Annotated in this window: 50 protein-coding genes and 1 tRNA gene (2 of these 51 running past the window's edge); 12 read left to right on the top strand and 39 right to left on the bottom strand. The window is 59.5% G+C overall.

Translation table 11 applies throughout. The features are described 5' to 3' along the window. Both AGR13A_RS02720 and AGR13A_RS02715 read right to left on the bottom strand, forming a co-directional pair. Positions 1–691, bottom strand: partial view of a Ppx/GppA phosphatase family protein gene (locus AGR13A_RS02720; RefSeq protein WP_167377382.1) — the beginning only. 941 nt of this gene lie to the left of the window's left edge; 691 of the gene's 1,632 nt are visible here — the first part of the coding sequence; the start codon lies at positions 689–691; its stop codon lies off the left edge, out of view. 219 nt (positions 692–910) lie between these two features. Next, positions 911–987, bottom strand: a tRNA-His gene (locus tag AGR13A_RS02715). Between the two features lie 353 nt (positions 988–1,340). Here AGR13A_RS02715 and AGR13A_RS02710 point away from each other — a divergent pair. Together AGR13A_RS02710 and AGR13A_RS02705 are read left to right on the top strand one after the other, a co-directional pair. After that, on the top strand, positions 1,341–5,162 hold the full coding sequence (locus tag AGR13A_RS02710) for an ATP-binding protein (protein WP_080833520.1): 3,822 nt from the start codon (positions 1,341–1,343) through the stop codon (positions 5,160–5,162). 78 nt (positions 5,163–5,240) lie between these two features. Beyond that, positions 5,241–6,905, top strand: coding sequence for an ABC transporter permease (locus AGR13A_RS02705; RefSeq protein ID WP_167377381.1), 1,665 nt, complete (start codon positions 5,241–5,243; stop codon positions 6,903–6,905). Between the two features lie 311 nt (positions 6,906–7,216). Here AGR13A_RS02705 and AGR13A_RS02700 read toward each other — a convergent pair whose 3' ends face one another. From AGR13A_RS02700 to AGR13A_RS02680, 5 genes are all read right to left on the bottom strand, one after another. Then, positions 7,217–8,029, bottom strand: a complete 813-nt coding sequence (locus AGR13A_RS02700; protein WP_080833518.1) for an ABC transporter permease — start codon at positions 8,027–8,029, stop codon at positions 7,217–7,219. Between the two features lie 4 nt (positions 8,030–8,033). Next, a complete protein-coding gene (locus AGR13A_RS02695) occupies positions 8,034–8,942 on the bottom strand; it encodes an ABC transporter permease subunit (protein WP_035227640.1) in 909 nt (302 codons plus the stop codon). A gap of 11 nt (positions 8,943–8,953) precedes the next feature. Then, positions 8,954–10,111 carry an ABC transporter ATP-binding protein gene (locus tag AGR13A_RS02690; protein ID WP_080833514.1) on the bottom strand — a complete coding sequence of 386 codons (1,158 nt, stop codon included), beginning with the start codon at positions 10,109–10,111 and terminating at the stop codon, positions 8,954–8,956. A 175-nt stretch (positions 10,112–10,286) separates the two neighbouring features. Further along, the gene (locus tag AGR13A_RS02685) at positions 10,287–11,384 is read right to left on the bottom strand and encodes a polyamine ABC transporter substrate-binding protein (protein WP_035227644.1); all 1,098 of its coding nucleotides are present in this window, start codon (positions 11,382–11,384) and stop codon (positions 10,287–10,289) included. A gap of 152 nt (positions 11,385–11,536) precedes the next feature. After that, positions 11,537–12,952 carry a helix-turn-helix domain-containing protein gene (locus tag AGR13A_RS02680; protein WP_080833512.1) on the bottom strand — a complete coding sequence of 472 codons (1,416 nt, stop codon included), beginning with the start codon at positions 12,950–12,952 and terminating at the stop codon, positions 11,537–11,539. Positions 12,953–13,206: 254 nt separating this feature from the next. On the opposite strand from AGR13A_RS02680, the gene aceA reads away from it, so the two are divergent. Both aceA and AGR13A_RS02670 read left to right on the top strand, forming a co-directional pair. Beyond that, entirely contained in the window at positions 13,207–14,496 is a 1,290-nt protein-coding gene (gene aceA / locus AGR13A_RS02675; RefSeq protein WP_035227648.1) for an isocitrate lyase, read from the top strand. 84 nt (positions 14,497–14,580) lie between these two features. Then, positions 14,581–14,838 (top strand): SMc00767 family acetate metabolism repressor, encoded by a 258-nt coding sequence (locus AGR13A_RS02670; protein ID WP_003493954.1) that lies wholly within the window; start codon positions 14,581–14,583, stop codon positions 14,836–14,838. Positions 14,839–14,851: 13 nt separating this feature from the next. Here the strand turns inward: AGR13A_RS02670 and AGR13A_RS02665 are convergent, their stop codons facing one another. Continuing rightward, on the bottom strand, positions 14,852–15,724 hold the full coding sequence (locus AGR13A_RS02665) for a LysR family transcriptional regulator (protein ID WP_080833510.1): 873 nt from the start codon (positions 15,722–15,724) through the stop codon (positions 14,852–14,854). 85 nt (positions 15,725–15,809) lie between these two features. Here AGR13A_RS02665 and AGR13A_RS02660 point away from each other — a divergent pair, with 85 nt between their 5' ends. Next, positions 15,810–16,157, top strand: a complete 348-nt coding sequence (locus tag AGR13A_RS02660; protein WP_080833508.1) for a hypothetical protein — start codon at positions 15,810–15,812, stop codon at positions 16,155–16,157. A 314-nt stretch (positions 16,158–16,471) separates the two neighbouring features. Here the strand turns inward: AGR13A_RS02660 and AGR13A_RS02655 are convergent, their stop codons facing one another. Beyond that, entirely contained in the window at positions 16,472–17,653 is a 1,182-nt protein-coding gene (locus tag AGR13A_RS02655) for an NAD(P)/FAD-dependent oxidoreductase (RefSeq protein WP_080833506.1), read from the bottom strand. 126 nt (positions 17,654–17,779) lie between these two features. On the opposite strand from AGR13A_RS02655, the gene AGR13A_RS02650 reads away from it, so the two are divergent. From AGR13A_RS02650 to AGR13A_RS02625, 6 genes are all read left to right on the top strand, one after another. Continuing rightward, positions 17,780–19,216, top strand: coding sequence for a glutamine synthetase family protein (locus AGR13A_RS02650; RefSeq protein WP_035227656.1), 1,437 nt, complete (start codon positions 17,780–17,782; stop codon positions 19,214–19,216). Between the two features lie 12 nt (positions 19,217–19,228). Further along, the gene (locus AGR13A_RS02645; protein ID WP_080833504.1) at positions 19,229–20,515 is read left to right on the top strand and encodes an NAD(P)/FAD-dependent oxidoreductase; all 1,287 of its coding nucleotides are present in this window, start codon (positions 19,229–19,231) and stop codon (positions 20,513–20,515) included. A 136-nt stretch (positions 20,516–20,651) separates the two neighbouring features. Continuing rightward, positions 20,652–22,127 (top strand): glucose-6-phosphate dehydrogenase, encoded by a 1,476-nt coding sequence (gene zwf / locus AGR13A_RS02640; protein ID WP_035227660.1) that lies wholly within the window; start codon positions 20,652–20,654, stop codon positions 22,125–22,127. 10 nt (positions 22,128–22,137) lie between these two features. After that, positions 22,138–22,836 carry a 6-phosphogluconolactonase gene (gene pgl / locus AGR13A_RS02635; protein WP_020812896.1) on the top strand — a complete coding sequence of 233 codons (699 nt, stop codon included), beginning with the start codon at positions 22,138–22,140 and terminating at the stop codon, positions 22,834–22,836. 125 nt (positions 22,837–22,961) lie between these two features. Further along, entirely contained in the window at positions 22,962–24,782 is a 1,821-nt protein-coding gene (gene edd / locus AGR13A_RS02630; protein ID WP_035227663.1) for a phosphogluconate dehydratase, read from the top strand. 216 nt (positions 24,783–24,998) lie between these two features. After that, a complete protein-coding gene (locus AGR13A_RS02625) occupies positions 24,999–26,363 on the top strand; it encodes a metallophosphoesterase (protein ID WP_080836451.1) in 1,365 nt (454 codons plus the stop codon). Positions 26,364–26,385: 22 nt separating this feature from the next. On the opposite strand, the gene AGR13A_RS02620 is transcribed toward AGR13A_RS02625, so the two are convergent. The 6 genes from AGR13A_RS02620 to AGR13A_RS02595 all read right to left on the bottom strand — a co-directional run bounded on the left by AGR13A_RS02620 (position 26,386) and on the right by AGR13A_RS02595 (position 33,428). Beyond that, positions 26,386–26,742 (bottom strand): hypothetical protein, encoded by a 357-nt coding sequence (locus AGR13A_RS02620; RefSeq protein WP_035227665.1) that lies wholly within the window; start codon positions 26,740–26,742, stop codon positions 26,386–26,388. A gap of 241 nt (positions 26,743–26,983) precedes the next feature. Then, positions 26,984–28,072: an ABC transporter ATP-binding protein gene (locus AGR13A_RS02615; protein WP_080833503.1), complete on the bottom strand. Its 1,089-nt coding sequence runs from the start codon at positions 28,070–28,072 to the stop codon at positions 26,984–26,986. 20 nt (positions 28,073–28,092) lie between these two features. After that, on the bottom strand, positions 28,093–29,748 hold the full coding sequence (gene bglA / locus AGR13A_RS02610; RefSeq protein WP_080836449.1) for a beta-galactosidase BglA: 1,656 nt from the start codon (positions 29,746–29,748) through the stop codon (positions 28,093–28,095). A gap of 37 nt (positions 29,749–29,785) precedes the next feature. Beyond that, positions 29,786–30,946: a carbohydrate ABC transporter permease gene (locus tag AGR13A_RS02605; RefSeq protein ID WP_080833501.1), complete on the bottom strand. Its 1,161-nt coding sequence runs from the start codon at positions 30,944–30,946 to the stop codon at positions 29,786–29,788. 1 nt (position 30,947) lies between these two features. After that, positions 30,948–31,961, bottom strand: coding sequence for a carbohydrate ABC transporter permease (locus AGR13A_RS02600; RefSeq protein ID WP_004432574.1), 1,014 nt, complete (start codon positions 31,959–31,961; stop codon positions 30,948–30,950). Between the two features lie 105 nt (positions 31,962–32,066). Further along, a complete protein-coding gene (locus tag AGR13A_RS02595; protein ID WP_080833499.1) occupies positions 32,067–33,428 on the bottom strand; it encodes an ABC transporter substrate-binding protein in 1,362 nt (453 codons plus the stop codon). Positions 33,429–33,703: 275 nt separating this feature from the next. Between AGR13A_RS02595 and AGR13A_RS02590 the strand changes: the two genes are divergently transcribed. Continuing rightward, a complete protein-coding gene (locus tag AGR13A_RS02590) occupies positions 33,704–34,729 on the top strand; it encodes a LacI family DNA-binding transcriptional regulator (RefSeq protein WP_080833497.1) in 1,026 nt (341 codons plus the stop codon). A 196-nt stretch (positions 34,730–34,925) separates the two neighbouring features. On the opposite strand, the gene AGR13A_RS02585 is transcribed toward AGR13A_RS02590, so the two are convergent. The 24 genes from AGR13A_RS02585 to AGR13A_RS02470 all read right to left on the bottom strand — a co-directional run. Next, positions 34,926–35,825, bottom strand: coding sequence for a bifunctional methylenetetrahydrofolate dehydrogenase/methenyltetrahydrofolate cyclohydrolase (locus tag AGR13A_RS02585; protein WP_080833495.1), 900 nt, complete (start codon positions 35,823–35,825; stop codon positions 34,926–34,928). Positions 35,826–35,902: 77 nt separating this feature from the next. Further along, on the bottom strand, positions 35,903–37,690 hold the full coding sequence (locus tag AGR13A_RS02580; protein WP_080833493.1) for a hypothetical protein: 1,788 nt from the start codon (positions 37,688–37,690) through the stop codon (positions 35,903–35,905). Between the two features lie 112 nt (positions 37,691–37,802). Continuing rightward, a complete protein-coding gene (locus AGR13A_RS02575; RefSeq protein WP_080833490.1) occupies positions 37,803–38,477 on the bottom strand; it encodes a WecB/TagA/CpsF family glycosyltransferase in 675 nt (224 codons plus the stop codon). A gap of 202 nt (positions 38,478–38,679) precedes the next feature. After that, positions 38,680–39,222 (bottom strand): flagellar basal body-associated FliL family protein, encoded by a 543-nt coding sequence (locus AGR13A_RS02570; RefSeq protein WP_035227693.1) that lies wholly within the window; start codon positions 39,220–39,222, stop codon positions 38,680–38,682. Continuing rightward, positions 39,222–39,590 (bottom strand): hypothetical protein, encoded by a 369-nt coding sequence (locus AGR13A_RS02565; RefSeq protein WP_003493916.1) that lies wholly within the window; start codon positions 39,588–39,590, stop codon positions 39,222–39,224. Before AGR13A_RS02565 ends, AGR13A_RS02570 begins: the two co-directional genes overlap by 1 nt. A gap of 29 nt (positions 39,591–39,619) precedes the next feature. Beyond that, on the bottom strand, positions 39,620–40,177 hold the full coding sequence (locus AGR13A_RS02560) for a rod-binding protein (RefSeq protein WP_003493914.1): 558 nt from the start codon (positions 40,175–40,177) through the stop codon (positions 39,620–39,622). 113 nt (positions 40,178–40,290) lie between these two features. Next, entirely contained in the window at positions 40,291–40,710 is a 420-nt protein-coding gene (locus tag AGR13A_RS02555; RefSeq protein ID WP_035227694.1) for a hypothetical protein, read from the bottom strand. Positions 40,711–40,722: 12 nt separating this feature from the next. Further along, complete coding sequence (gene fliR / locus AGR13A_RS02550) at positions 40,723–41,478, bottom strand: flagellar biosynthetic protein FliR (protein ID WP_080833488.1); 756 nt, start codon at positions 41,476–41,478, stop codon at positions 40,723–40,725. Then, complete coding sequence (gene flhA, locus AGR13A_RS02545; protein ID WP_035227696.1) at positions 41,475–43,562, bottom strand: flagellar biosynthesis protein FlhA; 2,088 nt, start codon at positions 43,560–43,562, stop codon at positions 41,475–41,477. The genes fliR and flhA overlap by 4 nt, the downstream gene beginning before the upstream one ends. Before the next feature lie 158 nt (positions 43,563–43,720). Next, complete coding sequence (gene fliQ, locus AGR13A_RS02540) at positions 43,721–43,987, bottom strand: flagellar biosynthesis protein FliQ (RefSeq protein WP_035227698.1); 267 nt, start codon at positions 43,985–43,987, stop codon at positions 43,721–43,723. A gap of 49 nt (positions 43,988–44,036) precedes the next feature. After that, the gene (gene flgD / locus AGR13A_RS02535) at positions 44,037–44,507 is read right to left on the bottom strand and encodes a flagellar hook assembly protein FlgD (protein WP_035227699.1); all 471 of its coding nucleotides are present in this window, start codon (positions 44,505–44,507) and stop codon (positions 44,037–44,039) included. Beyond that, on the bottom strand, positions 44,498–44,947 hold the full coding sequence (gene flbT / locus AGR13A_RS02530; protein ID WP_003493899.1) for a flagellar biosynthesis repressor FlbT: 450 nt from the start codon (positions 44,945–44,947) through the stop codon (positions 44,498–44,500). The genes flgD and flbT overlap by 10 nt, the downstream gene beginning before the upstream one ends. Next, positions 44,944–45,288, bottom strand: coding sequence for a flagellar biosynthesis regulator FlaF (gene flaF, locus AGR13A_RS02525; RefSeq protein WP_035227701.1), 345 nt, complete (start codon positions 45,286–45,288; stop codon positions 44,944–44,946). Before flaF ends, flbT begins: the two co-directional genes overlap by 4 nt. 34 nt (positions 45,289–45,322) lie before the next feature. Continuing rightward, positions 45,323–46,426 carry a flagellar hook-associated family protein gene (locus tag AGR13A_RS02520; protein ID WP_035227704.1) on the bottom strand — a complete coding sequence of 368 codons (1,104 nt, stop codon included), beginning with the start codon at positions 46,424–46,426 and terminating at the stop codon, positions 45,323–45,325. 3 nt (positions 46,427–46,429) lie between these two features. Further along, positions 46,430–47,908 carry a flagellar hook-associated protein FlgK gene (gene flgK / locus AGR13A_RS02515; RefSeq protein ID WP_035227706.1) on the bottom strand — a complete coding sequence of 493 codons (1,479 nt, stop codon included), beginning with the start codon at positions 47,906–47,908 and terminating at the stop codon, positions 46,430–46,432. Positions 47,909–47,930: 22 nt separating this feature from the next. Continuing rightward, complete coding sequence (locus tag AGR13A_RS02510) at positions 47,931–49,226, bottom strand: flagellar hook protein FlgE (RefSeq protein ID WP_035227708.1); 1,296 nt, start codon at positions 49,224–49,226, stop codon at positions 47,931–47,933. Between the two features lie 104 nt (positions 49,227–49,330). Then, positions 49,331–50,002, bottom strand: a complete 672-nt coding sequence (gene rem / locus AGR13A_RS02505) for a transcriptional activator Rem (protein WP_035227710.1) — start codon at positions 50,000–50,002, stop codon at positions 49,331–49,333. 281 nt (positions 50,003–50,283) lie between these two features. After that, a complete protein-coding gene (locus AGR13A_RS02500; RefSeq protein WP_208612401.1) occupies positions 50,284–50,814 on the bottom strand; it encodes a lytic transglycosylase domain-containing protein in 531 nt (176 codons plus the stop codon). After that, a complete protein-coding gene (gene fliK / locus AGR13A_RS02495; protein ID WP_080833486.1) occupies positions 50,798–52,150 on the bottom strand; it encodes a flagellar hook-length control protein FliK in 1,353 nt (450 codons plus the stop codon). Before fliK ends, AGR13A_RS02500 begins: the two co-directional genes overlap by 17 nt. Next, positions 52,147–53,424 carry a chemotaxis protein MotC gene (gene motC, locus AGR13A_RS02490; protein WP_080833484.1) on the bottom strand — a complete coding sequence of 426 codons (1,278 nt, stop codon included), beginning with the start codon at positions 53,422–53,424 and terminating at the stop codon, positions 52,147–52,149. The genes fliK and motC overlap by 4 nt, the downstream gene beginning before the upstream one ends. Then, a complete protein-coding gene (locus AGR13A_RS02485; protein ID WP_080833482.1) occupies positions 53,421–54,704 on the bottom strand; it encodes a MotB family protein in 1,284 nt (427 codons plus the stop codon). The genes motC and AGR13A_RS02485 overlap by 4 nt, the downstream gene beginning before the upstream one ends. Further along, the gene (locus AGR13A_RS02480; RefSeq protein ID WP_080833480.1) at positions 54,701–55,351 is read right to left on the bottom strand and encodes a hypothetical protein; all 651 of its coding nucleotides are present in this window, start codon (positions 55,349–55,351) and stop codon (positions 54,701–54,703) included. The genes AGR13A_RS02485 and AGR13A_RS02480 overlap by 4 nt, the downstream gene beginning before the upstream one ends. Before the next feature lie 310 nt (positions 55,352–55,661). Continuing rightward, positions 55,662–56,954 carry a flagellin N-terminal helical domain-containing protein gene (locus AGR13A_RS02475; protein ID WP_080836447.1) on the bottom strand — a complete coding sequence of 431 codons (1,293 nt, stop codon included), beginning with the start codon at positions 56,952–56,954 and terminating at the stop codon, positions 55,662–55,664. A 306-nt stretch (positions 56,955–57,260) separates the two neighbouring features. Beyond that, a protein-coding gene (locus AGR13A_RS02470) for a hypothetical protein (protein ID WP_035227720.1) crosses the window boundary here: on the bottom strand, positions 57,261–57,671 show its 3' portion. 27 nt of this gene lie beyond the right edge of the window; only the last 411 of its 438 coding nucleotides appear in the window; the start codon falls outside the window, past its right edge — the gene reads right to left on this strand; its stop codon occupies positions 57,261–57,263.

Genomic DNA, 57,671 nt, shown 5'->3' with positions numbered 1-57,671 from the left:
CGACGACCCGGAACTGACCGGGCCGTGTCGGCTGCGCAATCAGCAGGCGGCAATTATTGGTGCCGAGATCGAGCGCCGCATACATATCCGTCGCCGGTTCCGCACCATGATCGTGCTGGCGCGTGGCGTGACGGGCAGAGATTTCAGATTGTTGACGATGCGGTTCCTGAGCAGCGCCATTGGCACGGCCATTCTGCTTGCCGACATGCCGCGGCGCGTGCGAGGGGACGAGCGGCCTGCCCTGCGGATCGCGACCGCGTGGATCGCGATGAGCCCGCTTGCGGTTGCGCGACTTGCGACCGCCACCTGGAGGCACCGGGGATGGGTTAGTAACATCGGGTACGGTTGAGGCCTGCACCTGCTCGCCGGGCGCAGACGGCGTCTGCTGTGAAGCGCCTTTGCCGCGAGAACGACGGCGGCGCTTTCTCTTGCGCGGTTCTGCATCCGGCTCGAGAGCCGATACATGAGGGGAACCGGCCGGAACATCTGCGGCAACATCATGCGACAGCACAGCGGCGTCACGGGGCTTACCGTCACGCTTGTGTTTCTTGCCACGACGGGATCGCTTCGCTTTCCCTTTGTTTGCCACCGACGCCCCTTGGTCCGACGGCTTTGGGCCGTTTCCGGGGTCGATCACTGTCTTGTCCATTTCGCCGCGCACAAGCGTAGACGCTATGCTGCTGGCTTTCATAAGGTTTCGTTGGGCCGACAATACCAGCGCAAGAGATTTTAGCCAAATGGTTTTTGGGGGTCTGAAAACGGCAGGGGGTTCACAGCCCAGCAGAGGCTGTGCGCGTGCCGGTAAAATAGCGGCGATGATTTCTGGGGATTTTCGGAAACCGTGAAACGGGAAAATACTCCCATCTCCCGGTAAGTCCTTGTAGCATTTGAACTTATCGGGAGAAGGGAATGGTACGGTTGAGTGGGGTCGAACCACCGACCTCAGGTGCCACAAACCTGCGCTCTAACCAACTGAGCTACAACCGCACATGAAACGCCGAAGCGGCGTCACGGGGGGTGACATAAAAGGAGTTTCCCCCATTTGCAAGTGCCTCATTGAATTTTGCGAAAAAAGGCATCGAAAGGCAAGTGCTTTTCATATCGTGGAGCCCGATGGCAGGTGGCGGCGGGGGGTGTCGCGCGTCATTGGCAAGGGGCTGACTGCGGGCCTGTTCATGTTAACTCTGTTTGGCGATTCATCCGCCGGATGGTGGACCGCGCCGCGCTGTGAAGTTATTTAAAATTCTGTTAACGTGGTGCCTCAGCGGGTTTACGTTTCAGTTTCATGAGGAAGCTGACAAAGCCCCGCAAGGTCCGGTAGTGCCAGAATAGGTTTCGACATGCCCGCCGTCCAGTATCCCTTTATCGATATCGCAGTGCATGAACGGGTGCGTGAAGGTTTCGGGCGCGGCGAGGCGATGGCTTTGTTTTCCCTCGACCTCCAGAACGCCCTTTGGGCAAACGGACGGGGTGCCGCGCTGTTCGGCACGCCGATGGTCTATGATTTTCTGGAACAGGGCCCGAAGCGGCAGGACGTGACCTTCCGGCAGCTGGCGGCGACGGCGGCGCGGCTTTCCAAGGCGGGCGACAGCCTGCCGTTCACCATTCGCATCAATGCCGGTTTCCGCAGCCTTGCGGTCACCGCCAAAGCAGAAATCATCGAGGCCGAGCCGGGCCAGCCCGCCATTCTGTTTTCCGCCCTTACCGACCAGACCGCGCCCGACACGGCGGAATGCGCCCGGCGCATGATCGAAGGTTTTGACGATCCGGACATCCATATTGCGGTCATCGACGGCGAAAACGAGATTGTCGCCGCCTCGGCCAGATTTGCGTCGCTCGGCATCACGCCGCACACGGCAAGGACGCTGGTGCGGATGGCTGCAGGACAATCCGGCCATCTTGTCAAACGGCCCGTGCCAACTGGAAAGGGTTATCTGCCCGCAGCCACCGGCCAGATCACAACCTCGCCCGAACTCAACCTGCTGTTCGTGGTCGAGACCGCACTCGGGACGCTCGACCCCGTAAACGGTTTTGCCGAGGACAGGCCACAGGAAACCGCGCCTGCCGCCGAGCCGGCTTTGCCGGTTGCGGAGGCTACGCCGGTTGCCGCAGCGGTCGCCTCCTTCGATTCCGTCCTCGACGCGGTCGCTGACATCGAGGATGTGGACGACGTACCGGAACTGTCTTCCGACGCCGAAGACGAGATGGTGGCGGAACAGGAAGAAGCCACCGTTCTGCCGGTTGCCGCAGAGGAACAGGCCGAGGCCCCGCTGGATATCTTCGTGGAGGACACGGAGACCGCGGCGAACGAGGCGATGACCGACGATATTGCCGATCTCTTCGAACTCGATGCGGATGAGCGGGAGGTTCCGGCGACCGACCGTATCATTGGCGAGGACCATGCTGGCGAGGCGCTCGAAGAAGCAGAGAGCGAAGCGGCAGACGTTGAAGTCGCTGAAACGGTGACGGCGGATATCGCTTTATCGCCTGAAGACGACACCTCGGCGGCAACAGAACCAACGGAAGAGGCTCAGCCTTTTGTCTTTAATGCCGGTGCACGCGCATCCCGTTTCGTCTGGAAAATTGATGCGGAGGGGCGCTTCAGCTCCATCTCGCATGAATTTGCGGAGGCCGTTGGCGCAAAGGCGGCGGCTGTCGAAGGCATGGGCTTTGCCGATGTCGCAGCGCTTTTCAACCTCGATCCGGACGGCAAGATTCGCGAGCTTCTCGGTCGTCGCGACACCTGGTCGGGCAAGACGATCTATTGGCCGGTGGAGGGCACTTCCCTCATGGTGCCCATCGATCTAGCCGCCCTGCCCACCTATACGCGCTCGCGCGAATTCGACGGTTTTCGCGGTTTCGGCATCGTGCGGCTCGCCGACGCCACTGAAGATCCCCATGCCATCGGCCTGACCTTCCTGGAAGGGGCAGAGGCTGCTCCGACTGAGGCTTTGCCGCAGCCTGCCATCGAGGATGAAAGCCACGAATTGCTGGCATTTCTTGATGATGGCGATGAGCTGGACGCGGCGCCGGCCGAGGCCGACGTGACGGAAGGCGATGAAGCCCCGGCAACGGCGGCCGATGTATCTGATACGGCACTGCCCGAAGTGTCGGCCGAGGAAGAGCATCACGATTACAGCCCGCCGGAATTCGAAGTGCCGGTATTGGCAACAGCGCCAACCCCGGAGCCAGAACCGGAACCCGCTTATTCCGACAAGATCGTACATCTTGAAGAGCGCCGCTCGCGCTCCCGCGAGGGGCTGACCGCAGGCGAACAGGCCGCCTTCCGGGAAATCGGCCGGACATTGGCGCCCACGGATGCTGTTTCGGGCGAAAATCCGACGTCGGAGAAAGAAGCTCTTTTCGCGGAGTCGCATGTATCAGCCGATCCGGTCGTGCAGGATGTTGCCGACGATATCGATGCCGGACCGCAGGTGGACACGCCACCCGCCATGGAAAAAGACGTCAGGACGACGGAAGCGGCCGAGGACGACGACCTCTTCGCGGACTATGTTCGCGGCGAAGGCCCGGCACCCATTCACGCGCCCACGACCCCGATCGATACCGACGAGAAGGAAGAAGTCGCAACGGACGTGCAGCCGGTGGCCGATATTGCTGCTGCAATGGTCAGCCCGCCGCTGCGCCCCGCCGATGCGCTGAGCGCCGAAACGCTGGACCAGATGCCTGTGGCGCTGTTGGTGCATGCCGGCGACAGGCTGATCCACGCCAATCCGGATTTCCTGCGGCTGACGGGTTACGGCTCTCTGGATGAATTGCAGGAGGTCGGCGGGCTGGAGGCGCTGCTGCAACGGCAGGAGCTGGAGAATATGCCTGACAATGAAGGCGGCATGGTCGTCGTCAGCGCCGAAAACGATATCATTCCGGTCAAGGCACGGCTGCAATCCATCCGCTGGGAAGAGACCAAGGCGCTGATGCTGTCGCTGGTTCCGCTGGAAAAGAAGCAGGCACCGGTTGCGGCAGCCAACGAAAATATGGTGGCCACCGAGACGGCGGGAGCGGAGGCAGGCAGCCTTTCCCTGCTGCAGGGCGAAGTCGAGGAACTGCATTCCATTCTGGAAACAGCGACCGACGGTGTGGTGCTTCTGGGGGACGAGGGCGAAATCCGTTCGCTCAATCGCTCCGCCAGCGCGCTGTTCAACTATGACAATGGCGAGATCGCCGGGAAACCCTTCGTCACGCTGTTTGCGCATGAGAGCCAGCGCGCTGTGCTGGATTATCTCTCCGGCCTTGCCAATAATGGTGTGGCCAGCGTGTTGAACGATGGCCGCGAAGTGATCGGCCGTGAGGCTTCCGGCGGTTTTCTGCCGTTGTTCATGACCATTGGCCGGCTCAAATCCTCGCATGGTTATTGCGCCGTCATCCGTGACATCACCCAGTGGAAACGCACGGAAGAAGAGCTGCGCAATGCCAAGCGCGCGGCGGAAACCGCCAATGCCCACAAGACCGATTTTCTGGCGCGCGTCAGCCATGAAATCCGTACGCCGCTCAATGCCATCATCGGTTTCTCGGACATGATGGCGACCGAACGTTTCGGGCCGATCGGCAATCCGCGTTATGTGGAATATGCCAATGATATTGGCCGTTCGGGCCGGCACGTGCTCGACATCGTCAACGATCTACTCGACATCTCCAAGATCGAAGCCGGTCAAATGGACGTGGATTTCATCGCCGTGCCGCTGAACGAGACGGTGGCCGAAGCGGTCTCGCTCGTGCAGCCGCAGGCCAATAACCAGCGTGTCATCATCCGCACGGCACTTTCGCAATCCGTGCCGCAGATCGTCGCCGATCTGCGTTCGATCAAGCAGATCGTGCTCAACATCCTGTCGAACGCCATCCGCTTTACGCCATCGGGCGGCCAGATCGTCGTTTCCACCGCCTATGAGGCCAATGGCAGCGTGTCGCTGCGCATTCGCGACACCGGCATCGGCATGACGCGGGCGGAGCTGGAGCAGGCGATGAAACCCTTCCGGCAGGTGGCATCATCAGGCAAGCGCGTGCGCGGCGACGGCACCGGGCTCGGCCTGCCGCTGACCAAGGCCATGGTGGATGCCAATCGCGCCAATTTTTCCATCACCTCGACACCAAATGAAGGAACGCTGGTGGAAATCACCTTTCCGTCACAGCGGGTTCTTGCCAACTGAGGCCATGCGGGCGTAGCAATGCGAAAGCCGCCGGCACAACGGTTGCCGGTTGAGGCCTTTGCACGACAGTAGACTGGCATGTCCATGACGGTTTCCCTTCCGGCAACAAGACGCTTTTCATTGTTGCCCATAACGGCGGTCATTGTCGCAGCCATTGCCGCCATGCCCATTCTGGCGATCTTCTGGCTGGCACTGACCGGCAGCACCGAGGGATGGCAGCATCTTCTTGCCAATGTTCTGCCGCGCGCCGGATTTCGCACCTTTCTGCTTCTGGGGATGACAGCAGCGATGACCGCGTTCTTCGGCATCGTCTGCGCCTGGCTTGTCACCACATTCGAATTTCCGCTGCGGCGGGTACTCTCTGCGGCACTCGTCCTGCCACTTGCCATTCCCTCCTATCTGGCGGCCTATGCTTTCGGCGAGTTTCTGGATTTCACCGGCCCGGTGCAGAGCGCCGTCCGCGCTGCCTTCGGTTATCACAGTATCCGCGACTACTGGTTTCCGGACATACGCTCGCTCGGTGGCGCGGTCGTGGTGCTGAGTTCGGTGCTTTACCCCTATGTCTATCTTTCGGCTCGGGCGGCTTTTTCCATGCAGGGGCGGTTTGCGGCCGAGGCCGCACGCACACTCGGCGCAAAACCGCTGAATGTGTTCTTTTCCGTGCAGTTGCCGATGGCGCGGCCGGCAATCGCCATCGGGCTTTCGCTGGTATTGATGGAAACGCTGAACGATATCGGCGCGGTCGAATATCTCGGCGTGCAGACACTGACCTTCACGATCTATGAGACCTGGCTCAATCGCGGCAACCTCGCCAATGCGACGCAGATCGCCGCCGTCATCCTGCTCATTGTCGGTGTGTTGATCGTCATTGAGCGCAATGCCCGCGAGAGACAGCGCTTTGCCGCGCCGAAAGCCACCAGCATGGCGCAGCGTCACCGGCTGAAACAGCTTGGGGGCTGGCGGCGCTGGTCTGCGAGCCTGTTCTGCCTGCTTCCCGTTTTGAGCGGCTTCCTTATTCCCGTGATCGTTCTTGGCGGTTACGCCGTAAAAAGGCTGGATGCGCTGTTTTCACCCAAGCTTCTGAAAGCGCTCGGGCATAGTCTTGAGGTCTCGCTTTCCGCCGCCTTCGTGACGCTGATTGCGGCTTTCGTCTTTTCATACGCCATCCGCACCGAGCGTTCCCGCACTTCAAAGGTGGCCGCGCGTCTCGGCTCCATGGGCTATGGCGTGCCGGGAACGGTGCTTGCAATAGGCGTGCTCATCCCGCTGGCCGGTCTCGACAATCGCGTTGACGGGCTCATCCGGTCACATTTCGGGTTTTCAAGCGGCCTGCTGCTTTCCGGCACCGCCTTTGCCATCATCTACGCCCATAGCGTGCGCTTCATGACCATGGCGGAAGGCACGCTCGATGCCGGTTTCCAGAAGCTTTCGCCGCATATCGACATGGCCTCGCGGACGCTTGGTCGCAACCGGGCGCAGACGCTGTTCAAGGTGCTGTTGCCCAATATGCGGCCTGCGGCGCTGACCGCCTTTCTGCTGGTCCTGATCGAATCCATGAAGGAGCTGCCGGCAACGATCCTGCTCAGGCCTTTCGGCTTCAACACGCTTGCCACACTGGTCTATGAGGATGCCTCCCGCTCGCGGGTGCAGGATGCCGCCGTGCCGGCCATCATCATCATTCTCGCCGGTCTTATACCCGTGCTTCTCGTCTCAAAATCGATGGATCACCCGGAAAACCGCTGAACGGCACCCGGACTGGCGACAAAAAGAAAGGCGGCCTTGCGACCGCCTGTATTAGTTGTGCTTTTTCAACGAGAGAAAGGGGGACAACCTCGCCATATGGAAATTATCAATCCCGGCTATCAAAATTTTGACAGCCCTGCGTTGGGTTTACTTTCCGCCAACTCCTATTAACAAGCGGTTAAAACCAAAATCGATCAATTACCGACGATAATTCCTATTTTTAGACCTTAGAGGCCCAAAATTAAATTATGAGTTTCTAATTTCCTTGCGATTACAACAGTAACGCGCAGAAATCGAAACGGACCATTCCATCAGTGGCGCGCGGCCGCGTGCTCGTCCCTCATCCGCTGGAGCTCGGTGCGTTTGGAGGCGATGGAAGCGACAATCACGCCGATGGCGACGAGGCCGATGAGGATCGTGCAGATCGCGTTGATTTCCGGCGTCACGCCGAGGCGAACCTGGGAATAGATCTTGATCGGCAGCGTGGTTGCGCCGGGACCGGTTGCGAAGCTGGCGATCACGAGATCGTCGAGCGACAGGGTGAAGGCCAGCATCCAGCCGGCGATGACGGCGGGGAAGATCAGCGGCAGGGTGATGCGGAAGAACGTCTTGACCGGCGGGCAGCCGAGATCGAGCGCCGCCTCCTCCAGACTCCGATCGAAGGTCAGGAGACGGGACTGCACGACGATCGCCACGTAACACATGGTGAAAGTCGTGTGGGCGATAACCACCGTCCAGAAACCGCGATCCACCCCGACGGCCACGAACAGGAGCAGCAGCGACAGGCCGGTGATGACCTCAGGCATGACGAGCGGCGCATAGATCATGCCGGAAAACAGCACGCGTCCCGGGAAGCGCGCGAAGCGGGTGAGCGACAGCGCCGCCAGCGTTCCGAGGATGGTGCCGATGGTGGCGCTGAGGATGCCGACGCGCAGCGTCACCCAGGCCGCATCCATCAGCCCCTGATTGGACCACATGGAGCGGTACCATTGCAGGGAAAAGCCGCCCCAGACGGTGACGAGCTTGGAAGCGTTGAAGGAATAAACGATCAGGATGATGATCGGGATATAAAGAAAGGCAAAACCGAGGGTAAGGACGGTGATGTCGAATTTTCCGCGCTTCATGGCCTCACCCCACCTTCTTCTGCTGGTTCTGGAAGATGGCGATGGGTACCACCAGCAACAGCAGCAGCAGCACCGCCACGGCGGAAGCCAGGGGCCAGTCGCGGTTGCCGAAGAATTCCGTCCACAGCGTCTTGCCGATCATCAGCGTCTGCGCGCCGCCGAGCAGATCGGGAATGACGAATTCCCCTGTTATCGGAATGAAGCAGATCATCGAACCGGCCACGACGCCCGGCAGCGAGAGCGGGAAAGTAATCTTCCAGAAGGCCTTCCATGGCGGGCAGCCGAGATCGGCCGCCGCTTCCAGCAGCGTATTGTCCAGCTTTTCCAGCGCCGAATAGAGCGGCAGCACCATGAAGGGCAGATAGGAATAAACGATGCCGATGAAGATCGCCGTCTCGGTGCGGAAGATATTGACCTGCTGGTCGGGTCCGAGAAAACCGAGCCATTGGAACAGCACCGTCAACAGGCCTTCCGGCTTCAGAATGCCGATCCAGGCATAAACGCGGATCAGGAACGAGGTCCAGAACGGCAGGATCACCAGCATCACCAGCGTCGGCCGCACGGCTGAAGGCGCGCGCGCCATGGCAAGCGCCATGGGATAACCGATCAGCAGCAGCAGGAAGGTGGAGATGAAGGCGATGCGCAGCGACGACAGATAGGCGTCGATGTAAAGCGGGTCTTCCGTCAGGAAGAGGTAGTTTTCGAAATCCAGTTCGGAGAAGAACGCGCCGAGCTTCGAAAACCCTTCGAAGACCGGCGTATAGGGCGGCATGGAGATTGCCGTATCCGACAGCGATATCTTGAGAATGATGAAAAACGGTGCTGCGAAGAACAGCAGCAACCAGAAATAGGGAACCGCGACGACCAGCCAGCGCCAGGGGCTCTGCCGGTTTTCGGGAGTGGTGATCGCCATGAAAGCCTCCCTCAGCGTGTCAGGACAAGACCTGAATCCGGTTTCCAGTTCAGCCACACCATATCGCCGAAGGTGATCGGGCGATCGACGAGACGCGAGACATTCGCCTGCGCGGCACGGATGACACGGCCATCGGCAAGCTTGACGATGAAGACCGAGAAGTCGCCGAGATAACCGATATCCCAGACCTCGCCATAGGCGGAATTGACGCTGCTGTCGGCGGGCTGGTCGAGCGAGATGCGGACTTTTTCCGGGCGGATGGCGTAAGCTACCTGACTACCGTTTGCGGCAGCACATTCCTGCTCCACCGCAACCTTCAGCCCGTCGCAATCAAGCGTCACCAGACCGGGTTTGCCGACATCCGAGGCGTTGGCGACAACCCTGGCGTCGAAAATATTGATGTCGCCGATGAAGTCAGCCACGTAGCGGGTGTTCGGCGCTTCGTAAATCTCGGCCGGCGTCGCCACCTGAACGACATTGCCCTTGTCCATCACCGCAATCCGGTCCGACACCGTCATCGCCTCTTCCTGATCGTGCGTGACGATCAGGAAGGTGAGGCCGAGATTGGTCTGAATGTCCATCAGCTCGAATTGCGTTTCCTCACGCAGTTTCTTGTCGAGCGCACCGAGCGGCTCATCGAGAAGAAGCACCTTGGGCCGCTTGGCAAGCGACCGGGCGAGCGCCACGCGCTGCCGCTGGCCGCCGGAAAGCTGGCTGGGCTTGCGTTTGGCGAATTCACTGAGTTTGACGAGCCGCAGCATCTCCTCGACGCGCGAGGCGATTTCCGCTTTTGGCAGGCCGTCCTGTTCGAGCCCGAAGGCGATGTTCTTTTCAACCGACATATGCGGGAAAAGCGCATAGGACTGGAACATCATGTTGGTGGGACGCTTATAGGGCGGCACGCCGGAAATATCCTTGCCCTGAAGCAGAATACGGCCCTCCGTCGGCTCCTCGAAACCGGCCAGCATGCGCATCAGCGTGGTCTTGCCACAGCCGGAAGGGCCGAGCAGCGAAAAGAACTCACGCTCGTAAATATCGAGCGTCAGATTGTTGACGGCGACGAAATCACCGAAACGCTTGGTGACGTTTTCAAAACGGATGAAGGGCACCGCATCGGGGTTGTCCCACGGGCTGAATTTACGTTTGACCGGCCCCAGAGTTTTCGCCATGCACCCTACCCTCAAATCCCGTTGGTCTTGTCGATTTGAGCATCGGACCGAAAACCGCTTATATTTTTCGGTCGGATGCCTGGGGCGGGCAACGCCGGCAGGTGAAGTGACCTGCCGGCAAAAGCATCAAGAGAAACAGGCCCGCCGGCCGTTTCTCAACCAGCGGACTGCGGTGTCAGCTGCCGGTCTTTATCTGCGTCCAGACGCGGTTCAAAACACGCTGTTCCTTCGGTCCGTAAGGCGAGATGGTGAAGAGCTTCTTCATCGTCTCGGCATCGGGATAAACGGCGGGATTCTTGGAAACGGACTCGTCCATCAGCGCCTGCGAGGCAAGGTTGCCATTGGCATATTGAACATAGTTCGATGCCTTGGCGATGACTTCCGGTCGCATCAGATAATTGATGAAGGCATGCGCTTCCTCGACATTCTTGGCATCCGCCGGGATGGCAAGGTTGTCGAACCACATATAAGTGCCTTCCTTCGGAATGACGTAATTCACCTCGACGCCATTCTTGGCTTCCTCGGCACGGGTCTTTGCCTGGAGGATATCGCCCGACCAGCCGATGGTGATGCAGCTGTCGCCATTCGCCAGTTCGTCGATATAGGCGGAGGAATTGAAAGTCTTCACATAGGGGCGGATCTTCGAATAGACCGCGCCGCCGGCTTCCAGATCGGCCGTTTCCTTGCTGTCGGGGTTCTTGCCGAGATAATTCATGGCGATGGCGAAGGTTTCGTCCGACGCATCCAGAATATTGATGCCGCAGGATTTGAGCTTTTCGGCATTTTCCGGCTTGAAGAGAATATCCCAGCTATCGACCGGAACATCGCCGAGGGCAGCCTTCACCTTGGCGACGTTGTAGCCGATGCCGGTGGTGCCCCACATGTAGTTCACGGCATATTCGTTGCCGGGGTCGTATTTGGCCAGACGCTCGGAGACCTCAGGCCACATGTTCTTCAGATTCGGCAACTTGGACTTGTCGAGCTTCTGGAACACGCCGGCATTGATCTGGCGGGCAAGGAAGGGGCCGGTCGGCACCACCACGTCATAACCGGAGCTGCCGGCCAGAAGCTTGGTTTCCACGAGTTCGTTGCTGTCGAACACGTCGTAAACGACCTTGATGCCGGTTTCCTTCGTGAAATCCGTAAGGACCGATTCGTCGATATAATCTGACCAGTTATAGACATGGACGACCTTCTCCTGGGCCATTGCCGAGCCTGCCGCAACGAGCGCAGTGGTGAGAGCCAAGGTCAGACGGAGCGAACGCTTTTTCATGATGTCTCCTGTTTACGCATCCTCACGATGGGAGCGTGATCCCCTTTTTTGGGAGAGACTAGAAAGGAAAACAGAAGGGAGCAAGCGGGAAATGTGCAGCACAGCATTTTCAACCAAATGTGTTCCGGCCGGGAAAAAGCGAATGGAAACACCTACTGGAAGTCGAAAACACTGAGGCCGGTCACCATTTCATCGAGCCCGAGCGGCCTTGTGAGCGGCGCTTCGGCCCGCGACAGACAGCCCTGCCTTTCGCACAGCCGGCATGAGGGGCCGACGGCGACAGGCGCAGCACCCGAGGCGGTGGGGCCATAGACAGTGTCTCCGGCCTGAGCGAGATCGCAGCCGAGAAGCACCGCCGTGCGCCTTACCCTTTCGCCGAAACCCGCCTGCGGACCTTCCAGCGTGCGCGAAACGGTCAGGAAAGCGTCACCATCAGGCATCTCCACCGCCTCCACCAGCACCTGTCCCGGCTGGGCAAAAGCGGCATGGATGTTGAGACGCGGACAGAGGCCGCCAAAACGCGCCCTTGGAAAACCGCCGGCCCCTGCAAGGCGGAAACGGTTGCCGGCATTGTCGATCTCCATCAGGAAAAACGGGATCGCCGCGGCTGACGGCCGTTGCAGGCTGACGAGGCGGTTGGCAGCCTGTTCGAAAGAAACGTTGAAACGCGAGCGCAGGACATCAAGGTCATATCTGGCTCGCTGGGCGGCGCTGAGGAATGCGCCATAGGGCATCATCAACGCATGGGCGGCGTAACGCGCCAGTTCGAAGCGGGCGATGCGCCTCGCCTCCTCCCCTTTCAGGCCAAGCCCTTCAAGCTCCGTGCCGATTTCTTCGCGAAGCGCCAGAAGACAGGTCTCCATCGCCATTTCCCGCAATTGGTCCGGCTGCGACAGGCGTTCGGATAAAAACAGCCGCATCGAATGGCGGTCATAACGCCGCCTGAGATTCGGCATGGCATGAACCGGCAGGGTGCGGACCACGATGCCGTGGTTTTTATGAAGCCATGCACGAAGGCCGGAGGCGAGATCGTCGCCCGCCGACAGGTGTTTGTGGAGTTCTTCCGCCGCCGCGTCGATGGCATGGAAATAGGCCGGCCGATTTTCAAAGACGTGGCGCACCTCGTCGATCGGCAGGCGGGTGGAGGAGAGCGCCGTCTCATGCCCCTCCCGCGCCAGAAGATCGGAGAGATCGGAAAGGCGCTGCGCCTGTTCCCTATAGGCCCGGTAAAGCTTGAGGACACCGCTTGCCGCATTGGGCGCAGCATCGGCAACCTCGATCAGCTCCTGCGGCGACGGCACCTCACCAGCCAGCAGCGGATCAGCGAAGACCTCACGCAGCTGCCCGGCGGAACCGGCGCTTTCGCCCTGCAGGTCGTCGAGATCGACCTTGTAGACGGAGGCCAGCTTCAAAAGCAGCTGCACCGTCAGCGGCCGCTGGTTGCGCTCGATGAGGTTGAGATAGGACGGCGAAATCGCCAGCGCCTCGGCCATGGCCGTCTGCGTCAGCGCGAGACCATTGCGAATGCGGCGCACGCGCGGGCCTGCAAAAATCTTGTTTTCCGACACCGCCTCGCCTCCCGTGCCTGCGACTCATACAAATCTGTTACAAATTCGCGAGGTGGAGGATTTTTACAAAATTTACAATTTTACACCTCCACTCTGTCACGCACTCTACAGGATAACCTCTTTCAAGTCACTGTTTTTATGTTTGTTCTGGCACTCAAATCTCGAAAAATGTAAATGTAGTCACATCAAACGGCGCCACATGATGTTGAAGATGGCCTGTTATGGAAACCGCATTTATCATGGGAGAGAGAAGTATGACGGATTTTTACAAACTTGTTCCGGGCGCACCGCAGGGACGTTTCGACGGCATCGAGCGCACCTACACCGCCGCCGACGTGGAACGGCTGCGCGGCTCCGTCGAAATCCGCCATTCGCTTGCCGAGATGGGCGCGAACCGGCTTTGGAAGCTGATCAACGAGGAAAACTTCGTCAACGCGCTTGGCGCGCTTTCCGGCAACCAGGCTATGCAGATGGTTCGCGCCGGGCTGAAGGCGATCTATCTTTCCGGCTGGCAGGTTGCCGCGGATGCCAATACCGCGTCCGCCATGTATCCGGACCAGTCGCTTTATCCGGCCAATGCCGCACCGGAACTTGCCAAGCGCATCAACCGCACTTTGCAGCGCGCCGACCAGATCGAGACGGCGGAGGGCAAGGGCCTCTCGGTCGACACCTGGTTCGCGCCGATCGTCGCTGATGCAGAAGCCGGTTTCGGTGGGCCGCTCAATGCCTTCGAAATCATGAAGGCCTTTATCGAGGCAGGTGCTGCGGGTGTTCATTATGAAGACCAGCTGGCATCGGAAAAGAAATGCGGCCATCTCGGCGGCAAGGTTCTGATCCCGACGGCGGCGCATATCCGCAACCTGACGGCGGCGCGGCTTGCGGCCGATGTCATGGGTGTGCCGACGCTGGTTATCGCCCGCACGGATGCGGAGGCCGCGAAGCTCCTGACCTCCGACATCGATGAGCGCGACCAGCCCTTTGTGGATTACGATGCCGGCCGCACCGTCGAGGGTTTCTATCAGGTCAAGAACGGTCTTGAGCCCTGCATCGCCCGCGCGGTTGCCTATGCGCCCTATTGCGACCTGATCTGGTGCGAAACATCCAAGCCAGATCTCGAACAGGCGCGCAGGTTTGCGGAAGGTGTGCACAAGGTGCATCCGGGCAAGAAGCTTGCTTACAATTGCTCGCCGTCGTTCAACTGGAAAAAGAACCTCGATGACGCAACGATTGCCAAGTTCCAGCGCGAGCTGGGTGCGATGGGCTACAAGTTCCAGTTCATCACGCTGGCCGGTTTCCACCAGCTGAATTTCGGCATGTTCGAACTGGCGCGCGGTTACAAGGACCGGCAGATGGCGGCCTATTCCGAGCTTCAGGAAGCGGAATTCGCAGCCGAGGCCAATGGTTACACCGCCACCAAGCACCAGCGCGAAGTCGGCACCGGCTATTTCGACGCCGTGTCCCTCGCCATTTCCGGCGGCACGTCTTCGACCACCGCCATGAAGGAATCCACCGAGCACGACCAGTTCCGCCCGGCGGCCGAATAAAATCGAAAAACTGCCCTTCCCGGTGACGGGAAGGGCTTGCAAACCGGATCAAGAACCCCAACCAATAATGAGAGGAGAAATGCCATGAATGCCCACAATCCCATCAAGACTCACGTCAAGGAACGCGCCGAGGAACAGTCCTCCGCCATGACGCAGGATCAGCAGGCCGCCATCCGCATGCTGGCGAATGACCTGCACCGCCTTAACCAGGCCGTCATGAAAGCCGTTGAGGCGGGTGTTTCCGTCGAGCTGGTCCGCTCGGCCCGCCACCATGGCGGCGGCGGCAACTGGGGCGATCTTCTCATCCCGGTCATCGTCGCACAGGGAAGTGCCGCCGCCTGAAACGGCCTCCTTTCTATGCCGGGCGGCTTTTGCGCCCGGCATAGAGATCGGAATGGCTCTTGATCAGACGGGTCATCCGATCCGCCACCGTCCTGATATCACGGCGGTGGCGATCGTCATTGTTCATGACGATCCATTGATTGTGGCGAAGGCTCTCCAGCTCGTCACCTTCCCGAACGAGGCGCGCATCGGCATCGCCCACGAAACAGGGAAGCACGGCGACCCCCGCCCCGGCCAACACCAGGTCGAGAAGCGCCGTCGGCCGGTTCACCGTTACCATAATCTCGTTGTTACGATTTTCATGCGGCCAGCGCAGATAGGTTGAAATAGCGTTTTCCTCCGCCACCGCCAGCCACCGATCAGCAATGGTAGTGGCGGCGTTGCGCAGCCTGTAGGGCGCATAGGCCACCTCCCCCGTCCTGATGGCGGCAAGGTTCTTTTCCTGCGGTTCGAAAGCGCGAATGCCGATATCATTTTCGCGATGAGCCAGAGACGCCCTCTGTTCAGCAATGAAAAGGTCGATGCGGAAATCGTCGCGATCCGTGCAGATAGCGGAAAAATTCCCGGTCAGCAGCCAGGCGTTCCAGGTGCCGACGGCAATGCGCACCACAGACGAGGCCGACGACGCCTTCTGCCATCCCTCGATGTCCCTTGCCGCATTCTCCATCGCCTGAAGTCGATCAAACAGCGTGCGGCCATCCCCCGTCAGGGCGTATCCGGTCTGGCTGCGCTGGAACAGCGCCTTGCCGATACGCTCCTCCAGCTCGACCATGCGCCGCCCCACCGTCGCGGGACTCAAGCCCGTCAGCGCAGCGGCACCCGTCAGGCCGCCGCTGCGTGACACATCGAGGAAAAGCTGATAGGAATCCCAGGTGACGTTTTTCATGGGTGAAAAACGTAGCGCATTTTCTTACGCAGATAAATCAAAAAACGGCGCGCATCATGGCCCTCCGCATTAGAAGGAGAGCGACATGCACGCGATTTTTGCAGCACGGGCCATCATCGAAAACCAGCAGCCGCGCACGCGGCGCGAAGCCGTTTTGCAGGAAGAGAAGTTTTATACTGATATGGCCGAGGCGTCTCGGCCATGGCGGCTTTTCAGCGCGCTCATCAGCTTGATAAAAGCGAAGGGCCGCCGATCAGTAAAAGAGGGCGATCAAGGCTGCCAGGGCACCGGCGCCGATGAGGCTCAGGCGAAAGGCCAGTTGTCGGCTCTCGTTGTCAGTGCGAGCGATGGCAATGGAGCGAGGGCGGCGATGTGCAAATCTGTTCATGCGCGGGTTCCTGACGAAAAACTCAACCGACCCATGCCCTGTTAAGGCCTCCAGCATGACTTCATGTGCAGCGGGATCATTGAGCGACCCGGCCTTGCTGGCATTCACTCAGGATGACTCCGCGCCCGTTAACAGATTATTAAAAGAGCGAGGAAGGGCCACAACTTTACCAACTGAAATTGAGTTGGCGAACAGGTCACATCCGCACTCCGTCACCCCGGACTAGTTCCGGGGTCCAGCGCGATCAAGTCCTTGATCGCGAAAGACTCTTCACGTCGTAGACGCGCCGTGACTGGATGCCGGATCAAGTCCGGCATGACGAAGGAGAGAGGTCCGAATTTTTCCACGGCCAGAGACGATCACGCGAATTCGCCTGCCGCCTGCCCGGAGGCCCAGGCCCACTGGAAATTATAACCGCCGAGCCAGCCGGTCACATCAACACATTCGCCGATGAAATAGAGGCCGGGCACGGATTTCGCCGCCATGCTGCGGGAATCGAGGCCGGTCGTGTCCACGCCGCCGAGCGTGACTTCCGCCGTGCGATAACCCTCCGAACCGGCGGGCTTGATCTGCCAGTCCTGTACCTCGCCCGCCAGCTTTGCCAAAGCCTTGTCAGACATATCCGCCAGATGGCCGGTGAGGCCGGATTGTTCGACGACGTATTGGGCAAGACGCTTCGGCAGGATTTCCGACAGGGCCGTCTGGGGCGACTGGCGGCCGTTCTTCTGTTTCGCCTGCTTCAGCAGCGCAGCTATATCGCGATGCGGCTCAAGCTTTAGACGGATGGCATCGCCTTCGCGCCAGTAGGAGGAGATTTGCAGGATGGAAGGACCGCTCAAGCCGCGATGGGTGAAGAGCAGCGCTTCCTCAAACGAGGTCTTGCCGTGATAGACCTCGGCTGGAACCGCCACACCGGCAAGCGGGCTCAGCCTCTCAAGCGCTGTGGGATCGAGTGTCAGCGGCACGAGGCCCGGACGAGTCTCGACGAGTTTGAGGCCGAATTGTTCGGCGATCTGATAGGCGAAACCCGTCGCCCCCATTTTCGGGATCGACTTGCCGCCTGTCGCCACGACAAGGCTTTTGGCCTCGATGACGCCGCCAGACGTGGTCACGCGAAAACGCCCGCCATCATGGGTGACGGCCGAAACTGACGTTTCGAGCCGCAGCTTCGCATTCACCGCCTGCATTTCGCCAAGCAGCATACGGATGATGTCCTTGGCGCTGTCATCGCAAAAAAGCTGACCGAGCGTTTTTTCATGCCAGGCGATGCGGTGTTTTTCGACAAGGGCGATGAAATCGCGCGGTGTGTAGCGGGCGAGCGCGGATTTGGCGAAATGCGGATTGGCGGAGAGATAATTCTTCGGCCCGGCATGGATATTGGTGAAGTTGCAGCGGCCGCCACCGGAGATGCGGATTTTTTCGCCCGGCGCTTTCGCATGGTCGAGAATGACGACGGAGCGGCCGCGCTGGCCGGCGCGGATGGCGCACATCATGCCGGCGGCACCCGCCCCCAAAATCAGCACGTCACATTTCTCTGTCATCGTTCCATCCGATCCGTTTCCTCTCCTCTTTTCGAAGTGCCGCCGCTTGTCAATGGCGCTTTCCCCCTCGCCAATTGCCAAACTCCGGTTATGATGGCGCCAGTCGAAACACAGACCCGGTGATACATGCCCCCGAAGAAAACCATGCTCCGCCCGAAGAAACAGGCAACCATGGCAAAGACACCTCCCCTCGACCTCTCCTCCACCCGTGGCGTTTCCTCCTGGCGCGAAGCCGCGCAATGGCTGAGGGCGCGCGGTATCGAGGACATCGAATGCATCACCCCCGATCTTGCCGGCGTTGCGCGCGGCAAGATGATGCCGACGGCGAAGTTTACGGGGGATACCTCGCTTGCCTTGCCATCCGCGCTCTACCGCCATACGATATCAGGCGAATATCCTGACGAGACCGCAAACTTCCGCTATGAGCCGCGCGACAGCGACCTGAAGCTGGTGCCCGATCTTTCCACCCTGTCCGTCGTGCCGTGGGAGAGCGACCCGACCGCGCAGGTGATATGCGACGTCGTTGACGCCGAGGGCAATTTCGTTCCCTATACGCCGCGCAACGTGCTGAAAAACGTGCTGTCGCTCTATACCGAAAAGGGCTGGAAGCCGGTTGTCGCGCCGGAAATCGAATTTTACCTCGTCGCCATGAATGACGACCCGGACTATCCGCTGCATCCGCCGAAGGGCCGGTCAGGCCGCTCCATCGTCGGCGGGCAGAGCTATTCCATCGCCGGCATCAACGAATTCGACGAGCTGATCGACGACATCTACCACTTCTCCGAAAAGCAGGGCCTCGAGATCGATACGCTGATCCACGAGGAAGGCCCGGCGCAGCTGGAGATCAACCTGCGCCATGGCGATCCGATCGAACTTGCCGACCAGGTGTTCCTGTTCAAGCGCACCATCCGCGAAGCGGCGCTGAAACACGGCATTTACGCCACCTTCATGGCCAAGCCGATGCAGGGCCAGCCGGGTTCGGCCATGCATATCCACCAGTCGGTGGTGGAGATCGACAGCGGCCGCAATATTTTCTCCAACAAGGATGGCGGCCCTTCCAAGGAGTTCTTCGCTTTCGTGGGCGGCATGCAGCGTTATGTGCCGAACGCGCTCGTCATGCTCGCGCCCTATGTGAATTCCTATCGCCGCCTGACGCCCGACATGGCCTGCCCGGTCAACAATGCGTGGGGTTACGACAACCGCACGACCGCCTTCCGCGTGCCGATTTCCGGCCCGCAGGCGCGGCGCGTCGAAAACCGCCTGCCGAGCTCCGACGCCAATCCTTACCTTGCGCTTGCCGCTTCGCTCGGCTGCGGCTGGCTCGGCATCGTCAACAATATCGAGCCGACAGAACCCACCGCCGATACGGCCAATGAAGGCTCCATCGACCTGCCGCGCGGGCTCCTTGAGGCGGTCGCGCTGCTGGAAGGCGAAGAGCAGTTCGACCGGGTGTTCGGCCATGAATTCGTCGGCCTCTATGCCGGCCTGAAACGTGGGGAGTTCGAGACCTTCATGCAGGTCATCAGCCCCTGGGAGCGGGAATTCCTGCTTCTCAACGTGTAAGGGGTTCGCAGCATGACATGGCAAAGCCCGATTGCGCCGGGAATTTCCTGGTATCAGGCAACGGTCGGCGAGCGGCCGGACTATCCCGCCCTCGACGGATCGAGAGAAGCGGATGTCGCCATTATCGGCGGCGGTTATACCGGCCTCCAGGCCGCCTGTAACCTCGCCGAAAACGGCGTCTCCGTCGCCCTGATCGAAGCGCATCGCTTCGGCGATGGCGCTTCCGGCCGCAATGGCGGGCAATTCGGCACCGGGCAGCGCTCCTTTCCGGACGAGATGGAAGGCGAGATCGGCTTCGAACAATCGAAGCTTTTGTTCGATATTGCCGAGGACGCCAAGAATTATGTGCGCGACTTCGCCAGCCGCCGCGGCATCGACATGGAATATCTGCCGGGGCAGCTCTATGTGGCGCACAAGGCTGCCTATGAGGACGATTATCGCAGAAGCGTCGATGCGATGAATAATCGTTATGGCTATCCGCATATTTCCTACATGGAACGCGGAGAAGCGCGCAAACGTGTGGGGTCCACCCATTATTTCGGCGGCACGCGCGATACCGGCACCGGCCATATCCATCCGCTGAAACTGCTGGTCGGGCTGGCAAAAGCGGCGAAAGATGCGGGTGCCGGCATTTACGAAATGACGCCGGCGCAATCCATCCGCCAGGCGGGCGGCAAGACAATCATCGACACCCCCTCGGGCACGATCACCGCGACGCGGGTGCTGATCGCGACCAATGCCTATATCGGCAAACTGGAACCGGTGACGGCGGCCCATATCATGCCCATCCGCTCCTTTATCGGCGCCACCGCACCGCTCGACGCCTATCCCGACATCATTCCCGGCAAGGAAGCCGTGGCCGACTCCCGCTTCGTGGTGCGCTATTTCCGCAAGACAGCCGACAACCGCCTGCTGTTCGGCGGGCGCGAGGCCTATACGGCCGATACGCCGCGTGACATTTCCAGCCATATCCGCCGGCAGATCGCCGAAATCTATCCCGAGCTGAAGGCCGTCGAAATTACCCATTCCTGGGGCGGTTCCGTCGGCATTACCCTGCCGCGCAAAGTCTTCGTGCGCGAGGTCATGCCGGGCGTCACCTCCATCGGCGGTTATTCCGGCCATGGGGTGATGCTGTCGAATTATTGCGGCAAGCTCTATGCCGATCTCGTTCTCGGCAAAAAGGACATGCTGGCGCCCTTCGCTCAGTTGAAGGTGCCCGCCTTCCCCGGCGGGGCGTCGTTGCGCGCGCCGCTGCTATTTCTGGCGCTTTCATGGTACGCGTTGCGGGATAGGTTTTAGGATAATGTTTACAGCCAGTTACCGAAACGAAACGGTCGGGCGACACCAAAATTCATAATTTCACATAACTGAGTCTGGCATTTTTAAATCGATTAGATTATTGATGCCCCAACCTTTGAAGATCGAGAGAATCGATATGAGCAGTCAGATCATTCCTGTTGAACCTTTTGATTGTGTCGTTTTCGGCGGCACGGGCGATCTTGCCGAGCGCAAGCTTCTGCCGGCGCTTTATCATCGCCAGGTCGAAGGCCAGTTCACGGAGCCGACACGCATCATCGGCGCGTCGCGTTCAGTCATGAGCCACGAGGAATATCGCAAATTCGCGCAGGACGCGCTGAAGGAGCACCTGAAGGCCGGCGAATACGACGACGCGCAGGTTGCAGTGTTCCTGAACAGGCTTTTCTACGTGCCTGTTGATGCCAAGGGCAGCAATGGCTGGGACGTGCTGAAGAAGCTGCTGGACGAGGGCAAGGAGCGCGTGCGCGCCTTCTATCTGGCCGTCGCGCCGGGCATTTTCGGCGATATTGCCGACAAGATCCGCGAGCACAAGCTCATCACCCGCTCGACCCGCATCGTGGTCGAAAAGCCGATCGGCCGCGATCTGGCTTCCGCACAGGAACTGAACGACACGATCGGCCACGTCTTCAAGGAAGAGCAGATCTTCCGTATCGACCACTATCTCGGCAAGGAGACAGTGCAGAACCTGATGGCGCTGCGTTTCGCCAATGCGCTTTATGAGCCGCTGTGGAATTCCGCCCATATCGACCACGTTCAGATCACGGTTGCAGAAGCGGTCGGTCTTGAAGGCCGCGCCGGTTATTACGACAAGGCCGGCGCACTGCGCGACATGGTGCAGAACCATATCCTGCAGCTGCTTTGCCTTGTCGCCATGGAGCCGCCCGCATCCATGAATGCGGAAGCCGTGCGTGATGAAAAGCTCAAGGTTCTGCGCTCGCTGAAGCCGATCGACACCAGCAATGTCGAAAAGCAGACGGTTCGCGGCCAGTACCGCGCCGGCGCTTCCGCCGGTGGTCCCGTAAAGGGCTATCTGGAAGAGCTGGAAGGCGGCGTTTCCAACACCGAAACCTTCGTCGCCATCAAGGCTGAAATCGCCAACTGGCGCTGGGCCGGCGTTCCCTTCTACATCCGCACGGGAAAACGCCTCGCGACCCGCGTTTCGGAAATCGTCGTCACCTTCAAGCAGATCCCGCATTCGATCTTCGACGATGCGGCCGGCAAGATCGAAGCCAACAAGCTGGTCATTCGCCTGCAGCCGGATGAAGGCGTCAAGCAGTCGCTCCTCATCAAGGACCCCGGCCCGGGCGGCATGCGCCTGCGTCAGGTCTCGCTGGACATGAGCTTTGCCGAAGCCTTCAACGTGCGCAGCCCCGATGCCTATGAGCGGCTGTTGATGGACACCATCCGCTCCAACCAGACGCTGTTCATGCGCCGCGACGAAGTGGAAGCGGCGTGGGATTGGGTCGATCCCATTCTCAAGAGCTGGGAAGATCTGGCGCAGGGCGTGCAGGGTTACACTGCCGGAACCTGGGGCCCGAGCGGTTCCATCGCGCTGATCGAGCGCGACGGCCGCACCTGGCACGATGCCGATTGAGGGCCTGGCGATGAGCGAAACGATCCACGTCTTCGACACCGCCGCCGAACTGGCAACCGCTCTTTCGGCGGAGGTTGCCAAACGCCTTGATGCGGCAACGAAGGATCGCGGCGCGGCAAGCATTGCCGTCTCCGGCGGTTCGACGCCCAAGCTGTTCTTTCAGGCGCTTTCCAAACACGATCTCGACTGGCCCAATATCAGCGTGACGCTGGTGGACGAGCGTTTCGTGCCGCCGGAAAGCGACCGTTCGAACCACCGCCTCGTTGCCGAGAACCTTTTGCAGGACAAGGCGAAGTCGGCCTATTTCGTGCCGCTGTTCCAGCCGGCGGCCTCGCCGGAAGATGCCGCGACGCTTGCGACCGTCAAGACCGAGGCGATCTGCGATCCCTTCGATGTCGTCATTCTCGGCATGGGAACGGATGGCCACACGGCATCGTTTTTCCCCGGTGGAGACAATCTCTACGAAGCGCTGGACCTCGATGAACCGCGCGGCGTTTTGACCATGGCGGCAGAGAATGCGGGAGAGGAGCGGTTGACCTTCAACTTCTCCAGCCTGCACGATGCCGAGTTTCTGGTGCTGCATATCGAAGGTGCTGCCAAGAAGGCGACGCTGGAAAAAGCACAGTCGGGCGAGGATGAGGATGAAATGCCGATCCGGGCCGTGCTGAATCGCGCTGAAACGCCCGTGGATATATACTGGGCGCCATAAGCCAACGCGGTTGCCGCCTCTGCGGCCCGCGAAAAGCGCCCCGAAGACATGAAGACTGAAACACGACAACCGGCCGTTCACCTCCCGGAACGCCGGTTGCCGACCAACGAACAGGATGAACGCCCATGTCCGCCGATTCCCGCATTCAGGCCATCACCGCCCGCATCGTCGAACGTTCCAAGCCTTACCGCGAGACCTATCTCGAGCGGCTGCGGCTGCAGGTCTCAAAAGGCGTTCACCGCTCCGTGCTTTCCTGTGGCAATCTTGCGCATGGGTTTGCGGTCTGTTCCCCCGCCGACAAGGACATCCTTGCCGGCGACAGGGTTCCCAATCTGGGCATCATCACCGCCTATAACGACATGCTCTCGGCGCACCAGCCCTATGAGACCTTCCCGGCGATCATCCGCGATGCGGCAAAAGAAGCGGGCGGCATAGCCCAGGTGGCAGGCGCGGTTCCCGCCATGTGCGATGGCGTGACGCAAGGCCAGCCCGGCATGGAACTTTCGCTGTTTTCCCGCGACGCCATCGCCATGGCAGCCGGCATCGGCCTGTCGCACAACATGTTCGACGCCGCCGTCTATCTCGGCGTCTGCGACAAGATCGTGCCCGGCCTCGTCATTGCGGCCCTCGCCTTCGGCCATCTGCCCGCCGTCTTCGTTCCCGCCGGCCCGATGACATCCGGCCTGCCGAATGACGAGAAATCCCGCATCCGCCAGCTTTATGCCGAAGGCAAGGTCGGCCGCGCCGAGCTTCTGGAAGCGGAATCGAAATCCTATCACGGCCCCGGCACCTGCACCTTCTACGGCACCGCCAATTCCAACCAGATGCTGATGGAAATCATGGGTTTCCACATGCCCGGTTCCTCCTTCATCAATCCCGGCACGCCGCTGCGCGATGCGCTGACGCGCGAGGCGACGAAGCGGGCATTGGCGATTACCGCGCAGGGCAACGAATTCACGCCGGCGGGCGAGATGATCGATGAAAGATCCGTGGTCAACGGCGTCGTCGGCCTGCATGCGACGGGCGGTTCCACCAACCACACCATGCATCTGATCGCCATGGCGCGCGCCGCCGGCATTATCCTCACCTGGCAGGATATTTCCGATCTTTCCGACATCGTGCCGCTGCTCGCCCGCGTTTACCCCAACGGTCTTGCCGATGTGAACCACTTCCACGCCGCCGGCGGCATGGGCTTCCTCATCAAGCAGCTTTTGAAACAGGGCTTCGTGCATGATGATGTGCGCACCGTCTTCGGACAGGGTCTCTCAGCCTATACCGTGGATGCGAAGCTCGATGAAAAGGGCGCCGTCACCCGGCAGCCCTCGCCCGAGCAGAGCCACGACCCGAAGGTGCTTTCCAGCATCGAGACCCCGTTCCAGCCGACCGGCGGTCTGAAGATGCTGACGGGCAATCTCGGCAAATCGGTCATCAAGATTTCCGCCGTCAAGCCGGAGCGCCACATCATCGAAGCGCCGGCAATCGTGTTCAACGACCAGCAGGAGCTTCAGGATGCGTTCAAGGACGGCAAGCTCAACCGCGACTTCATCGCCGTCGTCCGCTTCCAGGGACCGAAGGCCAATGGCATGCCTGAGCTGCACCGTCTGACACCCCCGCTCGGCGTGCTGCAGGATCGCGGCTTCAAGGTGGCCCTGGTGACCGACGGGCGCATGTCCGGCGCTTCCGGCAAGGTGCCGGCCGCCATCCATGTCACGCCGGAAGCTTCCGATTGCGGCCCGATCTCGCTTATCCGCGATGGCGACATCATCCGTCTGGACGCAATCTCAGGCACGCTGGAAGTGCTCGTTTCGGCCGCCGAACTGGCGAAACGCGAACCGGCGCGCGCCGATCTTTCCGGCAATGAATGGGGCATGGGCCGCGAGCTTTTCGCCCCCTTCCGCCGCAATGCCGGTCCGGCCGATCAGGGCGCGAGCGTTCTGTTCCATTGATTTTTGAAGGGCGAAGGCCGGATGCGGCTTTCGCCTTTCAACCCCACTTTGCGGTATCGCCTGAATGCACCTCTCATCGCCGAGAGCTGGCGCAGAAACCGCTTTATTTCCCATGTCTTAAACGTCAGACTTGTCATGCGGCTGTGATGATCGCCCTTTAGGGCCTTCTCAGCCAGCCGCGGGACGGCGGTGCAGTTTCGGATGATGGGGCCTGACATGACGATTTTCTCGAGCAAACGCCGCGATGTGCTGAAGCTTATGGCGGGCACCGCCCTGTTGCCGCTGATGGTGGCTGCAAAGCCAGCGATGGCGCAGGACGTGGCGCTGCGTGCAATCGTCATCTCCGACCTGCATTCGGCCTATGAGCGCATCGGCCAGCTTCTCGCGGCCGTTGAAACACGCATCGCCGCCGACAAGGCGCCCCATATCATCTTGCTGAACGGCGACCTGTTCGAGATCGGTAATGCCGTGGCCGCCCGTTCGGCCAGCGAGATCGAATGGACATTTCTGGCGGCGCTCGCAAAACTCGCCCCCACCGTCGTCAATATCGGCAATCATGAGCCTGACATCGACAACGACCTTTCCAATTTCGTCACCCGCGCGCAGGCGCTCGGCATCACCGTGCTTTCCAACATCATCGACAAGCGTAGCGGAAAACCCTATGCGGCGGCCAGCGCCCAAGTAAGCGTCGGCGGACGGAAGGTCGTTGTGGCGGGTCTCGCCACCAATGCGATCAACACCTATCCGAAGGCCACGCGCGAGATGCTGGACATTCCGCAGCCGTTCGAATGGGCGAAGGCCAATCTGCCTGGGATCGTCAAACCGGATGCGACCAACATCGTTCTCAGCCATGCCGGCGTTGTCGCCGACCGCGATATACTGCCGCTGCTGCCGGACGGCACCCTGCTGGTCGGTGGCCATGACCATCTGAACTTCGTGCATGAACAGGGCGCTACCCGCTATGTCCATACCGGCTCATGGTGCACCTCCATGACGGTGGCGACGATTGCGGCTCCCGGCAAGGCTGCGGCCATCGAGACCGTCACGATCGATCGCAGCGCTCCCGCCTCCCCCGCTCTCAAGACGCTGATCGAACAGACACTCGAAAAGCACCTCACGGCCGAAGAAAAGGCAATCGTCGGAAAATCGGCGAAGGCAATGACCGTCGATGAGGCGGGCCGCCATGTGGCGCAGCTCATCGCCGCCAAAACCGGCGCGGATGTCGGCTTCGTCGGCCACACTTCGTTTGGTGCCGGCCTGCCCGAGGGCGATATTCGCCGCTACGATTTCAACGCCTCGCTGCGTTTCGACGGCAAGCTGATGGTGGCGGAAGTGGATGGCGAGGCACTCGCCCAAATCCTCAAGCGCTGCAATCAGGACGGCGACATTCCGCTCGCCGCACGCACCGGCGACTATCTCTACGCCATGCCGGAAAAGCCGGAAGTGAAAGAGCGCTACAAGCTGGTCTGCAACGACTGGTCCGCCACCAACCAGAAATCCTATTTCGGCCGCAGCGATCTTGCCTTTACCGAGGTGCCGGATGTGAAGCTGAAGCAGACGGTTTTGGGCGGGCTTTCTTAAGACCGTCGCCGATCATCTGATTTTAGAACGACCGGATATCCAGCTTCCGGTCCCTATGCGCCGGATGCGTGCTGAACACGAAGATGCGGTCCAGTTCCTTCTGCGTCAGCATCCGCAGGAAGCGGACGTGGATGGTGTTGTTGGCGTTGACGCGCAACAGAACGCAGCCGATTTTGCTGATACGGGCGTCGGGAATATCGAGATAGAACTGGTTGGGCAGATTGTATTTCGTTATCAGCGCCAGCACGGCTTCCGTCTGGGAGATGCGGATGACGTCGCAGCGCCGCGCCGCCATGTGCATGACGGCCTTTTCAGTATATTCGATGCGCGCCGCATTCATGGTATCTTCCATGCGAAACCGGCTTTCGCGGTCGTACATGAAGGATTCTTCCTTGCTCAGGTAGTTATTCCTGATGACACCCGCACTGCTCTGCACGCCCGGACTCCCATGCTCTATCAATGGATAGAAACTAGGCCATAGTCTTTAACAATTCATATCAGCGCAGGCTTAAACAGACCGGAAGCGGGACATTTTCAACGTTTTTCCACAACGGCAAAAAAGGCCGGAGGAACCCCCGGAACGAAGGCCTTCCGGGGCTCGGTTTCGGTATCGATGGCAATTACCTGCGATAGGTCTTTCCGTCGGCGTCGAAGAGATGAAGCTTTTCCTGCGGTGCGGCAAAACGCAGGGTTTCGCCCTTGCCGACGGAAACGATGCCCGGCACCTTGACGATGATCGGTTCCTGCCCCTTGGGCGCTTCGAGATAAAGCAGCGTCACTTCGCCGAGCGCCTCGACGATCGCGACTTTTCCCTCGAAAAGATAATCGTCCCCGGTGACGATGCTCAGATCTTCCGGCCGCACACCGAAGCTTGCCGCCTTGCCCTTTTCGGTTGCGGGCGTGGGAACATAAACCGCGAGCGCCTTGCCGCCGGCAAGTTCGATGGAGGTCCGCTCGCCGGTTCCGGTAATCTTTGCAGCGATGATGTTCATGGCGGGCGAGCCGATGAAGCGCGCCACGAAGAGATTGGCCGGCCTTTCGTAAAGTTCGAGCGGCGCACCCACCTGCTCCACACGACCGGCATTCAGAACGACGATACGGTCCGCCAGCGTCATCGCCTCCACCTGGTCGTGGGTGACGTAGATCATCGTGGTATCGGCCATCTGCTCGTTGAGCTTGGCGATCTCGATGCGGGTGGCGACACGCAGCGCCGCATCGAGGTTCGACAAGGGCTCATCGAACAGGAAGACTTTCGGATTGCGGCAGATGGCGCGGCCGATGGCGACACGCTGGCGCTGGCCGCCAGAGAGCGCCTTGGGCAGACGCTCCAGATATTGCGTCAGTTGCAGGATTTCAGCCGCGGCGCGAACGCGGCGGTCGATCTCCTGCTTGTTCTCTTTCGCGATCTTCATGCCGAAGGCCATGTTGTCATAGACGGTCATATGCGGATAAAGCGCATAGGACTGGAACACCATGGCAATACCCCGCCGGGAGGGCGGGATTTCGTTGACGAGCTGGCCGTCAATATACATCTCGCCACCGGTGATTTCCTCCAGACCGGCGATCATGCGCAGCAGCGTCGATTTTCCACAGCCCGAGGGACCGACGAAAACGATGAATTCGCCCTGTTCGATCTGAAGATCGATGCCGTGCAGGACCTTCACCTGCCCGTATGATTTGCGGATATCCTTGAGAACGAGACTTGTCATGGGTGTTCCTCCCTCATCTGTCAGGCGTAACGGGCGAAGAATGCGCCCCATGCCGGAAGTTCTACGCTTCTGCCTTCAAGACCGCCTGCAAAGCCGTGGCCTTCGAGAACCTCCCAGTTCCCTTCCGGCAGCGTGGCCTTTGCCGGCGTTGCGGACAGATTGAAGAGGCACAGAACGGTTTCATTGCCGAGCGTGCGGGTGTAGCTCAGCACTTCACCCTCAACTGGCTGGAATTCGATGCCGCCTTTGGCAAAAGCGGGGTGCTTTTTGCGGAAGCTCAGGAAGCGGCGATAATGTTCCAGCACCGAGGCCTCGTTGCCCTGCTGGGCGCTGACGGCGCGCTGCTTGTGCTCGGCCGGAATGGGCAGCCACGTCTTGTCGGCGGTCGAGAAACCGGCCTGCGCATGGCCGGCATCCCACACCATCGGCGTGCGGCAACCGTCGCGGCCCTTGAATTCCGGCCAGAACTGGATGCCGTAGGGATCCTGCAAATCTTCGAAAGCAATATCCGCTTCGGTGAGACCGAGTTCTTCACCCTCATAAATGCAGACGGAGCCACGCTGCGTCATCAAGAGCGCCGAAAGCACCTTGGCGAAGGCGTCCTTATCTTCGACATGCTCGCCCCAGCGGCTGACATGGCGCACGACATCGTGGTTGGAGAAGGCCCAGCAGGCCCAGCCTTCCGGTGCGGCTTTCGCAAAATCCGCCTGCACATCGGCGACGCGCTGCGGTGTGAGCGCATCGGGGGCGAGGAATTCGAAGGCGTAGCACATCTGCATCTTGTCATCGCCGGAGGTATATTCACCGACGATTTCGAGACCGCGCTGGCTATCACCCACCTCGCCGACGGCGGCGATATCCGGAAACTCGTCCAGCACCGCGCGGAAGCGCTTCAGGAAGGCGATATTTTCCGGGCGGTTCTTGTCGTAGAGATGCTCCTGGAAATTATAGGGATTGACCGCCGGGGCGGTGGAGGCATTACGGCGCTCCGGCGCCAGCGCCGGGTTGTCGCGCAGCTCAAGGTCGTGGAAATAGAAGTTGATGGTATCGAGGCGGAAACCGTCGACGCCGCGCTTCAGCCAGAAGCGGGTGATGTTCAGCAGCTCTTCCTGAACTTCCGGATTATGCAGGTTGAGGTCCGGCTGCGAGGTCAGGAAGTTGTGCATGTAATATTGCATGCGGGTCGGATCCCACTGCCAGGCGGAGCCCCCGAAGATCGACAGCCAGTTATTGGGCGGCGTGCCGTCCGGCTTGCTGTCCGACCAGACATACCAGTTCGATTTCGGATTGCTGCGGCTGGCGCGGCTTTCCACGAACCACGGATGCTGGTCTGACGTATGCGACATGACGAGGTCGATCATGACGCGGATACCGAGGCGATGGGCCTCCGCGATCAGCCCGTCGAAATCGGCAAGCGTGCCGAACATCGGATCGACATCGACATAATTCGAGACGTCGTAACCGAAATCCTTCATCGGCGAGGTGAAGAAGGGCGAAATCCAGATCGCATCGGCACCGAGGGCGGCAATATGCGCCAGACGGTCGGTGATGCCCTTGAGGTCGCCAATGCCGTCGCCATTGGAGTCCTGATAGGAGCGCGGGTAGATCTGATAGATAACAGCGCCGCGCCACCAGTCCTTGTTGGGCGTCAAAGCGGAAGTCACCGAAGCGGTCATGGAAGTGTCCTGTCTGGTATGGGCGTTCATGGAATAATCAGCCTCCCTTGACGGAGCCTGCGAGCAGGCCACGCACGAGATAACGTTGAAGAGCGAAGAAAACGCAGAGCGGCACAACGATGGTGACGAAGGCCGAGGCGGTGAGGATTTCCCAGTTGCCGCCGCGCGAACCGAGCAGCGCGTTCAAGGCGCCGGTCAACACCAGCTCGTCCTTCTGCGTGCCGAGGAAGACCATGGCGACGAGCAGGTCGTTCCAGGTCCACAGGAACTGGAAGATGGCGAAGGAGGCGAGAGCCGGGAAAGAGAGCGGCAGGATGATCTTGACGAAGATTTCAAAATCGCTTGCGCCATCCACGCGGGCGCTTTCGATGATCTCTTTCGGCAGGCCGGAAATATAGTTGCGCAGCAGATAGATGGCGAGCGGCAGGCCGAAGGCGGTGTGCGCCAGCCAGATGCCGGCATAGGTCTTGGACGGCACGCCGAAGATGGTGCCGATTTCATTATAGAGCCTGAGAAGCGGGATCAGCGACATCTGCAACGGCACGACGATCAGGCCCACCACCATGGCAATCAGCAGATTGCGGCCGGAAAAGCTCATCCAGGACAGCGCATAGGCGGCGAAGGCGGCAATGAGGATGGGGATGACGGTTGCGGGCACGGCCACCGTCAGCGAATTGACAAAGGATTGGCCGATGCCTTCCGAGGTCAGAACCGTGCGATAATTATCGAGCGTGAAGACGGGCGGCGTCGCGACGGAAATATAGACGCGCTTGCCGCGAGAGCCTTCAAAGCTCGTGGCCTTGCTGTATTCATAGGTGCCGTCCGTATTGACGAGCAATGTTTCGCCGTCACCGATATCGGCCGCCTCGCCGGCTTTGAACGCCGTGGGTTCCTGTACGCGAACGCCGAAGGCCGCAACCTTGCCGCCCTGCCCGCTTTCGAAAACATTGCCCGATATGACATAGCGGCTGCCATCCTGCTTCTGCACCGAAGCATCGGCGAGGCGAACCGCCGAGGTCTGTTCGGAACTGGAGAAGGCCGTCCACCAGCCGGAGACCGTGATCTGGTCCTTGTCGCGTAGCGAGCTCACGAGAATGCCGAGGGTTGGCAGGAGCCAGAGCAGCACGACGACCAGAACGCTGGCATGGACGATGAGGCGCGGCAGGCCGACGCGGCGAAGGCGTTTGAAAATATTCATCTCAGCGGCCCTCCATCTCGCGGTTCGCCTGGCGGATGTTCCAGACCATGATGGGGGTGACGGCCGCCATGATGATGAGCGCGATGACCGCACTTCGGCCGCTGTCGCCGCCACCGCGGAACATCCAGTCGAACATGAGATTGGCGAGAACCATGGTGTTCCATTGACCGTTGGTCATGGTCAGCACGATGTCGAAGACCTTGAGCACGAGGATGGTGATCGTCGTCCAGACGACAGCGATGGTGCCCCAGATCTGCGGAACCATGATCTTCCAGAATATCTGCCAGCCATTGGCGCCATCGATGACGGCCGCTTCGATGGTTTCTTCCGGAATGCCGCGCAGCGCCGCCGACAGGATGACCATGGCAAAACCGGTCTGGATCCAGATGAGGATGATCATCAGGAAGAAATTGTTCCAGAAGGGCATGGAAATCCAGACCTCAGGATTGCCGCCGAAAAACTCGACGATGGCGTTCAAGAGGCCGATCTGCACCTGCCCTTCGGCACGGTATTCATAGATGAACTTCCAGATGACGGAGGCGCCGACGAAGGAGATCGCCATCGGCATGAAGACGATGGATTTGGCGATGTTGCCCCACCAGATGCGATCGGTCATGACGGCGATGACGAGACCGAAGAAGGTGCAGGCGGCCGGCACCACGGCGAGCCAGAGAATATTGTTGAAGATCGACTGGCGGAAACCGGCATCGAAAAACGCCCAGCGATAATTGGCGAGACCGACGAATTCGCTGCCGGTCCGGTCATAGAAAGACAGGATCAGCGTGGCGATGACGGGGTAGACCAGATAGACCAGCAGAAGGATCAAAGCCGGGCCGATGAACAGCCAGGGCCGGACGGCGGCGCGGCGATTGAGGTTGCGGGATGCCTGAAGCACGTCTCCCGAGCGGACCGGAAAGATCGCCTGAAGCACCTTGTCGGATAGCCAGTAATAAGCAGCGCAGGCAAAGACCCCCGCCACCATCACGCCGATGGCCGAAACGAGTTGTTGAGCCATGTTCCCTCCCTTGATCCTCTCCGCGCCGCGCTGATTTATGCGGTCGTCGGGGCAGCGCCGTTGGTAAGGGCCCGGCAGCAAACCGCCGGGCCTGATCCGATATCTTTACTTCAGGCCGTCCCAGGCCTTCTGGATATCGCTCGCGACCTGATCCGCGGACTTGCCGCCGACGAAATCGATCATGCCGGTCCAGAATGCGCCGGCACCGATCTTGCCGGGCATGAGGTCGGAACCATCGAAGCCGAAGCTTGTCGCGGTCGTCAGGATTTCGCCCTGTCGCTTCATCTGCTCATTGGCATAGGTTTCGACATTCACGCCCTTATAGGGCGTGAGGAAGCTGGACTGCGCCATCCAGACCTCATGGGCGATCGGCGTTTGCAGGAATTCGACGAAAGCCTTGGCGGCAGGCGCTTCCTTGGTGATGGTGACCAGCGTGCCGGCACCGAGAACCGGCTTGCCGAGGTCAGGCTTGGACGCGTAAGTCGGCATGTAGAAGAAATCCGCATCCGTGCCCACTTTGGTGCCTTCCGGGAAGAAGGACGGAATGAACGACGCCTGATGGTGCAGGTAGCACTTCGGCGGAATGTCGAAGAGGCCCTTGGGGCTGTCGCGGAAGTCGGTGGAGGCCACGGCCGCGACGCCGCCGCTGACATATTTTTCGTTCTTGGCGAATTTGCCGAACTCGTTGATCGCCCCGACCACGGCCGGATCGGTGAATTTGACCTCGTTGGTCGTCCATTTCTGGTAGACGTCGAGCGGCTGCGTGCGCAGCATCAGGTCTTCCACCCAGTCCGTTGCCGGCCAGCCGGTTGCGCCGCCGGAGCCGAGACCGATGCACCAGGGCGTGCCGCCATCGGCGACGATCTGGTCCGTCAGCTTGAACAGGTCTTCCATGCTCTCGGGCACCTTGTAGCCTGCTTCTTCGAAGTTCTCAGGCACGTACCAGACGAGCGACTTCACGTCCGCCTTGAAGGGGAAGGCGAAATAGGCCTTGTTGCCGTCCTTGCCCTTGTAGCTGCCGAGATCGACCCAGGACTGGCCCGCGCCGTAATTTTCCTTGACCCAATCGGCGGTCTTGTCGCCGAGCGGCACGAGGAAGCCCTTGGCGGCCAGATCGGCCAGAAGGCCGGGCTGCGGCAGGATGGCGATATTGGGTGGTGAACCGGCCTGCGTGTCGATGACGATCTGCTGCTCGTAATTTTCCGACGAGGAATAACGGACGTTCACACCGGTCGCATCGGCGAAATAGGCAAGCACCGACTGGAACAGCGCCTCATCCTCACCGCGCCACGGGCCGAAAATCGTCAGCGTCTGGCCTTTCAGATCGGCATGGGCCGCCTTGAAGTCCTCGTAGCTTTTCCAGTTGAACTTGGCGTCACCGCCGGGCGCGAATTTCAGGTCAGCGGCAAAGGCCGCACCGGACAGCAGCGCTATTGCAGCAGCCGTCGCCAAAAGAGTCTTCTGCATGTGATTTACCTCCCATCACATAAAAGGCTCAAAGCGTCCTCGCTCAATCAAAGCGCTTTGGCTGCCTATTCATCTCATTGTCATCAAGAAGGAGTCAAGAGGCTCTTTCTGCGGAAACGTTGCAGCGCCTCGTGAATAATCATATTTATTTAGAAAGGCGGCTATCGTTTTCGATTGAGAAAAGCGGCAGAGGCTGGTAAAAATCTAAAGCGCTTTGGAGGCCTGGGGAGAGGTTTTACCGTTTCCAGAGCGCACGCATGGAGGAAATGAGAGACATGAACCTGAAACAGTTGTCGCAACTGCTGGGCATTTCGCAGACGACCATCAGCAGGGCGCTCAACGGCTATCCCGAGGTCAGCGCCGAAACGCGCCGCCGCGTGATGGAGGCTGCCGAAAAGACGGGCTATCGCCCGAATGCCGCGGCACAGCGACTGGCGACGGGCAAGGTCGGTTCCATCGGGCTTGTCATGCCGATTGGCGAACACCATCGTTCCGACGTGCATTTCGGCGAATTCCTGAGCGGTCTCGGCGAAGAAGCATCGCGCAGCGGCTTTCATCTCGTTATCATGCCGACAGAGCCGGAAAAGGAACGCGAAGCCCTGCGGGGGCTTGCCGCAAGCGGCAGCGTCGATGGCATCTATCTCGCCTATATGAAGAAGAACGACCCGCGTATCGCCATGATGCAGTCGCTCTCCCTGCCCTTCCTCGTGCATGGCCGCTCCGTCGGCGTGGAGGAGGATTATCCCTATCTCGACGTGGACAATGAGGGCGCTTTTCGCGATGCGACCCAGCTTCTCCTCCAGCTTGGCCACACGCGGATCGGGCTTCTGAATGGCCCGGAGGGTTATGATTTCACCTATCGGCGCTGTCTCGGGGTGGAAAAGGCGCTTTCGGCAAATGGCCTGACATTGCATGCGAACAACAAGCGACACAGCAGCATGACCGATGAGGAAGGTTATCTCGGCATGGAAGCCTTGCTGTCGCGCCCGGAAAAACCGACCGCCATTCTCTGCGCCAGTACCGCGCTTGCGCTCGGCGCGATCCGCTCGATGAACCAGCGAGGGTTAAAACCCGGCAAGGACATTTCGCTGATCGCCCATGACGACGTGCTGCCGCTTTTGAAGCCCGATAATTTCTCCGTGCCGCTCACCACCACCCGCTCGTCACTCCGTGCGGCGGGGGTGCGCGTGGGCCAGCGCCTGATCAACCGGATCAAGCTGAACCAGACGGAACCGCATCAGGAACTCTGGAAGGCGGAACTGGTGGTGCGTGCTTCGACGGGGCCGGCTCCGAAAGCGTAAAGGCTGGCCTCCATCTCCCGGCCGTCGTACCGGCCTTGAGCCGGTATCCAGCCAGCCCAAGTCCTTGGGCTGAAAAGAGTCGTCTCGCCACGCAGACGCGCGTCGGCTGGATTCCGGCTCAAGGCCGGAATGACGGAAGTGAAGGGGCAGCGCACAAAAATTCCTGTGCCGTGTAGTTCGATTGAACGCGACAGGCTTAAAACTTCGGCGCGGTCAGACCCAGCGCGCGATGAGCGGCGATGACGGTGTTGGCCATCAGCATGGCGATCGTCATCGGGCCGACGCCGCCGGGAACCGGCGTGATGGCGGCGGCCACGGCGCTTGCCTCATCAAAGGCAACATCGCCCACCAGCTTCGACTTACCTTCGCCCTTTTCCGGCGCGGGAATGCGGTTGATGCCGACATCGATGACGGTCGCGCCGGATTTCACCCAGTCGCCCTTCACCATCGCCGCACGGCCGACCGCCGCCACCAGAATATCCGCCGTCTTGCAGACGGTGGCGAGGTCCTTTGTGCGTGAATGCGCCATCGTCACCGTGGCATTGGCATTCAGCAGAAGCTGGCCCATCGGCTTGCCGAACAGGTTCGAGCGGCCGATGACCACGGCATTCAGGCCGGAAAGGTCGTCGCCATGAATGCCGCGCACCAGAAGCATGGCACCGGCGGGCGTGCAGGAGATGAGGCCAGTGGCGAGATCGCCGGTTGCCAGCTTGCCGGCATTGAGCACGCTCAGGCCGTCGACATCCTTCTCCGGCAGGATCGACTGGATGATCTCATCGGAATTGAAGTGTTTCGGCAGGGGAAGCTGCACCAGAATGCCATGGATGGAGGCATCGGCGTTCAATTCGCCGACAAGCTTCAGGAGTGCGGCCTGCGTGGTTTCCTCCGGCAGCGTGTGCTGGATGGAGTTGAAGCCGCATTGCTTGGCCATCTTGCTCTTGGAGTTCACATAGGCGTGGCTGGCGGGGTCATTGCCGACGATGACGACCGCGAGGCCGGGCTTCACACCCTTTTCCGCCTCAAGCGCTTCTGCCGATTTGCGGACTTCCTCCACGACCGAAGCCGCCTTCGCCTTCCCGTCAATCACAACTGCCATGCGTCCTGCTCCTGCTGGGTTACGTAGGCTCCGTATGGTGCCCCCTTCGCAGGAATGCAAGCGAAAATGCGGCGTTTTCAGGCTGTTTTGCGGTAGCCGTCGCGGTGATCGGCGTAATCGGCGAGACGCTCCCTCAAGAGCGCCAGCTCGCGTCTCAATTCCGCCAATTCCTCGGCTTCGGCCTGTTCGTGATCGAAATGTCCGGCAAGGGCTTCGCTCAACAGGGACGGAAGCTCAGGTCGCGGCTGATCGGCCGTCTGGAAGCTACGATTGCCCATCAGCACCTGCCGCACGCGCTCGTCCAGCGGGATGTCATCGGCATCATTCGCCGCCCCGGCGTAATAATCGGCAAAAGCATCCTCTGGTTCGACATCGCCATCTGCGGCAAGTTCTTCAAGATCGTGGAACACATCCGGCTCGATTGGCTCGAACTCGGCAAATTGCGGGGATTGCTCCTGCCGGAATTCCTCGTCCGCTTCCATGGCGAGCGGAAGTTGTTCGTCGTTTTCCAGGATCGGTGCGGCCACCTCTTCCTCGTCGTGGCGGCGGTAGCTCAGGAGATAGAGGCTGCCCAGCAGGCCGATCAAGGCGCCGCCGCCCGCCATCATCGCAGCTTGCGTCAGATCGCGCGACAATTCGCCCGGGCCGGCCTTCTTCGCAAGACGGGTTTCAATGGCGGGCGTGGTGGAGGAAGCGAGATCACGGCGTTCGCTCGCCTCGAGATAGGCACTTCTCGCCGTTTCCAGCTCACCCTGCAACCTGGAAAGGTCACCGGGGGCGACGCCGAGGCCGTTCAGGCGATCGAGGTATCTGGTACGTTCGCCAGTCGCTGTTGCGATCTCCTGGGCAACGCGTTTTTCATCCGTTCGCAAACCGTCGACCAGCTGGCGGAGCGCCGGGGCGGCCAGCGACTGCACGGCATCCACCCCATTCTGGGCGGCAATGCGGCGCGGATGCTTCGGTCCATAATCGACCGAGACGCCGGCAAGCGCCATGCTGGCACTGGCATGTCTTTGCCTGATATCCTCGAGTGCGGAAAAAGCGATCCCTGTCGGCAACGGCTTCGACCACACATCATTCGGTTTCAGGGCAGAGGCCGCCGCCAGATCCGCCTGAAGCGACTGCTGCTGCTGTGTAGCGCCTGCAAGACTATTATTGACGTCGCGTAATTGCTGTTCAAGCTGCTGCACTTCCGACAGGACGGTGTCGCCGTGGCGCATCTGGAAACCGTTCAGCGCCGCTTCCGCCTCGTCTAGCCGGGTCCGCGCCCTCTCCGTCTCGCGCATGGCGGGTGTCATGGTGCCAGCCTTACCATCCGCCATGATCCGCATCGAGAGATAATCGGTCAGCCGCATCGCGGCTTCCGGCGTTGCGGCCTTGGCGGTCACGATCAGCGTATTTTCATCCGGCGTCAGTTCCAGCCGGATCGCCTCGCCCACCGCACCGTTGAGCGCTTCACGCGGCGAAAGCGGACGTGCATCCGCCCCCGTCAAGAGATCAAGAAGCAGGCCAAGCTCGCCCTGATTGCGGACGCCGACCATATCGGCCGGCTTGAGTTTGAGGTCAGTGGTTACCCGGTCCAGCCCGGAGGGTGAAAGCAGGGTACGGCGGGCCATGGCAAGAAAGCGGGCCGAATCCGGCGCATCATAGCTGCTCTGGGTGACCTCGACATGTGCTTGCGAAACATAACCGCGAAAACCGGAATCGATGAGCATCAGCGGAAGGGCTGCGCCGGCAACGGTGGCGGCGGCCACGCAACTGGCGGTCAAAAGCCGCAGACAATGTTTGCGCCATTGCGACGCAGGCACAGCGACGTCATCCTCATCAGGGCGTGTCGCCATCATATCCGGATTGTCATCAACCATCTGAAGCCGTCTGCCACGCTGGGCGCCGCCCGCAGCGGGCGACTGTCAAAACCTTACGAGAGGTTAAAGGATCGTGGCAAACAAATGGTTAACGCGTTCTTGGCGACCTGTCTCAGCCCTTGCCGAGTGCGATATGCCAGGGCTCGGCACAAAGGCTGTATAGCCAGCTCATATGCAGCTTGCGGAAGATTTCAGGCATGCCGGCCACTTCGGATGACAGAACCTTGAATAAGGGGCCAACCGCGATGGCGACGCGCGCATCGTCACGGCTGACAGTGTGGTGCAGCCACCTTTCCTGATCTTCCCGCACCATACCGGCCAGAAGGACATCCACCTTCACACCGGACATATCCCGGTTCAGCATCACGAAATCATGCCAGGGCGCGTGCGCGCGCAGCTTGGTGAGGACCTCTCCGACCTGTGCCGCATCGTCACCCGCAACGCCGATCCGTTTCGGTACGGCCATATAGGTCAGAAGCGCCATGGTGAAGGCGACGCCATCAATGACGACAGGCAGAGACCTGCCATTTTCGGCGCGTGCGGCGCTATTCATCGCCTTGCCCTGCGGCAGAAGCAGGCAACTTTCCAGAATATGCCGATAGGCAATATCCCTGGAAGAAAGCTTTGCCTTCTCAATGGTGAGGAAGGAGAGCATGGTATGCCCGTCGCAGGCCGAAGCCCTGCCGCTGACCAGCTCGAGCGCCCCATTCCAGTCGAGATCACAAACGCGCAGTCCGTGGATATTCCGTTGCGATCCCGGCTGCGCACTACCTGCCGCGAAATTCATTTGCCAACCCCCGAATGCCAAGCCTACCGCCACCAGTCCGGCGCTTCATTAGCGGGATAGCGGCTCACAGGCCTGTTTATACAGGTGCAGGTTGAAGTTACCTTGAAGGCAACCTCTCGAATGTCACGGGAAATAGCAAGGAACGATTAACCAGATCGAGGTTCGCCATGATAGCGCGCAGGGGATGCGTGCCCACGCAGTATCAATGGCTCGGGGCGGCGGCCGCTTCTTTGCCCGCCTCGGGCTTCTCGCCTTCGACGATCTTGACCGAGCGTGGCGTGCCATTGCCGTTCTGCTCGCGAATGTCGGCCTTCGACAGATAGTCGAGCTGCTCGATCAACACATCCTCGACCACCTCGTCGTCGAGCTTCTTGTTCAGCCCTTCACGAATGCGCTGCTTGAATGCCTCGGGATCGAAGGTGGAAATATTGGCGATGTTGACCATGGATGAACCCGCCAGAAGCGTGAACAATTCGTCGGTCATCAATTGCGTGGCCGGCAGTTCGATCTTCGCCATCTTTTCCTTGTCGACACGCAGGGAAATACGGCTGAGGAAATAACCGTTCACCCCGCCATCATTGATGACGGGAATGGTGATGCTCTCACCCTTGACCAATTGCAGATTGGCCTTTTTCGCGCCCGCCTCATCCCCCGGCGCGGGTGCTGTCGCCATCTGGACGGAGAAATACACCGCGCCGAGCGTGACGGCGCAAACCCAGACGCCGGTGAGAAGAAGCTTCAACATCAGGAGGCGGCACCATACATGAACTGTTCCTGCGAATAGGTGCCGTCCGTATCGGCTTCCTGGATCGCGTTCTTGAGCAGGTCCGCAACGGCGCGAACCGCGTTCAGATGCGCCTCGACACGGCTGGCATTGGTCGCGAGCTTGGACTTGATGCCCTGTACCTGATCGAGATGTCCCGCAGCGATTTCCTCGTGGGGCGTATCGCGGAAGAGCATCGTCAGTTCATAAAGGCAACGGCTTTTATGGGCATTGGAGACCTTGAAATCGAACTGGGGGTCCTTACCGATATTATCGTTCTCATTGTCGATGATCATTTCAAGACGGCCGAGAACGGATTTGATGCGGTGGTCGTTCGACATAAGGTCCATGCTTGTCTCCTCGTTACGATTTTTCATTTTCAAGCCTCGTCCGTTTTCTCATTGGAAACGCCGAGGACCTGCCGCTCGAACTCCGCCACCATCCGAATTGCAGCATTGTGGTCTTTTTCATTCATGGATACGTCGGTAATCCCTTTGCTTTCGGCTTTCCGCAACGCATCCTTGTAAGCCTGTTCCGCAATGCCGACGCCGCCATTTCTGGAGATCGTGTCGGCAAACTGTTCCGCCATCATGCTTTTCCAGATCTCACCGGCATTGCCCTTGCCATAGACCTCTTCACTGTCTTTCGGCAGCATGTTGGCAACGAAGGTCTGGAGGACGGAAGCCTCGTATTTGCGGTATGTTTCCGGAATTTCCGTGCGGGCCGAGCGGATGTTGGTGTCGCCAAGGCCCGCTTTCGAGGAGGCGCCATCCAGCATATCGACAGCGGCGCCAAAGCCCTTGCCGGCATCGGCAAGGCTGGTTGCGGCGAAAGCGGCCTTGTTCGCCTTCAGTTTTTCCTGGGCGACCTGCACTTCCTGGGGGTCCGCAGCGCGAACCACATCCATCACCAGATCGCTTATAATCGATATCGCCACGTCCCGATCTCCCGAGCTGATAAACACGCGGCAAGCAGCCTGCACGTTTACTCAATCAAGAAACATCGCCGGAGACCTCTTTCGAAACGCCTGCGATGCAACAATGGGACAGATTATGAATCGCCAACCTTGCTGGAGGCTGGTGTCCGGGATGCGTTCGTCATTTCAAGTAGATCGTAGATTGCATTGTCGTCGGCCTCGCGGTCTTCCAGATCGCGGGCAATATGCATCCTGTCCTCGAGCCGGTCGGCCTTGGTCTTTTCCTTGAGGACCTTGTTTTCCTGCAATTGCTGCACGCCGGCAAGCTGGCGATCCTTGACGACAAGGCGGCCGTAACGATCCGAATAATGTTTGGAAAACATCTGATGGACCGGCTCCATGGAGCTCATGGCTTCAAGCACGTTGTCCATGGATTGGGCCACCTCGGTTCGCACGCGGGTGGTGTCGGCCAGTTCCACTTCGGCCATTTTTTCCATGTGGCGCTGGACCGTTACCAGGCGTTTCAGTTTTGCAGAGCGCTTGTCCGAAGCCATGGTTTCTCCAGATCAAAAACCGATGAAGACCGGGCCGAAACCATCCACGAACTGGCGGATGAGGGCCGCAATCGACAAATAGAGCATGAAAAGACCGCCCGCCAGAACGAAGGGCGTCGAGATGAAATAGACCGGTATCTGTGGCGCCAGCTTGTTGATGAGACCGACCGCGACGTTGAACATCAACCCGTAGATCACGAAAGGGCTGGCAAGCCGCAGCATGATGGAGAAGGACGCCCGCAGCGTGTCGGTGAGCGTAATCAGCATCTTCTGGCCGCTGATGAGCGCGCCCACCGGCGTCGCGGTGTAGGAATCGACCAGCGCCTTCAGAACGATATGGTGGAAATCCAGCATGAACAGCACCAGCAGACCACCGAAGGTGATGAAGTTGGATATCTGGTTTTCCTGCACGTCTTCGATGACATCCGCGCCACCCGGAGCGCTCAAACCGATGGAGGAGCCGATGAGCGCACCGGTGAACTGGAAACCGAGGGTGTAAAACCGTGCGATCAGCCCATACATGGCGCCGATGGCGATTTCCGAGAAGATAAGGCCGACGACGGTGCCCTGGCTTGAGCCGGAGACTTTCGGATAAATTCCGTCCCACAGCACCGGCAGGAGCGCCATGGACACCGCGACGCAGAGCAACATGCGGATCTGCGGTGAAATGCGCGAACTGGAAAAGCCCGGCATGGTCATGAAACAGGCGCCGATACGGCAAATGGCAAGGAACAATGCGATAATTGTCCCTTGCGGGTCGGTTATCATGAAATGGCGCCCAAGATCTTGATCTCCAGCCCCTTGGCAAGTTCCACATGCGAAAGAACCGGCAGGGTCGCGAAGAGTCGCTCGATAATCATGCGCACATAGGACCGTGTTTCCGGCGACGTGACAAGGACAAAGGGCAGTCCGCGATCCATGAATTCACGGATAACTTTCGATGCCTGCTCTGAGAACTCCTCGAGATGGCGCGGATCGATGTCGAATTCGACGATTTCACCCTTCTGGTCGCGCTTGAGCGCCTGATGGAAGACCATATCCCATTTGTTGCCGAGGCGAAGCACACGCAACACGCCATTGTCGGCAAGATCGCCGCAGAGCTGCTGCGACATGCGCACCCGCACATGTTCGACGATCTGCTCGGTCTTGCGCACATGCGGGGCAAGTTCGGCGACCGCTTCGAGGATGAGATGCAGGTTGCGGATGGACACACGTTCGGCAAGCAGCAGTTTCAGAACCGCCTGCAGGCCTGAATAGGACATATGTGACGAGCAGATTTCATCGGCCAGCTTCTTGTATTCGGGATCGAGCCGGTCGATGAGAATCTTGACGTCCTTATAGGACAGCAATTGCGGAAGATTGTTGCGGATGACTTCGCTCAGATGCGTCAGTACCACCGAAACATTGTCGATCGGGTGGAAGCCTTCGCGCTTCAAATCCTCGGTAAAGGTCTCGAGAATGGAGACGGCTGGCATGCCGAATGCGGGTTCGCGGATTTCGTCGCCCGGAATGCTTGGCTTGCGCCCTGCCCCCGTCACGACAAGAACATCGCCAACACGCAGGTTACTGGAGGCGATCGTCGTGCCGTGGACGCGGATCTGGTAGGCTTTTTCCGGTATCATGATGTCATCGGAGACTTTGATTTCCGGCACCACAAAGCCATATTGGGTCGCGAACTTCTTGCGCATCTTGCCGACGCGGAAAGCCAGTTCCTGATGCGCGCCGAGAAGGCGGGTCGAGACCTGCTTGCCGAGGGCCAGCTCGATTTCGGAGGTTTTGAGGACCTGCTTGACCGAATCCTTTTCGGCTTCGGTGGTCTGGAGAACCTTGTTTTCTTCCTCCTGGCGGCGCAGCGTGCTTTCAGCTTCCGCCTGGCGCGGAATATACCAGCTGCCGAAAGCCATGATGCCGCCCAGCATGATGAAGGGCAGGAAGGGCAGGCCCGGAATAATCGCCAGCAGGCCCATCAGCATGGCCGAGACCATCAGCGCCCGCGGATATCCGCTCAGCTGGTTGACGACCGCCTGGTCGGTGGAACCGGCAGTGCCGCCGCGCGACACCAGAAGGCCGGCCGCCAGCGAGACGATAAGCGCCGGAATCTGCGAAACGATACCGTCACCGACCGAAAGCTTGACGAAGACATCGGCCGCTTCGCCGATCGGCATGCCATGGCGGAAGTAACCGATGATGATGCCGCCGAAAACGTTGATCGCAGTGATGATCAGGCCGGCAATCGCGTCGCCGCGTACGAATTTCGAGGCACCGTCCATCGAACCGAAGAAGGAGCTTTCCTCTTCCAGTTCGCGGCGGCGGCGCTGCGCTTCCTTTTCATCGATAATGCCCGCGGACAAATCCGCATCGATCGACATCTGCTTGCCGGGGATGGCGTCCAGGGTGAAGCGCGCGCCGACTTCAGCGATACGGGTCGCGCCCTTGGTGATGACGATGAAGTTGACGGTGATCAGGATCAGAAAGACGATCAGACCGATGACGAAGTCGCCGGACATGACGAGGCTAGAGAAACCGGCGATCACGCCGCCCGCCGCCGTCGGCCCCTCATTGCCGTGGGAGAGGATGACACGTGTCGTCGCAATGTTCAGCGACAGGCGGATCATGGTGGCGATCAGCAGCACGGTCGGGAAAGACGAGAAATCCAGCGGGCGCTGGATCCAGAGCGCCACCATGAGGATGAGGACCGAAAGCGCGATCGAAAACGCCAGGCCGATATCCACCAGAACGACCGGAATGGGCAGGAACAGAACGCAAAGGATCGCCACGATGCCCAGGGCGAAACCGATATCCCGCATGCTCGGGGTTACCTTGGGCAAGGAGATGACTGGTGGTTGCGCCATAAAAATCGTCCTGTCTCTTCATGAGAAGGGCGACGGAAAAGCCGCCGCACGGTTCGCGGCATCGGATCGCAAGGATATAAACGCAGTTCGGTCCGATGCTTCAGCCTATCCCTAGCCGCTGAAGCTTGCGCGAGGGTGGCATCTGCCCCGGATGGAGGTCAGAATCCGGACTGAATGCGCGAAAAGACGAGATTGGAAAAAAGGGCGATCTGCGCGCCCACAAAAGGTGCGGCGATGCCAAGGACGAGCATGATCGTCACGATTTTGGGCACAAAGGTCAGGGTCATTTCCTGAACCTGGGTCAGGGCCTGGATGAAGGCGATGGCGACACCCACGACCATGGCGGCGAGAACCGCCGGACCGGCCGCGACGAGAACCGTCCAGACTGCAGCCTGCATGATATCAAGCGCATCGGCCTCGTTCATCGTCGCATCCTTTACTCCGGAAGGGCGGCATCATACCGCCCCTTCACGATCACGAATCGGCAGGCGTATTCGAATCGGTATCGCTATCAGGTGTAGTCGCGATCGGGCCGTTCGAGAAGGTCACGCCGGCCTGCAACAGCACTTTGTCACCAGCTTCCGTGATGGCGACAACGCCATCCGAATAAACTTCGACTTCCTTCACCACACCCGTAACCTTGTCGTCAGCGCTCTTGACCGTCTTGCCGACCAGATCGGAAGCGCGCGTCAGGGCTTCAGCCTGCAGCATGCTCTTCAGATGCGTGTTAGTCTTGATCGTCTGCTCGACCTGCGAGAAGCTCGCCAGCTGTGACATCTGCTGTCCGGCATCCATCGGGCTGGTCGGGTCCTGATTCTTCATCTGGGCGATGAGGAGCTTCAGGAAGCTGTCATAGTTCAACGATGCCGCGTTGCCGTCGGTGCTGTTCGCACCGGCATTGGCCCAGGGATTTGACGCTGCCGAACTGACTGCATCTACCGCCATGGTGCTATCTCCTTGCGAATGTGTTCGATCGTTGCCGGGGTCATTTCCTGATTGTTGAGGATTTTCTCCTCGAGCGGATAGAGGCCGCGAATGGCCTTCAGCGCTTCGAAAGCCTTGCCGGAGGCAACCAGCCCGTCGATCCGCTTGAGTTCGGCCAGAACCTCATCATGCTGAAAGCAGTTCAACAGCATGCTCACGGACTTGCGGAACATGTTAGTCGACTGTTCGCGCCCTTCCGGGTTGATGAGGATCATCTGCGCGATGAAATAAAGCTGCCTGAGCGGCGTCGTCGCCTGCTCCGGCTGCAACACGTGGTTCTCAAGCAGGAACGTGACATCGTTCAGGAATTCGAGCGCCACCTTGCGATCCACACGCAAGACCGCGCCGTTGATGAAAATCTTTTCGCCCGATTTCAGCGAAATTCGAAGTGTACTTTTCATTTCAGTCCATCCCTGATGATGGTTGTCACGTCAATAATGCCCTGGAAATTCGTCGACTGACGTTTCCGGATCAGTTCGCACTCTTTCAATATCCAGATCGCAATCGAAATCAGGTTGGCCCTGAGTTCCGTGGCAAGCTGGTTGTCGGGTTGCTTCAAATCCTCAATGAAGCGGATCCAGACCCTTCGAGTGTAAAAAAGCGCTTCGATCGTATGGCGCTGGGAAGAGGAATCCTTTGCCTCCACCAGAAGTTCGATCGATTTTGTCAACGCCTGCCGCTCGCGATCTTTCGCGTTGGCGACACCATCCTCCATGATTTCGGCGTAGGAAAACTGGTACATTCATGTATCCTTTATCTGCCGCCACCTCTGTTCATCAGAGGTAGTTCACCAGACTCATTTTTTGCAGACGCGACGTGAGACTGTATGCGATTTCAATCTGCTGCTGGAGTAGATCGAGACGGGTCTTCGCCTCGTAGGTATCGATCCCCTCGATATCCAGCAGATGGGTTTCGATGATCTTTTTCTGCGCGGCCAGTGAATCATTGGCTTTCGAAACACGGCTTTCGGAAAGGCCAAGCTGGCTCTGCTGCTGGTTCAGGCCGCTGATGGCAGTGCCGATATTGGTCACCGACTTGGTCGCCACCATTTCACGAACGTCGCTACTGACCTTTTCGTCGAGGAAGGTCATCGCCGTCATGGCCGTCATCGCGAAATAACGCATGCCCTGGGAATTGCTGTTGGTCGATGTCTCGACCACCTCGTTCTGGCTGATGCGGCTCGTCATGTTCGTGTCGCTCGCCTTGGAACCGTAGGTCGTCCAGAAATCGTAGTTCTGGCCAGCCGTCAGGTCGGCGTGCGGCGGGTTCGTCACGGTCGTGGTGCCGTTGAACACACCTTCAATATGGGTCATGAACGCCGCGGCCTGATCTTTTGACAGGCTCTCGACATTGCCGACCGGGGGCGTCTGCGCCGCCATGAATGCGTTCAGTTCCACCTCATAGGCTGCCTTCAGCGTCGAGCCTTCGGCGAAGTAGTCGTCAACCGGCTTCACATCCGTATTGATGCCGGAAAACAGAAACTCGCCATTGACCGCCGTGTTTGCGAAGCTGGTAAAATTGTTGAACGCATTCGAGATGGTTTTGGCAACCGTCGTCAGCGTCGGCGCTTCACTGCTCGTATTGGGAACAAGAACCTTCTGGATTTCCTGCGCCGCCTTCGCCATGCCATCAAGTGCCGTCTGGGACGATTTGAGGCGTTGTGTGGCGATGGAATTGACGCTGACAAGCGAGGTGATGCGGTCAATATCGCGATTGAGATCGAGACTGCGGGCCGTATTGGCACCGAGCGTGGCGCCAATATCCGCGTGTTTGCCGGTCGTCAGCTCGGTGTTGAGATTGGTCATCTCAAGCTGAGCCTTCAGGATGGTGCTGCGCATGCTGTTCTGCATCGCCAGCGATGAAATGAAGGACGTTTTCATCTGTTACCTCACCATATCCATCAGCGACTTGAGCATTTCATCGATGGTGGTCACCAGCTTCGTAGCCGCCTTGTAGGACTGCTCGATGTCCATGAGCAGCGAAAGCTCCTCATCCAGGCTGACGGCGGTGTTGTTCGAATAGGAAGCGGCGGAGCGCTCGTAGAGCGCGCTCTTCGCCTCGTTTGCCGACGTTGCGCCGGAGCGTTCCTGTTCGAGCCAACCCATGGAGTTGGTGCCGTATTTCAGGATGCTGGTATTCGTATCGATACGTGTCGACGCGTCAAAACTCATGGGCGCGTCGAATGCGGTCACATAGCTGCGTATCAGGGTGGAAAAGCCTGTTCCGCCCGTCGCTGTGGTATTGATCACATAAGCGGTACCGTTGATGCCGCCATCACGCAACAATTCCGGGTTGCCACCTTTGGAAATAATTAACGCCGGGTTGACGGTAATGCTGGCTGCGAGCCCGGGAGAGACAACGCCGGCCGCCGGAATGGTGGTTGCCGCCGGTGAGCCATAGGTGAACAGACCCGGCATGTTCGGCAGACCGCTTGCCGGATCCGCAGGCTTTTCCGCAAACATGGTGATCAGGCCGCGCGCGATTTCGTCGAGCTGGCTTTGCATCGTCGGCGCCAGGTCGTCGCGCACCTGCATCAGGCCCTGAAGCGAACCTGCCGCCGTCGAATTGCTGCCGCTGCCTGCCTTGAGGGCCACGCCATCGACATAAATCGCATTGCCGGTGGTTGTCGCATCATAACCGGGCTGCGCCTTGAAGGTCACCTTGCGCGGCACGACCTCGAACAGCGTTGCGCCTTCCGTCGTGTAAAGAGCCACATCGTTGTTTTCACGACTGACGACATTGATCCCGATGATGGAGGAAATATCCTTCAGCAGCGTCTCGCGCTGATCAAGCGCATCGCTCGGATCGCCGCCGATCGCGGTCTGCGCCTTGACCTCGTTATTGGCCTCTTCGAATTTCGTGAGAAGGCCGTTCAGCTTGTCGACCTGGAGGGAAATTTCCTTGTCGGCACGAAGCCGCATGGCCTGCAGTTCGGCAGAGGCCGTATTCAGGGAATTGGCAACGTCGCTGGCCGCAGTCACTGCCGTTGCGGCCAGTGCAGCATCGCTCGGCTTGGCGGCGTAACCGTCAAGGCTCTTCAGCAATTCCTTCATGTAGGTTGCCGGCGAGCTTTCATAATCATTGCCGCCGAAAAGGCTCTTCATCTCCTGGAGACCGGTCAGAACGGTGCTCTGACCGGAAGCAAGCGACGCGCTGGAGATGGTCTGCCTGAGAAGGCTATCATTCTGGGCACGACCGTTGGAGACGATACTCGCTCCAGCCATGGTCGTGCCGAGAATGGCGGTTCGCTTGACGTAGTTCGCATTACCGACATTGGCAATGTTTTTCGAAGTAACGTCAGTCTGCTTACCTGTATTATTGAAAATCGACTGCGCAGTATTCATTGCTGACGTGAGCGACATTCATTTGTCCTCGTGAGAATTCTTATCTCTTCAGATTGATCAGGACATCCATCAAATCCGATCCGGTCTGGAAGACTTTCGAATTCGCAGTATAGATTCGCTGAGATTCAATCATGTCGGTGAGTTCGCTGGCGATATCGACGTTCGAGCCTTCGAGCGCGCCCTTCTGGATGTAGCCGAAGCTGCCCGTCTGCGCGAAGCCGATGGTAACGACACCCGATTCGTTGCTCGGCAGATAGACGTTGCCGTTTTGCGGGCTCAGATTGTCGACGCTCGGCACCGTTGCCAGCGCCAGCTGGTAGATGTTGCGACGGCCGCCATCCTGATAAACCGCCGTCACCAGGCCGTCCTTACCGATTTCGACGTCCTTGATCTGGCTCGGACCGTTACCGTTCAGAACCGCGGTGCCGGGCGTGAACTTCGACGAGAACTGCGTCATCTGCGACAGGTCGATCTCGATCGCCTGCGCCACGCCGCTGTTGTCGTCATTGATCGTGATAGCCTTGGGCGACGCCGTCGTGAGCTTGTTCGTGGCCGGATCGAAGGCCAGCGTCACCGTCTCCTTTACGAGCGTTGCAGGGGCAGTTGCCGTATACGGGAACCCGCCATCGGTCGACTGATCCTGACGATAGACGCTCACTTCCCACTGGGGATTGCCGGAAGCATCATTGTCGATACGCGTGTAATAGAAGTCGTAGAGAACCTTGGCGCCACCGCTGTCGAACGCCGTGAGCGAGGTCTTGGCGCCAACCTTGGAGGTGGCGACGTTGTCGCTCGGACGCGAGCCCGCTGCAACAATCGCTTCGTCACGATTGAGGTTGGCCGGGAAGCTGCCTTGCGTGGAAGGAGATGCCGTCAGGCCGAAGTCATTGATGTTGATGGCCTCAAGGCCAGTAAATCCGTTGACGACCGCTGCCGGCGGGTTGGTACCATAGGGGTAACCCATCAGCAGGAAACCCGCTGCATTCTCCAGATACCCTTCCGAGTTCTTCTGGAAAGAGCCGGCTCTTGTCAGATAAGGCGTGCCGGCACCATCCTGAACCACGAAGAAGCCGTTGCCCTGAACGGCAAGGTCGGTGCTCGAGGTGGTGTAGGAGAGGTTGCCCTGCTCCGAAATGCTGTAGCGAACGTTGGACTGCACGCCGCCCGACGCATAGCTGCCCGACGAGGAGGGCAGGACGAGCGAAGAGAACGACGTCGATGCGCGTTTGTAGCCGGTGGTGCTTGCATTGGCGATGTTGTCGCCAACGGTTCCCAGCTTGTTCGCCTGCGCATTCATGCCGGACACACCGGTTCGCATAGTGCCGAAAATACTCATTCAAAAACCCTCGTGGTCATCTTCAGGGAGAAGGTAAAGCGTTTGGCTTGCGTGAAGCTGTCTGAAATACCGCGTTTGAAAAAGACCACGCGGGTCAATGAAGATCATTGCCAATCAATGCTGTAGCCAAGGAAACGCTTGGAATCGACAGGATCGTAGCCGAGCTTCTTGCGCAGTTTCTTGCGCAGCTTGCTGATGTGGCTTTCGACGACATTTTCTTCAACGTCATCATCAAAGATGCCGTAGATCGCGTTGAAAATCTGCGCCTTGGAAACGCGGCGTCCGCGATTGGCAATCAAATATTCAAGGATGCGACGCTCGCGGCGCGGCAGGGGAAATACCTCACCACCGACTTCCGGATCACGGCCGTCGGAGAAAACCCGGATCGGTCCCGCATCGGTGAAGTTCGAAATGACCTGCAGCCGGCGACGGATCGCCGCCGCACGTGCGAGGATTTCACGGGGATGAACCGGCTTGCGCACGACATCGTCGACGCCGCTGTCGAACAGCGCAAGCGTCGATTCCAGCGAGGGCTGGTCGCTCACCGCGATCACCGGCGCCGTCGTGCGATCCCTGATCGCCTTCGGCAATGAAAAGCTCCGGTCGCCCTGACCGATCAGGAAGGCCTCCACGGCCGCAAGATCGCTGTCCGCCGCCGTTGAGACCCATTCCCCGAATTCGACCGGATCGAAACCGGTCGAGGGGATGCCCTCACGCCCAAATAGAGATGTATAGCCGTCTTTAACGAGCTCGCGCTCATCAACCACTACGATCATTCGTCCGCCTCCGAATCACTGTGGTATTTTCCAATGTGGCATTGGTACGAATCGGAGGATTCAGCGACAACTGTAGGAAATCATCGATAGTTATTAATAATTGATTAACTATTTTGTGCCGATTTGATCTACATATAGTGGTTGTTAACCATATACGGTACAAAATTTTTGTGTAAAAATTTCAAAATTCCGAAAAAATCGCTTGAAGCGCCTTTTTTCAATCAATCTATCGCCACATTTAAAATTGCGAGTCTCAGGCGCGCTTGCACAACTAAAGATTGCTAACCATCGCAGAAGTTTTTCGCGTTGGCAGTCCATTTTCCGTAGCCCGTCGCCACCAGATTGGCGATGACCCGGCAGACATATTTCTTCTGGGCCGGGTCATTGTTGGGGCCGGCGTGATAGCGGGCGACCGCCATGGTCCAGGTTTCATGCCTGTTATGGAGATTGCGCAGGAACATGGCGGCATATTCGACATTGCGGCGCGGATCGAACATTTCGCGCGCGGATGTGAAGTTTTCGCCATGGAAATAATGGTTTATCTGCATGCAGCCGAGGTCGATCAGCTTGGCGCCGTTGCGTTTTGCCGCCTCGAAAGTGGTCAATGCCTCCTCGGTGGAGGCGGCAAATACCGGTTTTCCCTCGATATTCATGGCATTGGGGTCGAGCCGCCCCTTGCGGCCCGTCTCGGTCAGTCCGACGGAATAGAGAATTCCCTCCGGCACCCCATATTTGCGGGCAGCGGACTGGATCTCCCTTTCACACACGCCTGATGTTGCCGAAGCCGAGGCGTTTTCAGAGGTAGACGCCATTGTCAGCAGAAGAACGGGCAGAGCCAAGAGCGCTATCCATGCCTTCATTATGCACCCCCAAATTCTCACCATTGCCCTGTCGGCCGTCCCGTGCGCCGGACTCGTCACGGTTGCGCCCCGCCGCGGCCTGCTGGCCCTGCTGCTGCGCCTGCTGATTTTGTTGATTGTTGCCCTGTGTGCCCGTTTGGTCACTCTTGTCGGAAGAAGCGATGCTGATGGTGATGTTATCGACCGTCAGACCCTGCGCCTTGAGACCATCAAGGATGCTCTTGCTGTCTTCCTGGAGCTTTTTATAGGCCGCAACGCTCTCCACCGTCATGTGAACGGCGAGCTCATCACCGGCGAGACGCAGCGACATCGTCACCGATCCAAGCTCGATCGGCGTCATGTGCAGCTTCAGCGTATGCACGACCTTGCCAGTGCTGCTCTGCGCCGCTGCGTTGGAGAGCGACGAACCGGGTTGCATGGCGCTGACCCATTCGGGGTCGTTGGCGATGAGGCCGGTCAGGGCCGATGCGTTGGTCGACGGCGCCAGACCGATGAACCGCCGTGAATCGAGAACCGTTATTGTATCGGTCGCCTTTCCGGTACTTTCCCGGGTATCGAACTCAACACGGCCGTCGCGCTGCACCGTGCTCATATCGAGCCCGCGGGCCGCACCGGATCGCGGCGAGGAAAAGCGGAATGCCGAGGCATCGCTGCCGTTGTCCGCACCTGAGCCGGCGTCGTTTCCGGCCGGTTCCATGCCCGTGTGCATGTCCTTGAGAGAAGGCTCCGTTTTTCCCCGGGGCACATCGGCCTTGTCCGACTTGACCGCATCTGCCTTGCCGGCAATGGCCTGCGCTATTTCCTCAAGCGGCGTCTTCGCCGTCGCGATATCGCCGGCATTGGCCACAATCATCTTCAGCTCAGCGAGCTTCGGATCGAGCACATCTGCCGTCGTCTCGGCGTCGCTGTCGGCATCATCCTTGAGCTTCTTGCCCGCCTTGCCGTTTTCAGGCGATGTGCGGGCGGTTTTCATCGCATTGTGAAACTCCGCCGCCGTCTCCTGGGCATGGCCTTCTCCAGCATGCTCGTTGACGATAACATTCAGAAAATTTGCCTGTCGTTTGACCGGGACATCCATCTTTTCCGCCTCACCGCCAGCTTGCGCCTGCTGCTCTTCAGCCGAACCCGCCTCCTGGTGCTGCCGCGAATGGGGTGGCCGATCGTCCCGAACCGTGGAAAGTGCCTCGCCGAAACTGCCGCCCCTGGCGTCATCGCGCGGACCGGCGCTGCCGGCGCGTGGATCGGCCTGCGGTGCATTCACTATCGCGTTGATGGTTGCGTCGATCATGGTGCCCCCTCGCCTTTCTTTAAAAGGCTGTCGATTTCATCGAGCTTGCTGCGACCGCTCGTTACGAGTTGCCGGACGTTCTCGCCCTCATCATCAGCCTTATGGGTTTCAACCCGCCATATGCTCTTCGCCTCGGCACTGGCCGCCTCTTTTGACGGCGCATCGTGCCCGGTACCCGCTCCTGCCGTAACCCCCGCATCCGTACCCGGCTGCACGGAGGGTGGACGAACCACCTGTTCGGCGATTGCCCTTGCCGCCCCCAGCAGGGCTTTGTCACGATCAGAAAGCTGCGCTTCGGGAATTTGTCCGATTGTCTCGATCGCGCTCACCACGTCAGGCGTGCCGATATTGGAGAGGCTTTCATAGAGATTTGCCTGCACTTCCGGCTGGTCCGGCATGGCAGGCGAGAGGCCTTTGACCTTCAGTGCCGCCATGCGCGCCAGCGAATCCTTGCCGCTGATCGCCGCAAGGCGCGAAAGACGCAGATAGGCCTCCTTCTGCCTCTCCGTGTCCATCATGGCGAATGTTTCCTGTATCGCCTCTTCGCCGATGGAATCGGCGCGCTTGACCACGAGCGAGACCAGGAGATCGGCAAACTGGCTGGCATAGGGCGAATGCAGGAACCGCCGCGCATAACGCTGCGCATAGTCGACGCCCCGCCCCGCGTCGCCGTCTTCAACGGCAATCGCCAGCGAGCGGCGGAGCGCGGCCTCCTCCACGATGGTGCCGGGCGCTTCGAGCCGGGCTATGTCGTAGAAACCGAGGGCAGCCAGCGGATCGCGCGGGATCGTCACATTGCCGCCAATCAACGCCAGATAGGCGCCAATCCGTGTGCCGCGATATTCGGGCACCATGGCGGCGATGCTCTGCGCCACCAGCGTCCCCTTGCCGGAGAGATATTTACGCAGGATATCGGCCACGCGGCTGTCGAAATTGCCGTCCACATCGCGCGCGACCAGCAATTCGAGCGTCGCCGGATTGCCACCGCTCATCGCATAGATAAGCGCCGCATCAACATTGCGCGGATCCTTGAAAATCGCCGGGGGAGCGCTCTTCAACCGTTCGTCGATGGTCTGGAGCAGGAAGCGCTGCATCTCGGTGGCCGAATGGTCTCCCATGGCGACTGAATCCTGCACGAATTGCAGGGAGCGCAACATGGCATAGGGCATGAGATTGTCTTGCGATTGCGAAAACGCCTTGATCGGCTCGCCACCGAGACCGCAAAGCGTCGCTGCAAGAAAAAGCCAGCGTTTCGAGGATCTGTTCACGCTCACCCCCGATCGGCCTCAAGCAGGATTTCGATACGGCGGTTCGCATCCGCCAAAGGATCCGTCGGCACCTGCAATCTGCGGTCCGCAAAACCCGATACCTGCTTCACCCGCTGTTCGGATAGGCCACCGCGAACCAGCATGTAATAGGCACTATGGGCGCGATCCATCGAAAGCCGCCAATTGTCATTGGCCTCGCCCTTGAACTGCCGTCCATCGGTATGGCCGCGGATCACCACGCTGCCGCCCCGCTCCTGAAGCAATTTGCCGATCTTTTCCATGGCCAGAACCAATTCCCCCCGGGGCACGGCCGATCCGACATTGAACATCGGCGTTTCGGTCTGGTCGGAAATGGTAAGCAGCAATCCGCCTTCGGCCGGCGTCACCACCAGGCCTTCGGAGAGCTTGCCGGTAATTCCGGATATCTGCTTTTCAATCTCTTCACGCAGCGTGTCAGCCTTTTCCCACTCGGCATCGCTGGCCTGCTGCTGCTCCGGCTGCGGTTTCGCAAGTGCTGCCTGCTCAGCGGCATCCGGGCGCTGCTGCGGCACCACGGCGGCGACTTCCATCGGCTTGCCGTCCTGCGCCTTATCTGCCGGTGTCTGTGACTGAACGGCCTCAACCGCTTCGCCGTCCTTTGCTGCCGCATCCTGCCTGCTCTCGGCAGACTGATGAGCCTCGACCGGATTCTGCTGCTGGTCGGCGCGGGTGATCTTCACCTGCTGTGTCCAGAAATCAGGATCAAAGGGATCGCGATAGGCTTCACCGCCGCTTGCACCCGTCGCCGGACCGGAATCGGCAGCGCCACCCTCGCCCTTGGCGCTGACATTTGCCTGCTGCCCGACCTGCTGGGCGATTTCTGCCAGCACCGAATAGGGGTTCTCGAAGAAGTCGGCTTCCGAGAAATTCGACTGTTCGCCAGTCTGGGAGGTCAGGTCCTCACCCGTCGCGGCAGCGGAACCCTTGGTCACCTTTTCAGCCTGGATGTTGGACTGGTCCTTTTTCTGAATGCCCTCTTCCTTGTCCACCGGCTTTTCCAGCCCCTTGGACGAGGGTTTCTCATCGGACAGCTTGATCGGATTGAAATAGCTCGCGACCGAGGCCTTGGTTTCTTCGTTCGCGGCGTTGACCAGCCACATGACGAGGAAGAACGCCATCATGGCCGTCATGAAATCGGCATAGGCGATTTTCCACGCGCCGCCATGGGCGCCATCGTGCCCGCCCTTGTGGCGTTTGACGATAATGATCTCGTTTTTACCGTGGTGGTGGTTTTCGCCTTCACTCATTTCATCACCTTGCGAAGACTGGACGACCAGGCGGACATGCGCGTGACGAACACGCTTTCACCCACCTCGACGGAAAGGTCGATATCCGTGGACTCGGTAAATTTCATCGTCTCTTCTTCAAAGCCCGGCTGCGTCTTTAATTGCTCGAACAAATCTTTCGGGCCTTTCACAACAAGCGTGACGGCCTCGCCATCCGGCATGGAAGCGCGAACGACATCCGCCAGCGCCGAGACCGCCTTGAGCGAAAGCTCTTCCGTCAGAACCGGCGCGAGAATATTGGCGGTCTGTTCGCTGAGACTGGCGGCGATGGCATCGATACCCTCACGCAAGCCGCGGGACAGGAAAACGGCGATCTCTTCGAGATAGACAGAACGCAGGTCCTCAAGCTCAGCCGCGTGGGCGGCCAGCAGTTCTTCCCGCTCAGCCTGCATCTTCTCGGTGACTTCGCGGGTGGCGTCCTGGTGACCACGGGCATAGGCCGCCTGTTTTTCGCTCTCCACGTCGACGGTCTCGAAGTCGTCGAAACCAATCGTCGTATCGGCAAAACCGGAGGCACCATCGGCATCCGCCAGCGGATCGCCGAAAGCCACGCCTGCCGGCTGGGCATCACCGAAATCCTTGAGATATCGTGCAATGGACGCGCTCATGCTTGCCCCCGGCAGAACAGACCAAAAGAGCGAGACATGTTCCGTTGCCTGCGATCCAGAGCGTTCTGTCGCATTTCCGGATGGAAAACCGGGATCCACTTTTCCTGGAAATGCTCTAAGCCGTTTGGCGGCACCACCGTCATCCTTGCTACCCTGCCCGTCTCTTCCATGATTTCCGGAAGGATCACGCCATGCGATCCGCCCCATATTGCCCCGACGTTAGGTGTTCAAACTTGTGCGAGGATGAAGGCGGGCCATTCAGCAAGCCTGCGCCCATTCATCCATGCGCGCGCAGGTCGGCCGAAACCGGTTACTTGAAGAGCTGGAGGATATTTTCCGCATTGGCATTGGCGATGGAGAGCGCCTGGATGCCGAGCTGCTGCTGCGTCTGCAGCGCTTTCAGCCTGGTCGATTCCTCGTTCATGTCAGCATCGACGAGACGGCCAATGCCCTTGTCGATCACATCCATCAGGCTCGACACGAAATTTTCCTGCATGTCGATGCGGCTCTGCAGCGAACCGAGACTGGAAGCCGTGCTGGTCATCGCCTCGAGCTGCTTGTCCACGAAGGACATCATCACATCGATGGCATCCGCATCGGTATAGGTGGTGCCGCCGCCGGCAAAACCGCCCATGGCCGCAGCGACGACATCGAGATTGCCGAGATCGAGTGTGGAGACGGAAAAACCGAGGGAACGAGCGATGGAGGTCTGGCCGCCGCTCGTATCGTAAAACCAGTCATTGCCAGTGGTGTCGCGATAGGCAGAGGAAACGGTCGTTCCGCCGCCGGACGGGTCTGTTGCCGTCACCTTGACCCATACGTTTTCCGCAAGACGGAGATAATTGTCGGCCCCGCCACTATAGACATTCGGATCCGTGTTCGTATCCGCCGTCGCGGCATTCAGAACGCCAATTTGCGCGTCGGTGAGTTTCGGCAGGACGTAACCCGTCTTCGTTACCGTGCCGGCGGTCGTCGACGTCTGGGTGACTTCATATTCCGTCTTGCCGACAAAAACGGCGCTCTTGTCGAGAATACCGAGCTTTCCACCGCTCAGGTCGAAAAGGACGGTGCTGCCATCGAGCTTGTAGTCAACGGTGGTGACGCCGACATTTCCCGAGCCCGTTCGCGTGAAGGATGCAACGACCTTCTTCGTGATGGGTTCTTCGGCCGGCGGCGTGCCACCGTTGCTGATGCTGGCCTGCAGCCAGTTTTCACCGGAGAAGGAAGCGGATTCGGAAATGCTTTTCAGCTGCTCCTGAAGCTGCTTGATTTCATCCTGAATCTTGCCGCGGTCGGCGCCAACGCCGTAGGCGGCAACAAGCTTGGCCTTGATCTGCTTGACAACCTCGATCGTGCTTTCAAGCGCGTCATAGGCAGTGTCGACCTTGGCGGCGCCCAGACCCAAGGCATCCTGCACCGCGGAAAGCGCATTATTGTCGGAGCGCATTGTCGTCGAGATGGACCAGTAGGCCGCATTGTCCGCCGCAGTCTCGACACGATAACCGGAGGACACCCGCGCCTGTGTCGTTTCCAGATTCTTGTCGATCATGCGCAGGGTCTGCAGCGCGGCCATTGCCGCCGCATTGGTCAAAATGCTGGTCATGGGATCCACCCAATTCAAAATGTCAGAAAAATCCGGCGCTTCGCCGAAAACGAGCAGGAGCATCATGCGCATCGGCAATGGCTGAAACCGGCCACCGCGACCTGCCGTTCGTTAACAAATCGTTAATGCGATAGGTAACAAACAACAACGCTGATTTGCAAGGCGTTCCTTGGCTTTACAGAACGGTTTTGCATAAACCGACAGGCTTCAGGCAAGCTCGGGCGAAAAAATGCCCCAATGAGGCCGTCGCGCCCGTGATTTTTGCAGGCACGACGGATAATCGATCAAAATGTCCGGTGGTCTGGTTCAGGCCGCTTCACCCTGACGGGTCGGCACGAATCGGGCCGCCATCAGGCTCTGACGCAGAAATTCGGTATTCTCGTCAGGATTTTCGGAAGGGTTCTGAAACGAGACATGGTTGATCTCGACCGCCGCATGGTCGTTCGCGAGAATCAAACGCGCATAGACCGTGGCGCCCTTCGGCTTAAGCTCCAGATCGAGAGTGATCTCCGGCGCCCCTTCCCATTCGAGCTTATATTCGCCACCGGCGCCGAAGTTGATCGTGCCCGGATGATAATAGAGTTCCGCGGCAGACGAGACGAGGTCAGCTATGCTGCCATTGCACTCGAATCTGAGCAGCGAAATCAGGTCGGCCGGGTCTAGCAGGCGTAGTTCGGTGGCGATCGGGTTGATCGCCTCTGCGACGATCATTTCCCG

This window comes from Agrobacterium genomosp. 13 str. CFBP 6927 (assembly GCA_900012615.1).
Taxonomy (GTDB): Bacteria; Pseudomonadota; Alphaproteobacteria; order Rhizobiales; family Rhizobiaceae; genus Agrobacterium.
Note: the sequence above shows the minus strand (reverse complement) of the source record. Positions and strands in the feature narration are given on the sequence as shown.

What these genes read in the sequence shown, in the direction of transcription:
- AGR13A_RS02710 (WP_080833520.1), top strand. Translation starts at nt 1,341, where the DNA reads ATGCCCGCCGTCCAGTATCCCTTTATCGATATCGCAGTGCATGAACGG.
- AGR13A_RS02705 (WP_167377381.1), top strand. Translation starts at nt 5,241, where the DNA reads ATGTCCATGACGGTTTCCCTTCCGGCAACAAGACGCTTTTCATTGTTG.
- AGR13A_RS02700 (WP_080833518.1), bottom strand. Translation starts at nt 8,029, where the DNA reads ATGAAGCGCGGAAAATTCGACATCACCGTCCTTACCCTCGGTTTTGCC.
- AGR13A_RS02695 (WP_035227640.1), bottom strand. Translation starts at nt 8,942, where the DNA reads ATGGCGATCACCACTCCCGAAAACCGGCAGAGCCCCTGGCGCTGGCTG.
- AGR13A_RS02690 (WP_080833514.1), bottom strand. Translation starts at nt 10,111, where the DNA reads ATGGCGAAAACTCTGGGGCCGGTCAAACGTAAATTCAGCCCGTGGGAC.
- AGR13A_RS02685 (WP_035227644.1), bottom strand. Translation starts at nt 11,384, where the DNA reads ATGAAAAAGCGTTCGCTCCGTCTGACCTTGGCTCTCACCACTGCGCTC.
- aceA (WP_035227648.1), top strand. Translation starts at nt 13,207, where the DNA reads ATGACGGATTTTTACAAACTTGTTCCGGGCGCACCGCAGGGACGTTTC.
- AGR13A_RS02670 (WP_003493954.1), top strand. Translation starts at nt 14,581, where the DNA reads ATGAATGCCCACAATCCCATCAAGACTCACGTCAAGGAACGCGCCGAG.
- AGR13A_RS02665 (WP_080833510.1), bottom strand. Translation starts at nt 15,724, where the DNA reads ATGAAAAACGTCACCTGGGATTCCTATCAGCTTTTCCTCGATGTGTCA.
- AGR13A_RS02660 (WP_080833508.1), top strand. Translation starts at nt 15,810, where the DNA reads ATGCACGCGATTTTTGCAGCACGGGCCATCATCGAAAACCAGCAGCCG.
- AGR13A_RS02655 (WP_080833506.1), bottom strand. Translation starts at nt 17,653, where the DNA reads ATGACAGAGAAATGTGACGTGCTGATTTTGGGGGCGGGTGCCGCCGGC.
- AGR13A_RS02650 (WP_035227656.1), top strand. Translation starts at nt 17,780, where the DNA reads ATGCCCCCGAAGAAAACCATGCTCCGCCCGAAGAAACAGGCAACCATG.
- AGR13A_RS02645 (WP_080833504.1), top strand. Translation starts at nt 19,229, where the DNA reads ATGACATGGCAAAGCCCGATTGCGCCGGGAATTTCCTGGTATCAGGCA.
- zwf (WP_035227660.1), top strand. Translation starts at nt 20,652, where the DNA reads ATGAGCAGTCAGATCATTCCTGTTGAACCTTTTGATTGTGTCGTTTTC.
- pgl (WP_020812896.1), top strand. Translation starts at nt 22,138, where the DNA reads ATGAGCGAAACGATCCACGTCTTCGACACCGCCGCCGAACTGGCAACC.
- edd (WP_035227663.1), top strand. Translation starts at nt 22,962, where the DNA reads ATGTCCGCCGATTCCCGCATTCAGGCCATCACCGCCCGCATCGTCGAA.
- AGR13A_RS02625 (WP_080836451.1), top strand. Translation starts at nt 24,999, where the DNA reads ATGACGATTTTCTCGAGCAAACGCCGCGATGTGCTGAAGCTTATGGCG.
- AGR13A_RS02620 (WP_035227665.1), bottom strand. Translation starts at nt 26,742, where the DNA reads ATGTACGACCGCGAAAGCCGGTTTCGCATGGAAGATACCATGAATGCG.
- AGR13A_RS02615 (WP_080833503.1), bottom strand. Translation starts at nt 28,072, where the DNA reads ATGACAAGTCTCGTTCTCAAGGATATCCGCAAATCATACGGGCAGGTG.
- bglA (WP_080836449.1), bottom strand. Translation starts at nt 29,748, where the DNA reads ATGACCGCTTCGGTGACTTCCGCTTTGACGCCCAACAAGGACTGGTGG.
- AGR13A_RS02605 (WP_080833501.1), bottom strand. Translation starts at nt 30,946, where the DNA reads ATGAATATTTTCAAACGCCTTCGCCGCGTCGGCCTGCCGCGCCTCATC.
- AGR13A_RS02600 (WP_004432574.1), bottom strand. Translation starts at nt 31,961, where the DNA reads ATGGCTCAACAACTCGTTTCGGCCATCGGCGTGATGGTGGCGGGGGTC.
- AGR13A_RS02595 (WP_080833499.1), bottom strand. Translation starts at nt 33,428, where the DNA reads ATGCAGAAGACTCTTTTGGCGACGGCTGCTGCAATAGCGCTGCTGTCC.
- AGR13A_RS02590 (WP_080833497.1), top strand. Translation starts at nt 33,704, where the DNA reads ATGAACCTGAAACAGTTGTCGCAACTGCTGGGCATTTCGCAGACGACC.
- AGR13A_RS02585 (WP_080833495.1), bottom strand. Translation starts at nt 35,825, where the DNA reads ATGGCAGTTGTGATTGACGGGAAGGCGAAGGCGGCTTCGGTCGTGGAG.
- AGR13A_RS02580 (WP_080833493.1), bottom strand. Translation starts at nt 37,690, where the DNA reads ATGGTTGATGACAATCCGGATATGATGGCGACACGCCCTGATGAGGAT.
- AGR13A_RS02575 (WP_080833490.1), bottom strand. Translation starts at nt 38,477, where the DNA reads ATGAATTTCGCGGCAGGTAGTGCGCAGCCGGGATCGCAACGGAATATC.
- AGR13A_RS02570 (WP_035227693.1), bottom strand. Translation starts at nt 39,222, where the DNA reads ATGTTGAAGCTTCTTCTCACCGGCGTCTGGGTTTGCGCCGTCACGCTC.
- AGR13A_RS02565 (WP_003493916.1), bottom strand. Translation starts at nt 39,590, where the DNA reads ATGGACCTTATGTCGAACGACCACCGCATCAAATCCGTTCTCGGCCGT.
- AGR13A_RS02555 (WP_035227694.1), bottom strand. Translation starts at nt 40,710, where the DNA reads ATGGCTTCGGACAAGCGCTCTGCAAAACTGAAACGCCTGGTAACGGTC.
- fliR (WP_080833488.1), bottom strand. Translation starts at nt 41,478, where the DNA reads ATGATAACCGACCCGCAAGGGACAATTATCGCATTGTTCCTTGCCATT.
- flhA (WP_035227696.1), bottom strand. Translation starts at nt 43,562, where the DNA reads ATGGCGCAACCACCAGTCATCTCCTTGCCCAAGGTAACCCCGAGCATG.
- fliQ (WP_035227698.1), bottom strand. Translation starts at nt 43,987, where the DNA reads ATGAACGAGGCCGATGCGCTTGATATCATGCAGGCTGCAGTCTGGACG.
- flgD (WP_035227699.1), bottom strand. Translation starts at nt 44,507, where the DNA reads ATGGCGGTAGATGCAGTCAGTTCGGCAGCGTCAAATCCCTGGGCCAAT.
- flbT (WP_003493899.1), bottom strand. Translation starts at nt 44,947, where the DNA reads ATGAAAAGTACACTTCGAATTTCGCTGAAATCGGGCGAAAAGATTTTC.
- flaF (WP_035227701.1), bottom strand. Translation starts at nt 45,288, where the DNA reads ATGTACCAGTTTTCCTACGCCGAAATCATGGAGGATGGTGTCGCCAAC.
- AGR13A_RS02520 (WP_035227704.1), bottom strand. Translation starts at nt 46,426, where the DNA reads ATGAAAACGTCCTTCATTTCATCGCTGGCGATGCAGAACAGCATGCGC.
- flgK (WP_035227706.1), bottom strand. Translation starts at nt 47,908, where the DNA reads ATGTCGCTCACGTCAGCAATGAATACTGCGCAGTCGATTTTCAATAAT.
- AGR13A_RS02510 (WP_035227708.1), bottom strand. Translation starts at nt 49,226, where the DNA reads ATGAGTATTTTCGGCACTATGCGAACCGGTGTGTCCGGCATGAATGCG.
- rem (WP_035227710.1), bottom strand. Translation starts at nt 50,002, where the DNA reads ATGATCGTAGTGGTTGATGAGCGCGAGCTCGTTAAAGACGGCTATACA.
- AGR13A_RS02500 (WP_208612401.1), bottom strand. Translation starts at nt 50,814, where the DNA reads ATGGCGTCTACCTCTGAAAACGCCTCGGCTTCGGCAACATCAGGCGTG.
- fliK (WP_080833486.1), bottom strand. Translation starts at nt 52,150, where the DNA reads ATGATCGACGCAACCATCAACGCGATAGTGAATGCACCGCAGGCCGAT.
- AGR13A_RS02485 (WP_080833482.1), bottom strand. Translation starts at nt 54,704, where the DNA reads ATGAGTGAAGGCGAAAACCACCACCACGGTAAAAACGAGATCATTATC.
- AGR13A_RS02480 (WP_080833480.1), bottom strand. Translation starts at nt 55,351, where the DNA reads ATGAGCGCGTCCATTGCACGATATCTCAAGGATTTCGGTGATGCCCAG.
- AGR13A_RS02475 (WP_080836447.1), bottom strand. Translation starts at nt 56,954, where the DNA reads ATGACCAGCATTTTGACCAATGCGGCGGCAATGGCCGCGCTGCAGACC.